Source organism: Bradyrhizobium sp. S3.7.6, assembly GCF_054061875.1.
This window is the reverse complement of the sequence record NZ_JBSSEQ010000001.1, coordinates 4,833,117-4,885,712: the sequence shown is the minus strand read 5'-3', so window position 1 is coordinate 4,885,712 and position 52,596 is coordinate 4,833,117. Positions and strand designations below refer to the sequence as shown.

Sequence of the window (52,596 nt, the reverse complement as noted above, 5' to 3'; positions counted from 1 at the left end):
CCAGCTCCTCGATCTCCCAGGGCGTGATCTTGGGACGACCGTTGTAGCTGCCGGGGTTGGCGGGATCGACGCCAGACTGCTTCGCAAGCTGCTTGGCGAGCGAACCGATGCCAGCGGTCATGAGATCGCCGACCGCGTCGATGTTGCCCATACCGGAGGCGAAGGTGCCGCCGGGGGTGTAGTTGCCGACCAGAGCGCCGAACAGCACGCGGTCGTAGTTGGACTGCACCCACGAGTTCTTGTTCGCGGTGGTGGCGTCCTTCCACTTGATGCCGTTGACGCGGTTGCCGGGGGTCTGCAAGCGACCGGCCTGCACGGCGCCGGTCGGGATCGAGAACAGCGCGTCGGTCAGATCGTCGCGAACGATGCGACGGCCCCAGCCGCGCAACAGATCGCGCGCGGTCGAGCGCACGTTGAAGCTCGATTCCTTGTTCGAGGCGCGGTTGTTCGCAACGGCGTTGCGACCCCAGTCGGCCCAGATCGGGAAGCCGTAGCTGTCGAGCTGCTCTTCATTGCCGCGCAGCGTGCCAGCACCGACACCGTCACCGGTCAACTGATTGACCAGCGGGATGTTGATCTGCTTGCCGTCTGCTTCCAGATCGGCGAGCCGCACGATGACGGAGGTGGAGCTTTCACCCATGAAGGGGTCAAAGCGGGAGCGCCGCAGGAAGTCAGAAATCACCTGACGGCGGAATTTGATCAGTTCATTGGCGACGTGATTGTTCGTAAGCATTGCCGCACCCCATGGGGTCGCGGCGCTACGGCTCGCGCGTGCGCGATGCCGTCAGAGTTCTAGCGCCGCTTTGCTGTCGTTGCGGCCCGGAACAATTCGAGTTCTGAGGGTTCAACCTGTTGGGTGTCTCCACCCGCTGCCCCGATGTTGCCGAGCGATGGCATCTTGGGGACCGACGATTTGACGGACTGATTGGTGAACGACCCGCTTGCGCTGGCCTGACCCTTGGCGTGTTCGAGAGCGGCTTTCAGAAACTCCGGATCTTTCAACGCTTCCTCGCGCTCGCGCTTACGGAAGGCTGTCAGGTCGCCGCCGACCTCGTGCAACACGACCCGCTCATGAAACCATCCGGCGATCACGCCGTAGGGATCGTGGCTCTGCATGGCGCGATTGTAGGTCGCCCACGCCATCGGGTCGTTGCGCTGCATGCCCTGTTCGAGCGCCTGTCGGGAATGCACCACCATCTCGGAGCCGAACCGCTGCACCGCCATGTCCATCGACATGGCCTCGCGCTGCACCTGCAACTCCTGCCGGAATTGCTCGATCAGCGGCTGAACCTCTGCCTTCACAAAGCCGGATGCGTCCTCGAACACATCGGGCTTCTTCGGCGCCGGCTGTTGCTGCGGCTGCGAGCGCGACAATGCAGCGAGACGTGCCGCGAGATCATCGCGCTCACGCTCGGCACGGCGCCGGGCTTCACTCTCCTCGCGCAGGCGGCCCGCCGGAATCGGCGGCTCCTGCTCGGCGGGTTTCTCGGTGGGCTTCTCGACCGGCTCGTCTGCGGGCTTGTCCGCAGGCGTGTCGGCGGGCTTGGGGTCTTCGAGCTTCGGGTTCTCAAACTCTTCAAGGGTGGTGCCGGTTGCTTCACTGAACAACGCAGCATCGTCAGGCGCGTCTGCGCCTTGGGTCGTGTCCGTCATGTCGTGGTCTCCCCGGCTCTATCGTGTCCGGCAACGTGGCTGCGATGTCGCTCGCAGCGGCGTGGCCGTGATGTCGCTCACGGCGGCGTGGTCAGGATGTCGCCCCTGACGGCGCACTAAACTGAATTGGCCCGCACTTGCCGCGCCACTTCGCGGTCCTTCATGCGGTGGAAGTGATCGAGCGCGCGGTCCTCGGTGCGGTGGAAATCATCCAGACCACGGTCGAGGTGCTGATGCAGATCCGACGAGGCGCGCTCGGCGTTCTGCTGGGCGTGCTGGGCGAGGAGCTGCAATGGCGACAGCAGCGCCTTGTGCTCGATGCCCGCCGAGGTCGCCCGCTTGTGCATGGCGGTGGCGTTCTTCTCGTTGATGTCCGCGAGCTGCTCGGCGATGTCGAGCGGAGACTTCGGTTCGGGCGGCGCACCCGGCATGCCTTCGGTGCGCGCCTTGGCCATGTTGAGCAGGCCGCCGGTCTGGGCCTTGCCCGCCTCGGCGTTGAGCTTGGCGGTCTCGGCCTGCGTCTTCTGGACGGTCGCGGCTGCGCCCTGCAACTGCAACTGCTCGGCCATCTGCTGCTGCGGCGCGTTCTGCGCCACCATCGCCTGCAATTTCTTCTTCTCGGACAGCGGCAGCGCCGACGCCTCGATGATCGCCTGCGGCGGCACCGGCACCTTGTTCTGCGCCAGCGCCATCAAGAGGTCGAACACGTCGCCCATCACCGTCTCGGTGTCGGGGCCTTCATCGACGCGGATCTCGACATCAATGTTGCCGAGCATGTTGACCAAGGTCGGCAGGCCGGTCTTGGGATCGACCGCGACGCCGTTGATCTGCATGAACTGCGCAACCTGCTGGTCGGTGGTGACGCGCAGCATGCGCTCGGCAGTCCAGTAACGCTGCGCAGCGCACCAGGCCGCCTCGTATCGCGACAGCTTCCACATCCGGAAATTCTTCAGGAACGGCCCCAGCTCGGCGAGACCGGCCTGCTGCAACGCTGATGCTGCGCGGCCCGAGACGTTCTGGCCGAACTGCTGAATGAGCTGCTGGTTGGGACCGAAGCTGTCGATCTCGTCCTTGGCGTCCTTGTAGTAGGTGGTCTGCTGCAAAAACTCTTGGTCGGGCGACAGGATCTCCAGATCCTCCTTGACGCCGCGATAGACCAGCGTGCCGTCGGCGCGCGAGGCCTCGCGCCGGGTCACCTCGATGTCATCCACGGTGCCCTCGCGGACCTTGATCTGCCGCGTGTTCATCAGGTGGATGGCTTTGCTCTTGTGCTGGTTCATCGCGTCCTGCGGCCCGCGCAGGCGGCGGATAAATCCGTAGTGGTCGCCGTCGATGTCGATCATGTTGGCGAAGGCGTTGAATTTTGAGATCGACATCGCGCGCGGATTGAAGAACGGGCTGTCGCCGCTCATGATCTCGGCGGTGCCCGTGTGCAGGCACCAGCGCCAGATTGCGCCGCGCTTGTACCAGTGGTCGATCAGGCGAACACGCTTGCGGCTGTCCACCCACAGCGTCTCGCGGTCGGTGTCGAACGCGGTCCAGTAGCCGCCGTCGTTATTGAGGCTGTCCCTGACCTTGTCGATGACCTCGGGGCCGAAGATCTCCAGCTCGTCGAGATCGACCCATTTGTAGACGCCGTGGAAGCGACCGTCGCCGAAATGGCTGCGCAGCGAGCGTGGGTCGTAGAAAAACGTCTTCGGTTCCACATACTGGAAGCGCAGATCGGGATCGCCCTTGTCGCCCTCGACCAGCATCAGCTCATCGACGCCGAAGCCGTGCACCAGCGCGTCCTTGCAGCACTCGACCTCAAGGTCTTCGATGTCGGAGGCGTCGCAGATGGTGCGGATCACTTGGGTGGCGACCTCGGCGCCCTCCTCGCCGTTCGGCGTGTTGGGGAAGCATTTCGGGTCAGTGCGCAGGCGGCGGATGGTGCCGCCCAGGCTGTCGATCTTGCGGCCGGTGCGGTCGAATGTCAGCGGCGGCTGGCCGCGCTTCTTCAGGATCTTCAACTGGTCGCCGGTCCACTGATCGATGTGATAGTAGCGCCACGCATTGCGCTGTTCATCGATCTCGCGCGACTTGGAGGAATGATAGTCCTCGAACTCGCGACGACGCAGCGTCAGCTTGTCGGTCTCCGCATCGCCGACATACTCGTCCACCTTGTTGTCAAGCGAGAGCATGATGCCTCATAGCGTCATCGGGTCCACAGACTTCGGGGTTTTGCGGCGGTAGCCGTCGTCGGGCAGCTTCATGGCGTCGGGCTTCTCGGCGCGGCCTGAGACCATGATGTCGAGCAACTGGCCACTGAGGCCCATCGCATCGACTTGGTCGTCGTGCTTGGAGGCTGGAAAATTCAGGATCTCGGCGAGCCAGTCGGCGGCCCAGACCGCGTTCTTCGGATAGAACAGGCCGTCGAGCGCGACGCGGCCCTGGATCGAACGTGCCCGCACCGCCTTGTCGCCGCGCGTCGGAAACGCCGTGCAATTGACGTGCAGGCGGCGCTGATGCATCCGCTTGTCGCGGAACGGCCCGATGCCCGAGCGGATCTGGCCCAGCTCCTCGGCCCACTCCAGCGGGCGATATTTCTGCACGAGGTCGCAGAACGCCTCGACCCATTTCTCGGCCGAGGTTTGCGCGCGCCAGACGTCGAGCAGATAGAGATTGTTGAGGTGATCGACACCGAACACGACGTGCACGGTGAAGTCGCCGCCGTCCTGCGTCACCGCGTAATCGCTCGCGCCATAGATCCGCAAGAATTTCGGGCTCGGCATGATGTCGATCGGTCGGAGCCACTCTTCCTTGAAGTAGTCGCCCTCGTCCGGCGTCGGCTCCTGCTGATACAACGCCGACCACACCCGAGGCGGCGTAGTGTTCTGCAAGCCGAGCAGCTGTTCGCCGTAGCCGTAATCGTCATCGCCCCACAGCGGCTCACCGGGCGAACGTCCGAGCGCGTCGTCGCTCTTGGCCAGCGCCGGAAGGCTCAGCACCTCCCAGTGCTGATGATTGAGACAGCGGCCAGCGAGGTCGTCCTCGTGCCAGCGGGTCTGGATCAGGATCTGCCGGGCACGCGGGATGAGCCGAGGCCGGAAGTCGTTGAGGTACCAGTCCCACAAACGATCCCGCACCAAGATGCTGTCGGCGTCCTGGCGCGAGCGGATCGGATCGTCGATCAGACCGAACAGCGCGCGGAAACCGGCGATGCCGGTCATGGCGCCCGCCGCCATGTATTCGCCGCCGGTCTTGAGCGCCCAGCGCCCTGCGGCCTGATTGTCTTCGGTGGGTTCGAGCCCGAGGATCGATTTGTTGTCGGCGATCAGATTGCGGACGCGGCGGCCCCAACGTTCTGCCAGTTCGGTGGTGTGCGAGGCCGCGAGCAATTGCGCGGTCGGAATCTGTGCGAGCAGCCACGGCGGAAACAGGATGCTGGCATAGGTCGATTTGGCAGAACCTGGTGGCATGAACACCGCGAGACGTTCGATCTCGCCGCGCGCCACCGCTTCCAGTTTTGCGATCAGGAGCCGGTGATGCTTTGCCGGTTGGTATCCATTGGCCTCACACCAATTGTTCAGCGAGTTGCGGACTTGCTTGCGTCGGAGAATCTCAGACGCAGCATCGCCCGCCGTGATGAGGACCAATCAGATCTCCGGGGGGTGGTAGTGTCGTAGGGTCGCAATCATTGCGAAAGGTGGTAGCGTCGCCCCTTTAACAGGGGACCAGCCATGCCGGGCAAATTCGAGTACCAATTGAACAAGATGTTGCGCAGCAAGACCGATACCGTCGTCACCATCATTGCCACCAGCATCTGGGGCGCCATCACGCTTGCCAGCCTGATCTATTATTGCGTGAACAACCCCGAGACTGTCCTCGGAATCGTCACGCTGGTGTTCGTGCTGGCTTACGCGGCCTTTGAACAGTTTGCGGCGCCGGTCGCGACGCTCATTGCGGTGGTGTGGGGCTGGAAGCTCTTCACATCGTTTCTCGCGGAGCGCGACCGCCAGCGCGAGGAAGAGATGCGTCGTGTCATCCGAGAAGAACTGCATCGATAAGGAGACGACGATGGTCAAGGTCTACGACGAGAACGGCAAGCATGTCTTCAGCGAGCCGCCCTACACCGAGGACGAAGAGGATGAGTTTTACCGGCGGATCGGCGGTGGCCCGGTTGCTATTCTTCACGGCCCCAAAATGACGCAGATGGAGACGACGATGTGGACGACGCGGATGCACTGGAAGGGCGAGCACAACTGGGTCGTGCTGATGCGGGACGGTGACGTCGTCGCCGAACTGACGCTCGACGACTGGGCCAAGCTCGGCGCCACCGAGTTTCTGGTTACTGACGCTCTTGAGGCCGCAGCAGAGGCAGCGCGCCAAGAGGCGCTAGGGAATACAGAGCCTCTCGACCCCGAATAAAATCGGCCAGTGCCTGCTTGGTCGTGACGCCGCGCTTCTCCGCAGTCTTCTCGATGCGGTCCTCCAAGAACCGCAGGAACGGCTTGCTCTCGTCGGAGGCCAGCCCGGTCAATTTGCCGCCACCGACCCACGCTGACGCCTGTGTCTGTGCAGGCGTCAGCCCGAGATCCTTGCCGAGCGACTGATAGTAACGCTCCATCGCCGCATATTCATTGGCCTTCGGCTGCGCCTGCCAGAACGCCGGACGGCTGGCGGCGTCCTCCATCGAGATCTCGCCGCTCTCCAGCATCTTCGGGATGTTCTGCTTCGGCGCATCCTTGCCGACCTGAAATGCCGTCTCCAGAAAGCGCGGATCGCGCGCAAGGATCGCGGGCAGGCGAAACGCGTGGGTATCCACCGTGACCGGCTGCTGGTTGCCCGTCAGATTTTCCACGAACGATGCGGGCTTTGGATTGTTGAGCGCGTCCCAGCCACCGGCTGCGACCCGCTCAGCATTCATCTGGTGCAGCCGCTGCGCCAGATGGCCATAGGGTTGCGGGTTCGGCGTGCCGACCTCGGGCATGTCCTCACCGCGCATTGCGCGCCCATAATAATATGACGCATTGCGCGCGTTGGCGCCAACCTCGGAGCGTGGCGAGGTCGCGGCGACCATGTCCATGTATTTTCGAAACGCGCCCTCGCCCGAGCTGCCCAGCTCGTTCACGAAGGCTTCGCGCAGCGGGTCGGCGTTGTACCAGTTGGCGCCGCCCATCTCCTTGCCCTGCGAGATCACCTCCAGCATTTTCTGGCGCACGGTCGGATCGTTGACGACATCGAGCGTTCGTTGCGGCACGCCACGGGGCGGGATGTTTCGCGGCAGATCGAACTGCGGGACGTTGGGCACCTCGCCGAGCTTGGAATAGTCGAACAGTTTTTTGATCGGCCCGGCGCCGAGCACTGCCTCGCCCGCCTTCATCGGCGCACCCATCGCGCCGCCGCCCATCGGCAGCATCGCCGCCTCAAGAATTGGCGCCGGATCGTATTGACCGGTCTCCACCATGCGCTGCGAGCTTTCCATCGCGCGCTTGGGCAGCGTCGCCATCGACATTGCCGAATTGACGATGGGGTCGAGAATTTTCCCGCGCCCGATGGACTCGGGCATCGCTTCGCCGACACCGGACCAGTCGAACACTGATTTTTTCGGCGCGTCAGCCTGCTGCGCGCGCGCCAGCAGGTCCTGATACTGCGCGGCCTGCAATGCAGCGCCGTCCGGTTGCGCGAAACGCTCGCGCAACAGAGACAACGGGTCCATCGATCAGTCTTTCAGCGCTTGCCCATCAGCTTCAGGAAGGCCGCTTGACCTTCAGCCGAGATGTTGTGAGAGGAAAGGTCGCGCAAAGGCCCCACTTCGGTGTGGACGGTCTAGGAATTGCTGACGTCCGATAACAGCCCTCTTGCGATCCGCCACCGAAAGTAAACTCAAGCTTCGCCGGGAACCCGCCGTCATAAATATGTAGTATAGGGACTCTGACCCTTCCCGGGGGGACCGTCCTTGTCTAGGATGCGATACCGCGAGTAGGGAGTGGGCCATGACGGAAAACGCGCCAGTGAATGCTGACCGGCGCAACAACTTACTGGAGGCTGCACAACAAGAGTTGGCTCGGTTCGAACAACAGGAACGCGAGTTCCGAAAGAAGGACCGCAAGGAGCGCGCGGCAGAGCTCCGGCTTCCGTTGGATAAGATCGATTTGAACTAACCTGGGTCGGGCAGTTTCACACCACTGTCTTGGCACGTTCTTAGCATGGTCATGCGACGGGGCCCGGCGCAGCGACTCCCCGCTCAATTCGGCCTAGACCACCAGACGGGCGGGGAGTTCGTTGCCACAACCATCCAGCAGTTTGCCGGTTATTTCGGCATGTATCGCGTCTGGCATTTCATCGCTTTCCTTGCTGTCACCAGCTTCGTATTTGGCGTGCTGGTCGGGGCCACCAAAATCATCGGCCCATGAAGTAAGGTCGCGCTTTACCTCATTATATCTCATTGAGGTTCGCTCAATGAGGGGAGGACGACTTATGCCCGGGCTGGCCCACCAGAAATCTAAATCACGCGAAACTTCCGCGGCTGTGGCGCAGTTGAAGAGGCAATCACTTGGCTTTCGAGACCGTTTGATGCGCAAGATTGCGATCACCCGAGAGGAGCTGGCCGCCAAGGTACTTGCGGCCGTCCAAGCCCATCAAGGCTGCGAATCCGTGAAGGAAATCGCGATCACGCCGGTTCAGATCGTCGGCTCCGGCCTGACTTGGCATGCTAGCCTAGTCGACAGCGGCTTCGCCGACCCGCAACTTGCGGCCAGCGTGGTGAGGCAAACTGGGGACGATCTTGAGCCTAAGTTCGCGCTTACCGAACACCCGTGTGGTGAGGGATAGGGTCGACAAAACGACTCTCAAGACCAAGACGGCAAACCGCTCGCGGAGGCGGAGAGCGAACCTATGGCGGAGGAGATCGCCCACCGCCTCAACGAGTAAGCTTACCGCGAAGAGCACGAAAGATGGTCGCCGTAGCGCGATGGAATTTCACGTCCGTACATGGCCCTTTTGCGCGGTTGCCGAAGCCGAGCACGTCCGATTAGCGGTGCAGACCGGAAGTGAGCGGGCTGTGGCCAAAACGGTGCTTTTGACCCCAAGCAGACATCGATCTCCACGTTCAAAGGAGATATGCTTGTCCCACGCTTAATCGGGGGGAATCGGCATTCGTCACCCGGTGTGGGCGCTTGCCTGCCCAGCTCTGTGTGTTCCGTGCCTGAGTACAGTCTAATGGACCAGACGGCGCCCACTGTCCTAGAGGAACAGCGTTTCATCCTCTCAGCCTTGTCGCCAAGTCTAGCGCAGAGACGGCTGGCCCTTGCCGTCATGATTGCCTTGATCCTCGCCTTTCTTGTCACAGCTGGGCCGCTCTCGACGTTCCAACCGGGGCGGATCGATGCCTTCGTTCCGATCTATGCCACGGCGCTGTTCGTGACCGATTTGATCACGGCTGTGCTGCTATTTACCCAGTTCGCCATCGTGCGCTCGCTCGCCCTTGCTGTGTTGGCAAGTGGATATCTCTTGGCTTCGCTGGTCGTGATCCCGTGGATGCTGACATTTCCGGGCGTGTTTGCGCCCAGTGGCCTGCTTGGCGCCGGGCTGCAGACCGCGCAGTGGCTTTACAACCTGCGGCAACTCGGCTTTCCGATGTTCGTCATCGCCTATGCCCTTTTGAAGGACGCCGATCGAACCAAGCGGCTATGGCAGGGTTCCGTGGCTGCAGGCATTCTTTCAGGTGCGGCGCTGACCGGCGCGCTGGTATGTGCAGCGACAGTTCTTACCACAGCGGGGCAGGCGCTATTGCCCCACACCATGCTCGACTCCGTCCATTTCTCTACCCTCCGGGTTTATATTGCCGGCTGTCAAATCGGGTTGAGCGTTGCTGCGCTCATTGTGCTGTGGGTGCGGCTGCGTTCCGTCCTCGACTTGTGGCTGATGGTGGTGATGTGTGCGTACGCTATCGAGGTCGCTCTGACCGTTTTTCCTGTCCCGGTCCGCTTCAGCATGGGCTTTTACGCCGGCACCATCTACGGCCTAATCTCTGGGAGTCTCCTACTTTTTGTTCTGCTGTACGAGATAACGGCGCTCTATGGGCAACTGCTGCGTGCGAACCTCGCCCAACGTCGCGAGCGCGATGCGCGGCTGATGACCGGAGATGCGGTAGCGGCCGCAATGGCGCACGAGATCAAGCAGCCGTTGACCGCGATGATAACGAGTGCCGATGCGGCCGTGCAATGGCTTGATCGTTCGATACCCGATATCGATAACGCAACGAACGCGCTCAAGAGAATTGCCGCTAATGGCCATCGCGCGGGAGCGGTAATCGAAAGCATTCGAGTGATGTTCAAGAGCGACGCCCGAAAGAGAACCTCGCTCGACATCAACGAGCTCATCAACGAAGCCATCAATATGCTACGCGGTGATCTACAGAAGCACAGGATATCTGTGCAAACCGACACGGACCGACGGGTGCGACAGGTAACAGGGGATCGAATCCAGCTGCAGCAAGTGCTGTTGAATCTGATCGCGAATGCGATCGATTCGATGGCAGGCGAGGACGAACCTCGGATCCTGTCCGTTAAGTCCGAGGTTTTGGATAGCGGCATCATGGTGGCAGTTGCGGACAGCGGCAAGGGCATCGCCTCGCAGGATCTTGATCGGATCTTCAACCCGCTGTTCACGACGAAATCGGACGGCATGGGAATGGGCCTGTCGATCTGCCGCTCAATTATCGAAGCCCATGGTGGGCGGCTGTCGGCGACCAGGTGCGAGCCGCGAGGTGCTCTCTTCCAGTTTACGATCCCCGCTGACTGAGCCGTCAGCTCTGATCTATGGCGCTTATTGGCCCAACTCGGACCTCTGGTGAGATCCGCTATTGCACCGCTATCAGGGGCACAGCGGACCTCATACGCGCCCCTGATCTGCGGCGCGGGGGGTATGAGGACACGCCCCCTTGCACGGAGCAGGGCCCATTACGGCATCTAGCGCCCGACGCTGCCCGACCCGCTTCAGGCTGGGGACGCGGAGACCCTTGTGAGCGCGCAGGAGCTGCTTGCCCTTGCGCGAGAGCTGCTTGGCCTGTGCCTAGGTGAGCTTCAACGCTCATCTCCATCAGCGACCGCCTCTTCACTCACCGTGAAGGTCGCGTGCGCCGGATGCGGCAGATAGAAGACATGCTCGCCCGGCCCGCTATTGTAGTTGCCCTCGATCACGACCGGGGGGTCGTCGTTCCGTACGACATAGGCGCGGTACTTGCCACTGACGCGGACAGTGACGGACGTGGTCATGTGGATCTCCTCTTGGCGCGAAGTTTTTTCATGCGCTCCGTCGATGTCGTCGGCACCCGGTTTGCCTCGGCGAGCTTCTGCTTCAGCATCACCACCTCGGCGCGGAGCGCCTGGACCTCGGCTTGGGCAGCAGCGAGTTGCGAGGGTGCGACCAGTCGGGGTGTGACGGCTTGCGTCACAACAGGCTTCGATGTGACGGTCTCCGTCACATCGTGTGACGGGGTTTCGTCACCACCCGTGCAGAGGCGCGACCAGTGTGCCTGTCCGCAGGTTCGGCAGATCGGAGGCTTCATGGATGGGACCGGCTCAGAAATGACGGGTGGAGTTGTTGGGGGTGGCGGGTTTAGGTGGGTGGGTGCAGAAATAAGCATGCTTATCCAAAAAAATTTCCCCTCCCCCTCCCCACCTGTCGCGCGCCTGCCCCTCCCCCTCACGCGAGGGAAAGCCAAGCACGATCAAAGAGTTATAGGGTGTACCATCACTAGGCCATCATGGCCTGCAACAGGCTAACGTCCGTTACCCTGTTGCGGATCGACACGCTCGCACGTCCCATCGATCACACTGTCGCCCAGGTCGCCGACCTTGCCGCTGGCAATGGCCATGAGCTGAGCGTCAGTTAGCTGAGCAATCGCATGCAGATGCGTCGTCTCAGTGTGCTTCAGGTCTCGCCACTCGTCCGGCTGTGCATTCTTCAGCGCGAACATGGCTGCTGTGGTCTCGGCACCCTTGCGGCTGCGCAGCAGCTTCTCCTCCAGGGCGAGCGTCCGAGCAGAGCGGGCGCGAGACACCGCGTCAGCAAAGTCGCGGTGGACTGTCACCCACTGGTACACCGTGTCCCGGCTCTTCCGGATCATCCCCGCAAACGCCGTCAGGCTCAAGCCTCGCGCCATCGCCTCGATCACCATCTCGCAGTATTCGGGCTTGTACTCACTCGGTCGGCCCATGCCGGGCTTCAGGTGAGCTGGCAGACGCTGCTGTGCGAACGGCGCCATCTCAGTGCGCTCCGCTCGTGGACGCATGGGTAGGCTCGGCGATGTCATCCAGCCATGCCAGCGCAGCCTCGGTCACCCGCGCCCAGCCCTGCGGCGTGTTCTGCATGTGCCAGCCGGTCCGCTCGCCGTTCAGCTCGACCGCAAAGCCATGCGTGTAGCGTCCGTCGTGCTCGTACAGCACTGCGGTCGGGTGCTTGGCCTTGATCGTGGCAGTGACGTCCGGCGGGATCATGTTAGAACCTTGTGTTGTAAGAACTATTGCGACCAAGGGAGGACAACCAATGCGACTGCACGTCAACCGCGTCCCAGATGGCTCATGGCCGACAAGGCCGTGATGCTGGCCTGCGAGCACGCCATGCTGATCGGCACCGAGATCGCCGAGGCGGTCAACAATGCCGACGTTCGGCTCGATGCCTGCACCAAGCTCGCCGAGCGCGTGGACGACCTCCAGCAGGCGCTGCACAAGATCGCGCAATGGGCCGAGGCTTACCCGCTCACCGTCTTCCCCGAGCCCGACCTCGCCAAGGCGCGCGTGCTGCTGGAGACTGGCGGCATCACGCTCGACAGCGTCAGCGCCCATTGCATGCGCCACGTCGTCGAGGGCGTCGGCAAGATCGCACGCGCGGCGCTGCGATGAACGATGCCGCATCGACATAACGCGACTAGATCGCGCGGCGAGCTGACCAAATCACGCCGACTCATCTATATCAAAATCAAATCCAGCTTCGGCTTCTAGATTGTCGGTGTATGAGATCAGCTGCAACAGCATGATCCGTTCTATCCGCGCGTCGACGATTTTGTACTCGTTCGCTGGCTTTCCGCCTTGAGTGCCTTCCGCAGCTCGGGTTCCATCAAAGCGTATGATGCCAGCGTTCTCCCAGGATTGTATTCGCGTCCGCGCAGATGGAGCCCCGATCTTGAAGGTGAGCTGTACGTCCTTGTTTGTGAATACAGTCTTATTTAAGCGGAATATTTGCGCGAGAAGTTTCTCGCCGTAGACCGCTGTGATCGTATCTGTCACGTACTTGTCCAAGCCGGACCGCATCGACTCCGAAGTCAGTAGAGTTGTCTCTGCCTTTGCGGAGTGGCTGATGTCATGCTCCCTAATAATCACGTCCATCAGGCGAACTAACTCTCTCGGCGAACGCATCGAGACCGTAATCAACTCGGAATGCACCTTGAGCATGTTCGTCTCGGGAGCGAACAGGCCTGGAAGGCTGACTTTGCCTTTCGAGTAGTACTGCAAACGACGATTTAGCATCTGGACGAAGAACTGGTCCTCCCAGGTCACCGTTGCATGACCGATCTTGTCGAGGCGAACGGCATACTGGGTGGATTCGAATAGACCTTTGATCCGACTCCAAAGGAAAAATATCCAGGAAAATCCCGCAATCTCGAGCAGTTGCACGCGCGCCAATAACGGGTAGATCAACGCAGCAGTCTGATCCGCAGAGTTGGTTGTGGCCTCTGTCTCGTCCACCTTGTCGATCAACAGAACGATCCCAGCGAACCCGAATATCTTGGCTAAATCGACCAATTTGCGGATTAAAAGCACTGAATCAAAGGCGATGTTTTCGTCCTTTTTCAACAAGTTCGCGACGTCACCGGCAACGTCCGTCTTTATCCCGGTTCGGCCTTCCACGAAGGCTTGGAGCGTTTTTGTCAAAACGCTCGTGACGGCGGTCCATCGCTGTTCAACCCAGAGCTTGCTCTTGGAGACGAACGCTTGGTTAAAAAGCTCCATCGCCTCGCGGGATGACTTTTCACGCCTGCCCTGCGGTCGGGTGAGGTAGTGGTCGCGCAAGAGGGCGTAGCACAGCTCCTGCTCCTCTGCATTCATCGACTGCTGGTAGGTAGCGCGGTCGTCGTCTTCCAAAGAACTGAGCCAGACCAGCAGACTTTCGACCACCACGAACGCTACTTCACTAACCAGAGCGGGCTCGGTGGCATTTGTAATTTTGTTTGCAGTCAGCGCCACAGCGAAATCGACAAAGTTGACCGCCAATGGCACGGCCTCACCTCTGGATTTCGCCGCCCACAGCTGCTTGAACACAGTGAGCCGGGTTGCGCTTTTCCCCGCTCCTCTATCTCCAAACAATATGTATGACGAGGTGTTCTTGGCACGCGCGTCGATTGCTTCGAAGTAAGGCGGCTTTACCGCATATTCCGCGATATCAGGCTCAGTTTCAGCGACATAGTGCTCAAACGGGTTTGCGCTGAGACCAAGCGCCTCCAAAAGTCTTGCCATCGGCTATTCTCAGATACGACATCCACAATCCGACCGGTTTGGGTTGATTTGCAGGCGCTGTCAACCTGTAGGAGTAAACCCTCAGTGGACAGTCGAGCAGAAAGACAGGAACGCGCCGTTTTCCACAACGGGACCGCTGGTCATCAATGACGTGGCTGGACCTTGACGGGACCGGCCATGGTGGCCTATAGGTCATGGTGTCCAGCAGGGGAACGCCATGAAAGCCGCCGTCGCCTACATCCGTGTCAGCACTCAGAAGCAGGGTCGCTCGGGCCTCGGGCTTGAGGCCCAGCAGGCGAGCATCGCCCGTTTCGCCGCCGCCGAGGGCTACGAGATCGTCGAGACCTTCGTCGAGATCGAGACCGGCAAGGGCGCCGACGCGCTCGACCTTCGCCCGCAACTGGCCGCCGCGCTGGAAGCCGCCCGGCTCGCCAAGGGCACCGTTGTCGTCGCCAAGCTCGACCGCCTCACCCGCGACGTTCACTTCGGCTCGGGCCTGATGTCGCGCAAGGTGGCCTTCAAGGTCGCCGAGATGCCCCACGCCGACAACTTCCAGCTCCACCTGTTCTTGGCGCTCGCCGAGCAGGAGCGCGAGGTGATCTCGGCTCGTACCAAGGCGGCCCTTCAGGCGGCCAAGGAGCGCGGCCAGAAGCTCGGCTCGCCGACCAGCCCGGCAATGCTGCGGGACCGCTCCAGCGCCTTCGCTGAAGGCCTGCGCGCCATCGTGGCGCCCATCGCCCACCTGCCCTCGCGCCAGATCGCCGAGCAGCTCAACGCCCGGAACGTCCTCACCGCGACCGGCGGTCTCTGGCAGTCGATGACTGTCTGCCGCCTGCTCGACCGTCTCAACCTCAACGTCAAGGTGGCTGCATGACCCAGAAGCAGTTCAACGCAGCGCTGGAGAAGCTCGGCTTCACCCAAGTCGGCCTCGCGGCCAAGTTAGAGCTCGGGGAGCGCAGCGTGCGCCGCTGGGCCAGTGGTCAGTGGCCGGTGCCGACGCCTGTCGCGATGCTGTTGAACCTGATGCTCAAGACCAGCTCGACCATCGACGACCTGAAGGCATGAGGAAGCTCCCCGAGATCCCGCCGAAGGTGGCGCGCGCTTTCCTCGCCGACATGCGAGAGCCTACTTCAAGGCGCCGACCGAATTGGAGCGCGATGTGATCGCCGCCCGGCAGCGCCACATCCTGCTGGATCACCTGCCCGATAAGACGCGGCTGCGCATCGCGGATGTCCGCGCGCTGTTCGAGCAGATGCGCGACAGCGACTGAAACGACAAAAGCGACAGAAACGACAAACGCCCGGTGTCGAGCCGGGCGTTTGCGTTCGTGCGCGCCGCTAGTGGGGTGTCCGGTCCTATCCGCAAGGGGATCGCAGCAGGTGGTGGACGGTTCTGTAGCGGTTACCAGAAACTGAGTCCAAAACGCCCCGCTGTCAACGGTGCCGTTCTCGCGGTCACCTGCGGTCGCGGTCGCCCCAGAACCGGGCCAGCCGGTAGCCCGCGTCCGAGAGGATCTGGCAGGCGTTCTGGCGGGCGTGGAAGGGACTGTGATAGCCGAGCATGATGCCGACGGAGAGCAGCGAGCTGTCGTAGCAGGCGATCTGGTCAGCGACGAATCCGGGGCGGCGGCCGATGGCGGCCTTGGCGTCGTGGTAGGCGATGCGATGGTCCGCTTGGGCCTCGGTCTTGGCCAGTCCCGACATCGCGGATGGATCGAACGCGAAGATGCGATTGAGATCGACACTCTGGATGGGTCCCTGAAGGCCGCCAGCGAGCCAGTGGAGCGCGTAACGCTTCAGGGCGCTGTATTCCTCACCCGAGATCTTTGAACGCATCCACGCCCGCCCCAGGGCGTCGTCCAGCATCGCAATCCGTCGCATTGATTTAGACCGGCCTGCGATGGTGAAACAGCCACCCGCCTGCCGGAACCGCTCGGCCGTCGGGCCTGCCGTGTCGTCGGGTGTGTGCATCTGCGGTCCCAAGGGTTGGGACCGTTCTGAGATAGGCCGAGGCGCCGCGTCAAGCTCCCTTCGCAAACCCCTTCGCGGCTACAGAGAAGGTAGTAGTTATCTATGTGATTGTGGTTGGTATAGTTGAGCTACTGTTTTGCTACTAGCAAACGGGTAGCAATTGCTTGAAAAATCCGCTGTGAAATCAATCAACGACGCCTGAAACGGTTGATAGAGGCTACGGTGCCTCCTTTGCTACCCGCTACAGCCCTCCTCGCCCTGATCGTCTCGTGCTTGGCCAGCTCCGCTTCCACACGTTTGTGGCGCCAGCCGTCGTAGAAGAACGCCTGCAAGGTCGGGCGCTGCCGCTTCCATGCCCACAGCGACAACCCGGTGATGTTGGCGAGCTGCTGGTCGTCGGTGGGCAGCGAGCCGCACCGCCAGTAGTGCGCGATCAGCAGGCAATAGGCCCCGTGCTGCACCGTCGAGAGGTGGCCGGTGTCGGCGATGTAGTCGCCCCAGTACATCGGCATCCACGGGCGCGGCATCAGTCGCTCACATAGATCAGGCTTTCCCACACTGCGCGCGGGCTTGCGTGCAGTGACCGGCGACGCGAGGGCAGCGGCGCGACGTTGGCCTTGCGGCACCAGCCGAGCTTGGCGGCGCGCATCATCACCGGCCCGAACGCGCGCGGCTCGTGCGTCACCGGCTTGTCGTCAGAAATCGCGTCGTAGCGGTCGATGACATCGTCGGCGGTGAATTGCTCGCGGTTCACACAGGTCTCGAACACCAGATCGAGCATCAGGCTCGACCAAGCCGCGCTGGCGTTGGCCTCGACTTGATCTATTGCCGTCTTCTTGGCGGCGTTGGCATCAGCCTGACGTTGGTTGAGATCCGTCATGCGCGTTGTCCACAATCCGCAGATAGACGTATTTGCGCACCTTGCTGGTGCGTCGGCCGCGCACGAACAGGCCATGCTTGATCGTCAACATCTTCAGTTCGAGCCCGCGCCGCACGGCCTCCGGGTTGCTGTCACATTGCGCCAGCTCGACGTCGTGGTCGGAGCCGTACTCGCGGCCCCAGATCGAATATCGACGGCCCATCAATGCCTCGCGATCTTCACCTGATAGGTCAGCGCGAGCTTGAACGGGTTGAGGCCGTAGCTCGCCCAGAACTCGAGTTCGTTCATCGTGTGCTGCTCGCGGTGATGCTTGCCGCACAACGGCAGCGCCCACTTGTCGCTGCTCTTCTCGCTCATGCCGGTGTCCGGCTTGTCGTCGTTGATGGAGCCGACGCGCAGATGTGCCGCCTCCACCGTCGTGTCCTCGCCGCAGATGCAGCAGGGCTGCGAGCGGATGTAGTCGAGGTAGACGTCGTCGAGCTGACGGGTCATGCGCCACTTTCCGACATGGTTGGTCACGGCTCGTTCCACAGCGTCCAGTGCGAGGGACCGTGCTCGGCGCCGGGCTTGTAGACGACGCCAGCTTCGGGCGTTGCGAAGATGTCGAGCCAGCCGCCCATGCTGGCGCTCCACGCGATGGGGCCAATCACGGCGTCGGCGGTGTCGCTGTAGAGGATGCACTCCTGCGCATCCTCGGGCAGTGCTTCAGAACACTTCTTCCAGTCGATCATGGGCAGTCTCCTTCAGGCGCGCTCGGCGACACGCCACGCTTGAAACCCGTTGTCGAGATTGTGCCACTTCAGCCGCGCCTCGTTCTGGCCGGGCTTGTCAAAATCGGAGCGCGAGGCCACGCCGCAGAACTGGCGCACGGCGGCGGCTGCATCCTCTTCAGTGTCAACGTCGATCCAGCCCCAGCTCTCGCGCAGATAGGCGCGGAAGATCGGCTCCTTGCAGCGGATGCCTGCCTGCTTCGCACAGCCAAGCTCGCGCCACTTGTCGCGCGCGATGGCGACGTGATCGACCGGCGATTCGTCGTCGTTGACCTCGACCAGGACGCACGCGAAGCGCGTGCCCATCGCAGCGGCGACGATGGTCTGGTGCATATCGATAGCCTGCACCGTCAGGCGCAGCACCCAGTCGCCGGACTGGCGCTGCTGCAAGCCGTCCTTCTTGACCTCGAACGAGATCGCGTTGTCGCGGGCGCGCTGCGCGTGATTCACTTGAACACCTTCTGGATCTCGGCGAGCTGCTTCTCGGTCTTGTCGAGCAGCGCCAGCCACTGCCGCACATCCGGCTCGATCTGCTTCATCTCGGCGAGCAGCGCGGTGGCCTCATTGAGCTTCTTGCGGATGTCCTCGTTGGCGACCTCGTCGCCGAAGTTTTCCTCGCGGATCACACGCACCCACGCGCGCGGCACACCGAGGTCGGTGGCGACCTTTTCGTCGGTCCAGCCCGCGCCGTAGCCGACCGCGTCATCGACGTAGACCTGATTGAGCTTGTCGAAGATGATGCGGCGGTCTTCGCGAGACATCACGCGCGTGTTCTCCACGACCTTCATCGGCTGTGCTCCGTTCTTCTTGGCCTCGACCTTGTTGTCGAACTTCACAATCGAGAGGCACTTCGGGCAGCGGTGCTGGTAGCGGACATGGCCAATCTGCCAGCCCATGCGCTCCAGCTTGCGCGAGATGAACTTGAACTCGATCTCATCGTCGTTGCCGGTCGAGTTGGACTGCGTGTTCACCGGCACCGTGGCGACGTTGTTGCAGCCATAGGCACCGCAATGCGCAATGATGCCGCGCACCCGGCGACCGTCGTCGCCGTGCGGCACCAACGCATATTCAAATGCCTTTGCCGGGTTCAGTCGCATCAAACAAATCCTTCTGCTCGGAGGAATCGCCTTCTTCCACGACCTTGATGTGGGTGCGAAGCTTCGTCACCCGCGCTCCGGTGATGGCGTAATGCTTGTTGCCGATGATCAGGTAGCCGGTGATGTCGGGCTCGCCGTCGCCGTACAGGATGACGCCGTCGCCGCGGTTGCTCATGGCGCCACCTTCTTCGGCGCCTTCGACGTGATGAGGTTCTTGAGGGTGATGAGATCGCCGGGCGACAGATTGAAATCGCGCCGGGCCTTCTTCTGCTCCTCGGCGCTCCACCAGCGCAGCCGCGCGTCGTGGTCGGGGCCAAACGCCTCGATGATGTCGGTAGTGTCCTGAATGTAGCGGCGGTAGACGATCTCGCTCTCGTCGGCGACGTTGGTCTGCTGCTTGTCGTACAGCGCCAGGCCGAAGGGATTGCCGAAGGTCATGAAGGCGCGCTTGCGGGCGTCGGTCTCGGCCTCCTTGATTGCGCTCTCGTGCGCCTGACCAAGGTCGGTGTCGATGCCATGCCCGGCACCGACGCCGTCGCGAAAGATGTTGCCGATGGTGGTGATGCGGACCTTGGCGACATAGGTGACGCCGAAGCCCGGCCGTTGTGCCTCGCCGATCAGGCGGTCCTTCTCGGAGACGCAGCGGACCTCGATGGTCTCCGAGGCCCAGCCGTCGAATCCGAAGATCCGGTTGGCCTCGGCGATGACGTGCCAGCCTTCGACATAGGAGACCTCGCGACCTCCCTGCTTGCGCGCCTTGACGACGTTGCGCGACAGCGGCGCGAGGAGATCGGCGATCTGTTCAGGTGTGAACGTCATGGGCGTTACTTCGTGTTGATCGTCAGGGTGGGTGGGGAGTTGGACAGCGCGAGGCCGGGGATGACCTCACCCTTGAGCAGCGCCTCGCGGATCTTGGTGCGGCTCGGTTCGCGGGTGATCTTGCACAGCTCGTCCGGCAACTGGTCGGCCTCGACCTCGCCGATGATCTGCGGCTGGGTCGCGCGCTGCGACAGTGTCGCCTCGGCCAGCTCGATCTTCTTGAGGTCGGCCGCCTGCAACACCTTCAGCACCAGCTCACGCAGGAACTCGGTGCGGCGGGCGAAGCGGGCCCGGCGCCCGGCGAGCTGCTGGGTGCGGGCGCTGATCGCTTCGGTCAGCGTCTTGTGGTCGTCGATGGCGGCGACCAGCGTGGTCAGCACGTCCTTGATGTTGGTTTCGCCGTCGAGCATGTCGGCGCGCAGGATCTCGTCGTCGGCGAGATCGGGGTAGTCGAGCAGCAGCCGCTCGATGTCGAGACGCAGTTGGTCGATGCTAAACATGCTTGCCATCCACTCTGTCGAGTAAGCGGGAGAGTTCGTCGCGCGCGGCCTCGATCTCCTCGTAGAGCGCGCGGATCTCGGGCCGGGTCAGCGCCCGCAACGCGCGGACGTCGAGCAGGATGCGGACCATCCGTTGCAGCATGATCTCGTTGGGCTGAGACTTGGCGAGGTGCAGCATCACGCGGTCCCCTTCACAACAACACGCTTCATGATCTTGTCGGCGATGCGCAGCCGCAGCAGATCGAGGTCGTCGCGCACGAGCGGACGGACCAGGGCGAGATGCTCAATGCGGCGGATGGCGTGATGGACGGTGGTGTGATCGAGGCCGCCAGCGCGCATGCCGATCATGCGCAGGCTGGCCTTGCTGTATTTGCGGGCGAAGAAGCAGAAGATCTGCCGGGTGAACACCACCGTGACGAAGCGGCGGCGACCTTCGACCTCGTCCACACTGACACAATAGAAATCGCAGACGACGTCCTTGATTTCGCTCAAGGACGGGCGGGCGCGTTCGAGGAAAACTGAAAGCCGCTCCAGCTCTTCGTAATCGTCGGCAAATATCCGACGGCCCACGGGTTGATCCATGGCACATCCCCTTGCTTTGCGACGGGATCTAGGCGGTGCGCTTCTCGGTCTTGATCATGTTCCAAAGCGACGGCGGCGCCTTCGCCTTGCGACGCTTCAGGGCCTCCTGCATCACCCAGTAGGTGCGGGCCGGAAACATCTCGGCGCGGCCGGTCCAGTGATAGACCGCCTTGGGGAGGGCCCCGGTCAGGGCGCAGACGGATTCGAGGCCGCCCAAGACAGCGACAACCTCTTCGGTGGTGGTGAGAGTGCGCATGAATTTAGATCCCATGTCAGATCTATTGGGACCATACGCGCGATGAAGTTTCTGTGAAACTGAATTAAGTACGAAAAGACGAAACTAGTGCGACTGGAATTATGTTAGTGTTTAGTGGTGCTTCCTGTGGGGGTAGCAACTTAGGAATGTACGAGGAGGAACATTTTTCAGATGAAAGAATTTCGAATCTTTAACAGCGAGGAATATCGAAAGCGTCTTCGCATCCTTCGCAAAGTTATGAATATGAACCAAGTTGAGTTTGCTAGGTTCTTAGAGATGCCCTTCAAGCGTTGGAATCACTACGAACGCGGTTATCCAATTCCGCGCGAAACCGCTTGGGAGCTTATAGAAAAGATCCCCGGAATTTGTCCGGTGTGGATCTGGTTCGGATGGGACGGCAATCTATCCGTCGATATGCGCGAACGTATAAATAAAGCTCAAAAAGAAGAGGCAAAGCTAGGTTTTGCGAAATCTGGAGAACAGGAGACCACACGCATTGTGATCTCCCACCGAAAGATCTCCAGCGTCGATAAGACGCCGAAGCGAAAGAAGAAGGCTGCTACTTCTCGGACTCCTGCCCGCGCTTCGCGTGCCTCTTCGCACGGCTCGCAATCGAAGCCCTGACGAGCGTAGGCAGCACTTCGAGGATCTCTTCGCAGGCCTCCGCATCCTCAAAGGGAAAGTTGCTGGCCATCTGGCAGGCGATGCCTTCGACGTTGGTCTCGTCTCCGTTAAACCGATCATCCGACATCTGATTCTCTCCCCTTGGGTTGGGTCAGTCATTGTTTTTTTCCGTGAGGCGGTCACGGGCGAGCGACTTTATCGGCCGCCCGGCCAGAGTCAAAAGCTTTAAGAAGGCACGACCTCCGGTATCATTGTGACCGGCAGGCTGACCCTTTGGGACGAGTCGAATCTCGTTGACTGCACATTTATTGCGACTACGCTTGGTGCCCTTCCACCAGTCTCAGGGAGTGCGCCTATGACCCTCCAGCAATCCGATGGCAGCGCGGCGAGCAACGTCGCCCGCATCAAAGAAGACATCGACCGCCTGACCGATCTTCGTTACGGGCGCGCCAGCCCGACCGCGCTCGGCCTCCAGCCGCCGGGCTACGGCATGCCGCAGCGCGATGCCGCCGCCAGCATGATCGACAGCCTGTCGGATCACATCTGCACCGCCGCCAAGGAGCTGCACGAGGAGATCGACAGCATCGTGCAGCGCGCATTGACCCGCGCCGCCGAGCAGAAGCACCAGCTCAACGAGGACTTCACCTTTTACGCGGCCCTGCACGACGAGGTCGATCACGTCCGCGCCGTCGTCAACGGCCTGAAGGAGCGCGGCCTGTGAAGCTTGACCGGATGCTCTACCTCGTCATTTCCGACCACTGTGGGCACCACCACCGGGGACCGATCATCTATGAGATCGAGCCCGACAACATGGATCGCTCCAGCGTGGCCGAGGACATCAGTCATGGACAATATGGACGTGTGCTCCATGTGATCGAACTCAACCCGGCCGAAGGCATTTGTCGCGAGGTCACCAATGATTTCCAAAAAGAAGAAGCCTGACACCAACAAGCTCAGCTCACAGGAACTGAAGGATCTCACCCTGCATTGCGGCGAGCGGCTCGGTCACGAGCTGGAGCGCACGCTGCAACTGGTCGGTGACCCCGTGCAGCGCGCGGCGCTGATGGTCAACGTCGCCTACGCCAGTCTGGCGCTGGCCACGGAGGCGGCCTCGGCGGCTTACAAGATCGAGACCGGCCGGACGGCCAACCGGGGCAATATCATCACCAAACTGGTGGCCGACTTTCTCACCATCGAGGGTGTCGAGTTTTCGATGCGGAAGCGCCAGCGCAAGGCCGCCTGATGCCCATGCCGCTCGACATCTGGCAGGCAACCGTCAGCCGCCACCTCGACCTGATCGAGGCTGGCGCCGAGATGGCTGCCCGGCATGCCGAGCAGCTCCCCCTGCGGCCTGCGTTCGAGACGCGGGCCGAATCCGAACTGGCTCACTGCGAGACCGTTCTAGCGCGAGCGTTGGACGCCGTCCGTCGGGCTCAAATCATTCTCAAGAGCAAGGCCGTTGACCAATGACCGAGGAGACGCCCCGCGCCGAGCTGCGCGAGATGATCACATCCGACCAGATCCTCGCCATGATCCACATGAGCCGCACCACGCTGTTCCGGCTTGAACGCGACGGGCTGTTCCCCCAGGGACAAGTGATCGGGCCGCACCGCAAGCTCTGGTTCAAGGACGAGGTCGCCGCGTGGCAGCACAATCTGCAAGACCCAAACTCGCCGCTGGCAGCGGCTCTGCGGCGCCCCCCTGAAGGGCGCAAACGCAAGCGCGGTTTGGAAGTGGTGAAGGCGGGCTAGTCCCGCCTTTTTTTATGTTCTTAGCCCCAAATTAGATGGGCGTTAGATGGGGTCTCTGTGCGAAAATCTAAGTCACTGAAAACACAACGTTCTTAGCGCTTGACTGTATCCGTGCAGAGAATGCGCATATTAAAAATCGTTCCTGAAGCGGGTCTGAGCCGTCTTATCCGGCCGGGGCCGATCAGGCAAACCGGCCGACTGGGTCCGGCGGCGGGTTCCCAGCCTAGTCCTGCTACCTGCGGATGCGCCATTGCGGCAGGAAGCGTGCGAGCCTGCCTTCCGCGCGCAGCTTCATCGCCGGCACCACCGGAGCCTCGATCATCCCGAGCGCCTCCAATTGCGCGAGGATCGGGTCCGGCTCCGGCGTCTGCGGAAAGCGTTCGCGCGCCACGGTCAGCGCCTTGTCGAAATCCGCAGCATTCACGCCGGGCTTGGCCCGCCGGCTGCACACGAGATCGTCATCCCAGAGCCGCGCGATCGCGATGTCGAGCACACCACGCAGACGCTGATCGACAGCCTGGATACCGGCACCTGTCACCGCCCATTGTCTGCCGACCCAGAAGATGTCGCGGTGCAAGGCCATGAACAGTGAGTTCGCATTGTCGGATGGCCGGCAGAATAACCAGCCGCCCGATCTTCGCAACCAAACGTTTCTGCGTGACAGCCGGGCAACACGCACCGGGTTCGCGTTCCGATAGAATCGGAACGGGACTTCAGATTTTTATCTTGTTTGACGCGCTTTCTCGACGCGAACCGGTATCCACTCCGCTCGAAAACGCCCTACTCGCGCGCGACCACCTTCAGCCCGCCCATATAGGGCTGGAGCACGTCGGGGACGGCGATCGAGCCGTCCTCCTGTTGATAAGTCTCCATCACGGCGATCAGCGCGCGGCCGAGCGCGGTGCCGGAGCCGTTCAGCGTGTGCACGAATCGTGGCTTGCCGTCCGGACCGCGCGAGCGGGCGTCCATGCGGCGGGCCTGGAAGTCACCGCAGACCGAGCAGCTCGAGATCTCGCGGAATGCGCCGCCCTCGCCCTGCCCGGGCATCCAGACCTCGATGTCATAGGTTTTTTGCGACGAAAAGCCCATGTCTCCGGTGCAAAGCGTCATCACGCGGTAGTGCAGATCGAGCCGGCGCAGCACTTCCTCGGCGCATGCCAGCATCCGCTCATGCTCGTCCTTGCTGGTCTCCGGCGTCGTGATCGACACCAGCTCGACCTTGGTGAACTGGTGCTGGCGGATCATGCCTCGGGTATCACGTCCTGCGGCGCCCGCCTCCGCGCGAAAACACGGCGTCAGTGCAGTCAAGCGCATCGGCAGCTGCTTCTCATCGAGGATGGATTCTCGAACGAGGTTGGTGAGCGCTACCTCCGCTGTCGGAATGATGCCGAGACGCTCGGTCCGCAGCCGCTCCAGATCGGGTGCGGCGAGCAACTCGCCCTTGATCGCCCAGAACTGGTCGTCCTCGAATTTCGGCAATTGTCCCGTGCCGAACATGATCTCGTTGCGGACCAGCAGCGGCGGATTGATCTCGGTATAGCCGTGCTCGTCGATGTGCAGATTCAGCATGAACTGGCCGAGCGCGCGTTCGAGCCGCGCCAGCCCCTTCTTCAGCACGACGAAGCGCGCGCCGGAGAGCTTGGCCGCCGTCTCGAAATCCATGTCACCGAGCGCGCCGCCGAGATCGTCATGGGGCTTGGGCGCAAACGCGTAGTTGCGCCGGTTGCCGAAGACATGGCGTTGCACATTGCCGTGCTCGTCGACGCCGTTGGGCACTTCGCCGAGCGGCAGATTGGGGATCGCCGACAGCGCCGTGGCAAGCTCTTCGTCGGCGGCTTTCGCAACGGCTTCGAGCTGCGGCATAGTGGTCTTGAGCTCGGCGACCTCCGCCATCAGCTTGGCGGCGCGCGCGTCATCCTTCGCCTTCTTGGCGTCGCCGATCTCCTTGGAGGCGGTGTTGCGCCGTGCCTGCGCCTGCTCCGAGGCCAGGATTGCCGCCCGCCGCCTCTCGTCGATCGCGAGCAGCGACGCCGACAACGGCTTCAGGCCACGCCTGGCGAGGCCGGCGTCGAAGGCTTGCGGATTGTCGCGGATCGATTTGATGTCGTGCATGGCGGTGGTCCTGGATCAGCGCATAAACCTACAACGGCGAACGTTGTACGTCAGCGCGTTCCCCCTAGCACAGCTGTCATCGCCCGCGAAAGCGGGCGATCCAGTATTCCAGAGGCGCCCGTGATTCCCCGAGAGGCTGCGGCGTACTGGATTCCCCGCCTTCGCGGGGAATGACACCGGTGGACGTGGCGCCCTACTCTGCCGGATTGGCCGGCGTCGACACGTCGGTGCCGGTGGCGGCCTTCGACGCCGCCGCCTTCTTCTCCACCATACCGACCGCGATGATCGAGCCCTCGTAGAGCAGGAGCAGGGGAATCGCCAGCGAGCACTGGCTCAGCACGTCGGGCGGGGTCAGCACGGCTGCGATGACGAAGGCGATGACGATGAAATAGCGGCGCTTCTCACGCAGCATTTTCGAGGTCACGATCCCAATGCGGCCAAGCAGCGTCAGGATCACCGGAAGCTGGAAAGCGATGCCGAAGGCGAAGATCAGCGACATCATCAGCGACAGATATTCGCCGACCTTGGGCAGCAGCTGGATCTGCGCGGTCTCGTCGCTGCCGGCCTGCTGCATGCCGAGCGAGAAGCGGACCAGCATCGGCAGCACCACGAAATAGACCAGCGCCGCGCCCAGCACGAAGAAGAACGGGGTTGCGACCAGGTACGGCAGGAAGGCCTGCTTTTCGTGCTTGTAGAGCCCGGGCGCGACGAACTTGTAGATCTGCGTCGCGACGATCGGGAACGAGATGAAGCCGGCGCCGAACAACGCGAGCTTGAGCTGGGTGATGAAATATTCCAGCAGCGCCGTGTAGATGAACTTCGAATTCTCGGGACCCGCGACCCACACGAACGGCCAGACCAGCACGTTGTAGATCTGCTTGGCGAAGAAGAAGCAGAAGATGAAGGCCACGCCAAAGCCAAGCAGCGCCTTGATCAGCCGCGATCGCAGCTCGATCAGGTGGTCCATCAGAGGGGCTTTGCTGGCCTCGATATCGGCGTCGCTCATGACGCTTTGACGTCCTTGATCGCCTCAGGTGGCGCAGTGTCTTGCATAACCTGGGCCTGCTCGACCTCGCGGGTGATCGCGAGCGGCTCGTTCGCGGCCGCATGCGCCTCGGCTTCCACGAAGGTCTCGGGCGTCGGCGCTTCCGGCGTGGTCGGTGTCGCCGGCGTTTCGCTTGAAATCGCCAGCGCTTCGCTTGAAGTCGCCGGCGCTTCGACGGCGGTGGTCGTGGTGGTCTCGGCCGGCTTGTCCAGCGCATCGACGCGGAGCGCGTCGCTGACATCCTTCTGGAGCGAGGTCATCAGATTGTTGCCGGCAAAGCCGGAAGCGGCTTCCTTGACCTCGTCAAAGCTCTTCTTGAGGTCGGCCATTTCGGCCTCGCGCATCGCTTCCTGGAACTGGCCCTGGAATTCGGCAGCCATCTTGCGGGCCTTGCCCATCCACTGCCCGACCATGCGCAGCACGCCCGGCAGCTCTTTCGGGCCGATGGCGACCAGAGCCACGACCCCGATCAGGACCAGTTCACTCCACCCGATGTCGAACATGAGGCCTTCCGTTCACGCCAGCCGCGACCGGCCCAATCCTTCGCGCTTAGGATCGGCGCCGTCACCCGCGTCTCGCGTACGCTTACTCAGACGGCCTTGCTGCCGACGTCGGACCGGGCCGCGGTCGGCGGCGCGGCGGCGTGCTCGATCGACTTGGCCGGCTCGGGCTTGTCGGCGACCTTGTCGTCGTCCTGCATGCCCTTCTTGAAGGCCTTGATGCCCTGGGCCACGTCGCCCATCAGATCCGAAATCTTGCCGCGGCCGAACAGCAGCAGGACGACTGCGATCACCAGGATCCAGTGCCAAATGCTAAGCGAACCCATCCTGCAACCCTCCAAACACACCTGGCCGGGGACCCGGCCGATCTTCCCGGAAACCTAGGCTTGGCAGGCCTCAAAAACAAGGACCAAGGCAGCGCCAATTCGCTGTTGGCGCTACGTAATCTTGCCAGTGTTAACTGGTCGCAGGGAGCCTCTAAACGGCCGGGACGTCAGTCCTCGCTGCCACCCTCGCCGCCCTCATTGCCGCCTTCCGGCGTCTCGGGCTCGACCGCAGGCGCCAGCGCCAGATCCAGGTCCTCGCCCGGTTCCAACGGATCCTCGTCCTCGCGCAGCTGCGGGTCATCCGACGGGGTCGGCACGCTGAATCCGGTCGGCAGGCGCGAATCCAGCAGGCCCGTGCCCTTCAGCTCCTCCAGGCCCGGCAGATCGCCAAGCTGTTCCAGGGTGAACTGCGACAGGAAGTCCTCGGTGGTTCCGAAGGTCAAGGGGCGGCCGGGCGTCTTGCGACGACCGCGCGGCTTGATCCAGCCGGTCTCCAGCAGCACGTCGAGCGTGCCCTTCGAGGTGACGACGCCGCGGATCTCTTCGATCTCGGCGCGCGTCACCGGCTGGTGATAGGCGATGATCGCCAGCACCTCGATCGCGGCACGCGACAGGCGGCGGGTCTCGGTGCTCTCCCGCGTCATCAGCCAGGCGAGATCGCCGGCCGTGCGGAAGGTCCATTTGTTGGCGACGCGCACGAGATTGACGCCGCGCAAGGCATAGTCGGCCTGGAGCTGTTCGAGCGCAGCCTTGACGTCGACCCCATCAGGCATGCGCTTGGCCAGCGTCGCGGTGTCCAGCGGTTCATTCGAAGCAAACAGCAGCGCTTCCAGCAGCCGGAGCTCTTCAGGACGTGCCTGGGACTCGTTCCCCATCGGCTCGGCCTCTTCTACCCGCACTTCAGCCAGGCTTGCCATGGTAGCTTCTCCTTCTTGCACTTAACCGACCGGCGCATCAGGCGCAGGAGCTGCGTCCACGACCGGTTTCGGGCGCCCCTTCCGGAAATAGATGGGCGCGAACGCCTCTTTCTGGTTCAGCTCGAGCTGACCTTCACGCACCAGTTCGAGCGCAGCCGCAAAGCTCGAGGCGAGCACCGTCGCGCGCTGCGTCGGATCGGCAACGTGCCGGAGCAGAAAGTCGTCGAGAACGCCCCAGTCGTCCTGTTCGCTGATGCTGCCGACAAGCCGCTCCAGCGTGGCGCGCGCCTCGGCGAGCGACCACACCGTGCGCTTGGCCAGATGCACGCTCGCAAGCACGCGCGACTGGCGCTGCGCGGCATAGGCGGTGAGCAGGTCGTACAGCGTCGCGGTGTATTTCGGGTGCTTGATCTCCGCGATCTGCTCGGGCTCGCCGCGCGGAAAGATGTCGCGCAGCAATTGCTGCCTGTTCATCAGCCGGTTGGCGGCTTCGCGAATGGCTTCCAGCCGGCGCAGGCGGTTGGCGAGCGCGGTCGCCATCTCTTCTGCGCTCGGGCCTTCCGCACTCGGCGGCTCCGGCAGCAGCAGGCGCGACTTCAGGAAGGCAAGCCAGGCCGCCATCACGAGATAATCGGCAGCAAGCTCCAGCCGGATCTTTCGCGCGGCTTCGATGAAGTGGAGGTACTGGTCGGCCAGCGCCAGGATCGAGATCTTGGCGAGATCGACCTTCTGCTGCCGCGCCAGCGCGAGCAGCAGGTCGAGCGGGCCCTCATAGCCCTCGACGTCCACCACCAACGCCGGCTCACCCTCGGCGAGCTCTGCAGGCCGCCCGGTTTCAAACGATAGGATTTCTGCGGTCATGCGGATGCCGTGTTTGCCCGTGCGATCAATGCGTCCAGTTCGGCGCGTGCGGCCGCCCGGTCGAACGGCTGCGGTGCCTTGCGCGACGCAAGTGCGGCCTTCGCGCGCGCCAGCGCCGTGCCGGACAGCTCAGATGTCTGGCCGGCGACCTCGCGCATCTCTTCAATGTTGCCGTTGCAATGCAGGGCCATGTCGCAGCCGGCCGCGAAGATGGCGCGGGTCCGTTCGGCGATATTCCCCGACAGCGCGTTCATCGACACGTCATCACTCATTAACAAACCCTGGAACCCGATCACGCCGCGAATCACCTGAGTGATCATTGTCGCAGAAGTCGTCGCCGGATGGGCGGGGTCGACCGCGCTAAACACAACATGTGCAGTCATGGCCATCGGCAGGTCGGCCAGCGGCTTGAATGCCGCAAAGTCGGTCCGGTCGAGCTCGTCCCTCGGAGCATCGACCGTCGGCAGTTTGAAATGGGTGTCGGCGGTGGCGCGTCCATGTCCGGGAATGTGCTTCAGAACCGGCAGCACGCCGCCCTGCTCCAGGCCCTCGGTGACCGCGCGCGCGATCGCGGCGACCTTGCCCGGCTCGGTGCCGTAAGCCCTGTTCCCAATGACGGCATCGGCACCCGGCACCGGCACGTCAGCCAGCGGCAGGCAATCCACGGTAATGCCGAGATCGGCGAGATCCGACGCAATCAGCCGGGCGCTGAGGCGCGCAGCCGTCAATCCAAGTACCGAATCAGCGTCGTACAAGGTCGAGAAAATCGCGCCCGGCGGATAGACCGGCCAGTGCGGCGGGCCCAGCCGCTGCACCCGGCCACCCTCCTGGTCGATCAGGACAGGCGCGTCAGCTGCGCCCGCAGCCGCCCGCAATTCCTCAACCAGCGCAGCAACTTGAGCCGGCGCCTCGACATTGCGCTTGAAGAGGATGAAGCCCCATGGGCGTTCGGCACGGATAAACTCCCGCTCGGCGGCTGTTAGTTCCGTTCCGGATACACCGGTAATGAAGGCCCGCGTGCTCATAACGGCCGATTAACCCTGCCCCGCGAGGGGGTCAAGGAAACGGCCGTTAATTCCTCTGGACGAAGCAGGCGGACAGGCCAGCGGACTTCAGGCTGTTGCAAGCCTGCGTCGCTTCCTCGGCCGAACCATAGGGTCCGGCGAAAGCGCGATAGACGACCCCCTTGCCCTTGTCGGTCAGATCAACCCGCTTGATCACCGGCGAGCGCGATCCGAGCACGCTGCCATATTTGCTCTGAAGCACCCGGTAGGACGCGGCTGCGCTGTCCTCGCTCTGCTGCGAGGAGACCTGCACGACGTAGCCGCCACCACCATTGCTGGCGGGCGTGATTTGAGTCGGGGTGGTCGCAGCCATCCGCTGCGGCACCTCCGCAACCGGCGTCGATTGCGGCGCAAGCGAGAGCGGCTGGGTGGCACTGGCATTGGCCGAAGTCGGCGGATTGCGCGGCGCAGGCGGTGCGGCGGGCGCGGCAACGGGCTTCGGCGCGGCTGCCGCCGACTTGGCGGCTGCGGATTGCGGCGCGGTGCTATCGGTCTGATCGCCCCTCACGGCCACAGTCCTGATCGAGCGTGGCGTGTTGGCCGGCAGCGTGCCGTTGCTCGGGATTGGACCCGCGCTTGGCGGCGGGATCGTGGACGGCGCGACGCTCGCCACCGACGGCGGGTTCGCGTTCTGGTTCAGTGGCGGGAACACCACACGCGGACCGCCCGCCTTGGCAGCGACGTCGACAGGTGCCTCTTCACGCGGCACGATCTTCTCGGAGCCATCGCCGCTCGCCATGCGATCCGGCACCTTGGCCGAGGAGTCGGTCGGCGCCGGCACGATCTTGGTCGGCGTGTTGTCCGCCTTGATGATCGGCGGCTCGCCGCTGCGGGGCGAACCGACATAGGTCTTGTAGGCGAAGGCCGCGCCAGTGCCGACCACGGCAAGCGCGAGGATCGCCGCGACCGTCATCATGCCGCCGCGCGGCTTCTTCGGCTCGTCGAGATCGGCCTCGGGATAGTCGCTCTGGAACGCGTAAGGATCATCCGGATAGGCGGGATCGCGCTGATAATCCTGCTCGCCACCCTCCAGCCGTCCATAGAGCGCGTCGTCGTAGCGTGCCGGATCGGGCGGCTGATGCGGCTCCTGATAGGCTTGCTCCTGGTAAGCCTGATCATGCTGCTGGTGAGCGCGGCCCTGATGGGCCTGATCCTGATAGGCCTGCGCTTGATGGGCCTGATCCTGGTAAGCGTGGTCCTGATAGGCCTGCGGCTGATGGAAATCAGGCTCGGGCGCGGTCGGCTGGGCTGAATAGCGGTGCAATGGATGAACCGGGTTCACAGAAACGGGATAGTCGGGCTGCTCGGGCGCGGGCTGCGGCTGCACGTTGGCGCGCCGCATCCATGAGGGCGGCCCGGGTTGAGCCGGCGGCGCCTGCTCGGCATAATCCTGCCGATAGTCGTCCTGCGGATAGTCGTGGTCCTGATAGCTCTGCGTTGGCGGTGCCGGCGGCTGCGCGCTCGGCCGTCCCTGCGCTGCAAATGGATCGGTCTGTCCGATCAGGCGGGCGAGTTCGGCCAAGGGATCGTTTTCCGCCTTCCCATGCTGATCGCCACCGCGACCATAGCCATCGGAAGGAAACGTTCTGTCCTGATATCGTTCGGCCATCGTGATGATGCGTCCCTTCGGGAAAGCCGCGCGCCCCTCGACCAAGGCGCGGCTTTCGACCCACAAGGCATTCAACCAAGTCTAAGCGGTCCGGCTTCTGCCGGTTACCCCCAAAATTCCCCTTAAGTAGTTCGCCCCAAACTACCGCATCTCGTCCGGAGCATGGACGCCGAGGATGGCGAGGCCCGATGCCAGGACAGAGACGACGCCCTGGACCATGGCCAGTCGCGCCTTTGTAAGATCTGCATCATTATTGATAATGAAGCGTAAATAGGGCAAATCGCGCCCCTTCGTCCAAAGTGCGTGAAATTCGCTCGCTAAGTCATAGAGATAGAAGGCAATTCGGTGCGGCTCATGGGCCGCGGCGGCGGCCTCCAGCATGCGCGGAAAAATTGCGAGGCGCTTGAGCAGCTCGAGCTCGACCGGGTCCGATAGTCGTTCCACCGCCGACTCGCCCAGCCACGCGATGCGCTTGCCGGTATCCTCAGGCAGTTCCGGGAACACTTCGGCCCGGGCGTTGCGGAAGATCGAGTGGCCGCGAGCGTGGCCGTACTGGACGTAGAATACCGGGTTGTCGCGCGACTGTTCCATGACCTTGGCGAGGTCGAAGTCGAGCACCGCGTCGTTCTTGCGGTAGAGCATCATGAAGCGGACGGCGTCCTGACCGACCTCATCCACCACCTCACGCAAGGTGACGAAGTCCCCGCTCCGCTTCGACATTTTCACCGGCTCGCCGTTGCGCAGCAACTTCACGAGCTGGACGATCTTGACGTCGAGCGCGCCCTTACCTGATGTCGTCGCCTTCACCGCCGCCTGCATGCGCTTGATGTAGCCGCCATGGTCGGCGCCCCACACGTCGATCATCTCGGCAAAGCCGCGGTCGAACTTGTTCTTGTGGTAGGCGATATCCGAGGCGAAGTAGGTATAGGAATTGTCCGACTTGATCAGCGGACGATCGACGTCGTCGCCGTAAGCGGTCGCCTTGAACAGGAGCTGCTCGCGGTCTTCCCAATCCTCGACCGGCGCGCCCTTCGGCGGCGGCAGGCGGCCCTCGTAGATGTCGCCCTTGGCCTTCAGGAAATCGATGGTCTCGGCGACCTTGTTGTTGCCGGTCTCGATCAGCGAGCGCTCCGAGAAAAACACGTCGTGGCGGATGTTGAGGGCTGCGAGATCGTCCTTGATCTCGTCCATCATCATCGCGATCGCCTTGGCGCGCACCGTCGGCAGCCACTCGGCCTCGCTCATCGCACGGAGCTTGTCGCCGTGCTCCTTCGCCAGCGCCGCGCCCACCGGCTTCAGATAGTCGCCGGGATACAGCCCTTCCGGGATCGCGCCGATGTTTTCGCCAAGTGCCTCGCGATACCTGAGGAAGGCGGAACGCGCGAGCGCGTCGACCTGGGCGCCAGCATCGTTGATGTAGTATTCGCGGGTGACGTCGTGGCCGCCGAACTGAAGCAGGCTCGCCAGCGCGTCGCCGAACACGGCGCCGCGGCAATGGCCGACATGCATCGGTCCGGTCGGATTGGCCGAGACATATTCGACATTGACCTTGGTGCCGCCGCGGACGCGGCCGTAGTCAGCTCCCTCGCGCAGCACGGTGCGCAGCGCCTCCGCCCAGGCGGCGGGCTTGAGCGTCAAATTGATGAAACCGGGACCGGCGACATCGACCTTGGCGATCAGCGCATCGGCGCGCAGCCGCTCGGCGATCTGCTCGGCGAGATCGCGCGGCTTTGCCTTTGCCTCTTTTGCAAGCACCATCGCGGCGTTGGTTGCCATGTCGCCATGGGAGGCATCGCGCGGCGGCTCGACCACCACGCGCGAGAAATCGATACCCTCGGGCCAGTTGGCGTCCGCCGCAAGCGTACGGCAGGCGGCGTGCACGCGTGCGAGCACGTCGGCGAACAGGTGCAGTGCTGAGGATGTGTCGGGCATGGCCGCCGCCTAACGCAAATCCGGGGTCGAGTCAAAGAGCCGCTGGTGCTCGGTCAGGGCGAAACGGTCGGTCATTCCGGCAATGAAATTGCCGATCCGGCGGGCCCGGTCGCCCTCATTGTCCGCCTCCGCCCCCAGCAGCCATTCCGGTGGCAGCTCTCCGGGCGATGTCAGGTATTTTGCGAACAGGTCGAACAGGATCTGTTCCGCCTCCCCCATCACCCGCATCACCCGCTTGTGACGGTACATGTGCTGATAGAGAAAGCGCTTGATGGCGGCCTCCTCCTCGGCAACCGCCGCCGGGAACGCGACCAGCGCCCGGCTCTGCCGGCGCACGTCCTGGGCCGATTGCGGTTTTACGACGGCGAGGTTCTTCTGCGCCTCCGAATACACCGCACCGATCAGGTGCGAGATCAGCTCGCGCACCAGCTCGGCGCCGCGCCTGACGTCTTCGAGATCGGGATAATGCGCCGAGGTCTCGGCAATGATCTCCGCGGTCAGCGGCATCACCTTGAGATCATCGAGATGGAACAGGCCGGCGCGCAGACCGTCATCGATGTCGTGGGCATCATAGGCGATGTCGTCGGCGATCGCGGCAACCTGCGCCTCCAGCGAGGCGAAGCTCCACAATTCGAGATCGTAGGTCTTGACGTAGTCGGCGATGCCGACCGGAATGCCGTGCTCGCGATAGGGCCCGACCGGCGCGCCGCTGCGATCCGTCAGCGGGCCGTTGTGCTTGACGATACCCTCCAGCGACTCCCAGGTCAGGTTGAGACCGTCGAACTCCGGATAGCGGTGCTCGAGCGACGCAACGACCCGCAAGGTCTGGGCGTTGTGGTCGAAGCCGCCGAAATCCTTCAGGCAGGCATCCAGCGCCCGCTCGCCGGCGTGCCCGAACGGCGGATGGCCGAGATCATGAGCCAGCGCCAACGTTTCCGTGAGGTCCTCGTCCAGTCCGAGCTGCCGGGCCAGGGCGCGAGCGATCTGCGCCACCTCCAGCGAATGGGTCAGCCGGGTGCGGTAGTGGTCGCCCTCGTGGAACACGAAGACCTGGGTCTTGTACTTCAGGCGGCGGAACGCAGTGGAATGGATCACCCGGTCGCAATCCCGCCGGAACGGGCTGCGGGTCCGGCTCGGCGGCTCCACGACCAGCCGGCCGCGGCTGCGGTCGGGGTCGCAGGCATAGGGCGCACGGGGGGCTGCCATTCCGACGGACACGACGAATTTAGTCCCTATCCATTTGATTCTGCGTATGCTTGCACTTAACTATGCCGGACGCGGGATACCAAATGAATTGGGCAAGTGAACTTGGTATGACCGCGGGACTATCGGAGACGAGCAATGACGACTGACGTGACCATCAGTGACCGCGCCGCACGCCGGATTGGGGAGATCCTCAAGGGCGAAGGTTCTGGCGCGATGCTGCGCATCTCCGTCGAGGGCGGCGGCTGCTCGGGCTTCCAGTACAAGTTCGACATCGACCGCGACCGCACCGACGACGATCTCGTGATCGAGCAGGAGAATGCGGTTGTGCTGGTCGATTCCGCCTCCCAGCCGTTCCTGGCGGGCTCGCAGGTCGATTTCGTCGACGATCTGATCGGCGCCTCGTTCCGCGTCAACAATCCCAATGCGACGGCGTCCTGCGGCTGCGGGACCAGCTTCTCGATCTAGCCCGACTTAAAATCTGAAAAACAACCCCATGCAAAGTAGCCGGGAGCCGGCACGATGCATTTCGGATTTTACGAAAATCGTTTGACGCGTCGGGCAAATCAGGGGTAATTTGTGATCATCGCGAGGTCCCCAAGGGGGCTCGGCGGGTCCGATACAGTCTGACGCCGAAGCGGCCCCTGTCCAATCATTCTAGAAAGCTTAAATCTCGTCAGCGGCGCCAGTAGCGGTATTAAATTATCGAATGCGCATTTTCGATCGTCTGTTCTCTTGCCTCGCTCTATTCCTTGCAATCGCAGCCGTCCCGGTGCTTCCCGCGCGCGCGGCCGAAACCTGCCCGTTCATCAGCGCCCAGGAGCTCGCCCGCGCGATGCCGGCGCTCAAATGGTCACTGATTTCAAATCAGGACGGCCGCGGCTGCATCTACCAGGGCGGGCGCGGCGACACGATGATGTTGACCGTGTTCCGCAATCCCGACAAGGACCGCGCCAGGGAATTGTACGCGACCTTCGTCAAGACGCTTGGTGAGCGCATGCCGCTGAACGCGGTCGCGGGGATCGGCGACGAAGGCCAGGGCGGAACGAGCGCCGCCGGCGCGGAACGCCAGGAAGCCTCGGTCGTCGCCTTGTCCGGCGATTACATTCTGCAGATCAGCGTCTATCCGATCGGCCGCCGTGCCGACGACGCGCTGCTCGGACCGCTCACAGATGCCGCGCGCGTTGCCATCGCCAACGTGAGCAAGAGCAGCGAGCGGTTTGGCAATTGCGAGTGGCTCACGGCCGCCGATGCCGACGGCTTTCTCGACAAGAGCACGCTGACGGTCCAGCGGACCGGCGCCGGCAGCTGCATGATGTTCGATCGCGAGGCCAATACCATGACCGTCGCGGTGATCGCGATCTCGCGCGACACGGTCATCAGCATGATGAAGCGCTCGGGCCCGTGCAAACATTTGGCGATACCCGAGCTCGGCAGTGAAGCGTTCGGCGAGCATTCCTGCACCAAGGGCAACGGTAACGCCGTCAACATCTATGTTCGGAAGAACGGCAGGCAGGCTTCGATCCTGTTCGCGCCGGTCAAGCCGCATCCCGAGTCCGGCTCGGTCGAGCGCCTGAAGGCGGTCGCCGGGCGCGTCTATGGAAAACTGTAGCGGCGCCGCGTTACATTGCCGGCGCACGCGCCAGTAGCTCAGCGGGACCAGCTTCTCGATCTGACCGGCTAGACGCCGGTCATCTGCCTTTCCTCGTCCGTCCACGCGACGTCGATCGGCGTCAGCTCCGGCTGAAGCGGCGCGTCCTCCGACATCGTGTGGCCGTCGAGCGCGCGCAGCAAGACGGCGGCGAGCGCGGGCTTACGCAGCGGCTTTGCCAAAAAATCCGACATGCCGGCCTCGCGGCAGATCTTGACGTCCTCGGGGAAGGCGTTGGCGGTCAGCGCGACGATCGGCAAGGCTTCGAAACGCCCGCCCTGCGCGCGGATCGCCCGCGTCGCGGCAAGGCCGTCCATGTCCGGCATGCGCACGTCCATCAGCACGACATCGTAGTCGCTCTCCGAGGCAGCCTCGACCGCCTGGACGCCGTCGGTGACGACGCGCAGCTCGACCTCGAACGCCCCCAACATCTTGGTCACGACCATGCGGTTGACGGCATCGTCCTCGGCCACCAGCACCTTCAGCGGCCGGTCGAGCCCTGCGATCCGTGCCTTCAGCTCGTCGGCTTCATCGCTGCCCGCCGCCTGGTCGGAGACCTGCGCCTGGCTCCAGGGCAGCACCAGCGTGAAGCGGAAGGTCGAGCCCTCGCCCGGCGTCGAGGTGACGCCGATGGTGCCGCCCATCTGCTCGATGATGCGTCGGGAGATCGCAAGCCCAAGCCCGGTGCCGCCAAAGCGGCGGCTGATCGAGGCGTCGGCCTGCGCGAAGTCGGAGAACAACTCCCCGAGCTTCTCGGGCGCGATGCCGATGCCGCTGTCGGTCACGGTCCATTCGACGGTCGCAAGCAGATCGCGGCGCGCCTGGCAGGTGGCCTTGATCGTCACCTCGCCTTCGTCGGTGAACTTTACCGCGTTGGAGGCGAGGTTGAGCAGCACCTGCCGGATCCGCGCGACATCACCGCGCAGCGTCGGCGGCAGGTTCGGATCGAGCTCGACCTTGACGGCGAGCCCCTTGCTCTTGGCGCCTGCGCGCACGACGGTCGCAACCGTCTCGACCAGCGCCTGCGGCGCAAAGTCGATCGCCTCGAACGCGAAGCGTCCGGCCTCGAGCTTGGACAGATCGAGGATATCGTTGAGGATGCGCTGGAGATTGTCGCCGGACTCGCGGATCGAGGTGACGGCCTCGTGCTGCTCCGGATCGAGCTTGGTTTCCAGCAGCATGCTGGCAAGCCCGAGCACGCCGTTCATGGGCGTGCGGATCTCGTGGCTCATCACCGCGAGGAAGTCGGACTTGGCGCGGCTCTCGGCCTCCGCCTTTTCCGCGCGCCAGCGCTCGGTGACGTCGCGGCCGAAGCCGCGATAGCCGAGGAACAGGCCGTCGCGGTCGTAGGCCGGCTTCGCGGTGAGCGACCACAGCCGCGCTTCGCCGCCGGCGACGACCTTGAGGTTCATCTCGTGCAGCGGCTCGCTCTGCTCCATCAGGCCGACGACGTTGTAGGCTGCGCTCTTGTCGTCGGGACAGAGCATGTCGAGCACGTCGACGAAATGCGAGCCCTTCAGCAATGGAAGCGGAAGCTGCGCCACTTCGGCGAAGCGTTGGGGCACGTCGACGAGATGCCCTTCGGCGTCGGTCTGCCACAACCAGTCGCTGGCGTTCTCCTGAAAGTCCTTCAACAGCAGCGAGATGATCTCGGTCTGACGTTCGAGCTCGAGCCGGGCCTTGAGATTGCCGAGGAACAGATTGCCCTGCGAGACGATGTTGCGCGCCATGAAGAACGCGAACAGCAGCAGGAACACCGCGGTCAGCAGATACGGCCCGGTGCCGCAGAGGAACAGCGCGCCGGCACAGGCCATCGTCACGGTCGCGAGATAGACGAGGCCCGCGCGCGGGAAGGTCGACAGCGTGAAGGCGCCGCCGGACATCATGCCGACCATCAGGCAGGCCAGGATGAGCTGACTGGTCGGCTCGACCCGGCTGAACAGCGCGAGCGGAAGCGTGCCCCAGATCGCCGCGAGGAAGAACGCCTGCCGCAGCATCTGCCGCGCGGCGCGCGGTGATGCTTCCTGCGGCGGGTTTTGATGCGACCGCCGCCACGCGCGCACGGCAAGCGAGGCGGTGACGGCGAGGGTCATGCCCCAGATCGCGAGGAAATCGTTCCAGCCCCTGCCCCAGAACAGGATCAGCACGATGGCGACGTTGAGCATGGTGACGGCCATGGTCACCGGGATCGCGCGCATCACCGCGTCGATCTGCTTGGCGCGGATGCGGCGCAGCTCGCGCTCGCTGAGATCGGCGGTCAGGCCGTCCTCGATCTCGAAGCCGCCGAGCCAGTACAGGAACGCGCCGATCAGGCCGTCGCGCGGCTCAGCTTGCTTCATGGATTTGTCCGGCCATCCCATTCGAAAAACCTTTTCGGCATCAATGGCCCGAGCCCGGCTTAAGCCGGGTTAATTTTGTGGGAGATTTTGCGGCGTCCTTGACGGGCGCGTTTGCAGTTTGTTCTAACCATGGCCCCTGCCCGGAGCCCCACCAATGCCCATCAGAATTGCTACCTGGAACGTGAACTCGGTCCGGCAGCGGATCGACCTGCTGCTGACCTGGCTGAAGGAATGCCAGCCGGACATCGTCTGCCTCCAGGAGATCAAATGCGTCGACGAGGCCTTCCCGCGGCTGGAGATCGAGGCGCTGGGCTACAACGTGGTCACCCACGGTCAGAAGACCTTCAACGGCGTTGCTTTGCTCTCGAAGCTTCGCTTCGACGAGACCAAGTCGGGCCTCGCCGGCGACGACGAGGACGCCCATGCCCGTTTCCTCGAGGGCGTGGTCACGCTCAAGCACGGGGTGCTGCGCATCGCCTGCCTCTATTTGCCCAATGGCAATCCGGTCGGGACCGAGAAATATCCCTACAAGCTCAAATGGATGTCGCGGCTTCTTGAGTATTCGAGGGAGCGCCTCAAGGCCGAGGAGCCGCTGATCCTCGCAGGCGACTTCAACGTCATCCCGCATGCCCGCGACGTCCATAATCCCGCCGCCTGGACCGAGGACGCCCTGTTCAAGGCCGAGACGAGGGAGAGCTTTCAGTCCCTGCTGGGCCTCGGCCTCACCGACGCCCTGCGCGCGGTCACCGACGAGCCCGGGCTCTACACCTTCTGGGACTACCAGGCCGGCGCCTGGCAGAAGAACCATGGCTTGAGGATCGACCATCTGCTGCTGTCGCCGCAGGCCAGCGACCGGCTCGCCAATGTCGGCATCGACAGCTATGTGCGGGCTTGGGAGAAGCCGTCGGACCACGTGCCGGTATGGGCGGATCTGAATCTGGAGGCGGCTTAAGCTGGTGCGCGGAGGTGCTGGATGGAGCTTGCGGACTGCGCTTTGCGCAGCCGCGGGCTAACCTACCCGGCTGGGGTACCTACTACCGGCGGCCCTGAACGCCCTGCACCCACTGTTCCAGCATTTGCAGGCACATAGCGCGGTCGTCGTCCGAGGCCTTGGCGAAAGCGCGATTGTAGCTTTCCTTGATCCAGGTTTCCTCGATACCGGCGCTGTCACGCGCCAGCGTCAGCCACATCAGGCCGCGCGCGGCCTGCCGCGGCAGGCGGTCGCCATTGAACAGCATCTGGCCGAGCAGCGCCTGCGCCTCGTGCTGGCCCTTCTGAGCGGCAAGGCCAAGCCAGCGCGCGCCATAGCGGAAATCCTCGCGTGAAGCGTCCGGAGTCTTCAGATACAGCCGGGCGAGATCGTACTGCGCATCCGCATTGCCGAAATAGGAGGCCGCATAGGAGAACATCTCCCGCGCCCGGTCCGGATCCGACTTGATCTTCGAGTTCGGGATACCGCTCAAATAGTAGCGGCCGAGCGCGACGAAGGCGTTGGCCACGACCTGCGCCTGCGGCGCCGACGGGCTGTCCTCGGCATGCGCATTGGCGATGCGGCTGAAATATTCGAAGGCGCGCACATCGTCCTGGGCGACGCCGTCGCCATCGGCATACATGCGGCCAAGCTTGAACTGAGCGCCGGGATGACCGCCTTCGGCGGCATATTGCAGGGCGCTGAGCGAGGTTTCCTGGGGCGTGGTCGCCGGTGCCGCCACCTTGCTGCGCACGGCACCCGCGGCGCCCGGCAAGGTGGTCACGACCGGGAGGGCCGCATCCTTGCTGGCCGAGCCGTCAAAGGCGAGCGCCGGCGCGGCCAGCGCACCGACCCCCAACACAAACGCAACTATGGCACGCCTAGATGTCCGCATAGCACTGTTTCTCGTGCGCGCCGCCCGGATGGGTCACTGCCCCACCGACCGCTGGTCCAACCTGCTGAGCATACTTCCAGAGCGCACCCGACGTGTGGTTAGTCGCGCGAGCGCTCCATTTGGTCTTGCGCTGGGCGAGCTCTTGGTCGCTCAATTTTACGTTAAGGGTACCTACGACCGCGTCGATCTCGATGATGTCGCCATCCTCGAGCAGCCCGATCGGGCCGCCGATGGCGGCTTCCGGCCCGACATGGCCGATGCAGAAGCCGCGGGTGGCGCCGGAGAAGCGGCCGTCGGTGATGAGCGCGATCTTGCCGCCCATGCCCTGGCCGGTCAGCGCCGCGGTGGTCTGGAGCATTTCCCGCATGCCGGGACCGCCCTTGGGGCCCTCGTAGCGGATCACGATGACTTCGCCTTCGCGGTAGGTGCGGTTCTGGACGGCCTCAAAGGCGTCCTCTTCCCGGTCGAAGCATCGCGCCGGACCGGTGAACCTCAGGTTAGACATTCCCGCGACTTTCACGATCGCACCTTCTGGCGCCAAATTGCCCTTCAGACCAACCACACCACCGGTGACGGTGATCGGCTTGTCTGCCGGGTGCACCACATCCTGGTGCGGATTCCACTTAACGCTTTTGAGGTTTTCGGCGATCGTTCGACCGGTGACCGTAATGCAGTCACCGTGGAGAAATCCGTTGTCGAGCAGCGTCTTCATCAGAAGCGGTATGCCACCTACTTCAAACATGTCTTTGGCGACATAACGGCCACCCGGCTTCAAATCCGCGACATATGGTGTCTTTTTGAAGATTTCGGCGACGTCGAACAGGTCGAACTTGATGCCGCACTCATGCGCGATTGCCGGCAGGTGCAGTGCAGCATTGGTCGAGCCACCGGACGCCGCGACCACGGCGGCGGCGTTCTCAAGCGCCTTCCGTGTCACGATGTCGCGCGGCCGGAGGTTGGAGGCGATCAGGTCCATGACCTTCTCGCCCGCGGTCATGCAGAAAGCGTCGCGGATCTCATACGGTGCCGGGGCGCCGGCCGAGTACGGCAGCGCCAGGCCGATCGCCTCGGAGACGGTCGCCATGGTGTTGGCGGTGAACTGCGCACCGCAGGCGCCCGCCGAGGGGCAGGCCACGCGCTCGATCTCGTCGAGGTCCTCGTCCGACATGGCGCCGACCGAGTGCTTGCCGACCGCCTCGAACATGTCCTGCACGGTGACCTGCTGTCCGCGGAAATTGCCGGGCAGGATCGAGCCGCCGTAGATGAAGATCGAGGGCACGTTGAGACGGACCATCGCCATCATCATGCCCGGCAGCGACTTGTCGCAACCGGCAAGGCCCACGAGCGCATCATAGGCGTGGCCGCGCACGGTCAGCTCGACGGAATCGGCGATGCACTCGCGCGACGGCAGCGACGAGCGCATGCCGTCATGGCCCATGGCGATGCCGTCGGTGACGGTGATGGTGCAGAATTCACGGGGGGTGCCGCCGGCCGACGCGACGCCCTTCTTCACCGCCTGGGCCTGGCGCATCAGGGAGATGTTGCAGGGGGCGGCCTCGTTCCAGCAGGAGGCGACGCCGACGAAGGGCTGGTGGATCTGCTCGGTAGTCAGACCCATGGCGTAGAAATAGGACCGGTGCGGCGCGCGCGTCGGGCCTTCCGTCACGTGACGGCTCGGCAGCCTCTGCTTGATGTCGGTCTTTGCGTCCATCGCGAACCAGTTTCCCCGGCCAACCCTTTCAGACCCGAAAAATCAGAGCCAAGATTTGAATCGACCTTGGGATTTTCCGTCCTTCGAAGACCGCCGATGCCCTTCAAACTTTAGAGCGATTTTATTCATGTTCGGGTGTGGCTAAAAAGCGGCGCTGATGCGAACGGACGGAGATAAGGGTTTAATCCAAGATGAGTGTTGCAGAGACAGCACAATCGTTACCGGGAAGACACGGGTTGGCTTACTGTAATACCCTCGTGATTATACCAATCCACAACTTGAGATTTCAAAGCCGCTCCGGCGCGCCCCAGCGCGGGTCTCGGGAACGGAGCGTGCCTCACCTGAGTCGCGGCGGCCCACAGTACCAACCCCGTCATCCTGAGGCAGGAGTGATGAGCGCGAAGCGCCCAGTTCAATCCGTCAGGTCGAGCCGCATGAACTGGTTGTGCGGGCTTGTCTCATAGTCAGCGAACGGCGCGCAGGAGACGAAACCGGCGCTGCGGTAGAGCGAGATGGCGGGCGCGTGCAGGGCTGCCGTGCCGGTCTCCAGGCTGAGGTGCACATAGCCCCGCTTGCGGGCTTCAGCGATGATATGGCTCAGCAGTGCGCGCCCTACCCCGGTGCCCCGCGCAGCCGGCGCGGCACGCATCGACTTCACCTCGCCATGCGTATGATCCAGCTCCTTCAGCGCACCGAACCCGAGCAGGACATCGTCCTGCCAAGCCGTCCAGAAGGTCACGGTGGCAGCCGAAAGGCCGGTGGCATCGAGAGCGAACGCGCGCTCGGCCATCACGCTGCGCAGCTCCTCGAGATGATGTGCCAACAAGTCGGCGACATAGGGCGCCGTCGGATCGTCTCGTCGGATCTCCACCTCATCCCCCTGCTGTCGCACGCGTGCCACCGTTTAAGCACAGGTGACACGCCCGCGGCATAACCATGATCGGTGCTATTCCCAAGTCAGCGCACCACCATTCTGGTATTCGATGACGCGGGTCTCGAAGAAGTTCTTCTCCTTCTTCAGATCCATTGCCTCGGACATCCACGGGAACGGGTTCTCGACCTCGGCGAACACCGGAGCGAGCCCGATCTGCGCACAGCGGCGGTTGGCGATGAAGTGCATGTACTGCTCGCACAGCGCCGCGTTGAGCCCAAGAAAGCCGCGCGGCATCGTATCGCGTCCGTAGGCGGCTTCCAGCTCGGCCGCATCACGGATCATGCCGCGAACCTCGTCCTGGAATGCCGCCGTCCACAGATGCGGGTTCTCGATCTTGATCTGGTTGATCACGTCGATGCCGAAGTTGAGATGGATACTCTCGTCGCGCAGGATGTATTGATACTGCTCGGCGATGCCGACCATCTTGTTGCGGCGGCCGAGCGACAGGATCTGCGCAAAGCCGGTGTAGAACCACATCCCCTCGAACACGACATAGAAGGCGACGAGATCGCGCAGGAAGGCGCGGTCGCTATCCGGCGTCCCCGTCTGGAACGACGGATCGTCCAGGTGCTGCGTGTGCTTGAGCGCCCAGGCCGCCTTGTCCGTGATCGACGGCACCTCGCGGTACATGTTGAACAGCTCGCCCTCGTCGAGGCCGAGGCTTTCGACGATATACTGGAAGGTGTGGGTGTGCACCGCCTCCTCGAAGGCCTGCCGAAGGAGGTACTGCCGGCACTCCGGATTGGTGAGGTGACGGTAGATCGCCAACACGATGTTGTTGGCGACGAGCGATTCAGAGGCTGCGAAGAAGCCGAGATTGCGCTTGATCGCGCGCCGCTCGTCCTCCGTTAGCCCGTCCCGCGACTTCCATAGCGCGATGTCGGCCTGCATCGAGACTTCGGTCGGCATCCAGTGATTGTTGCAGCCTGAAAGATACTTCTCCCAGGCCCATTTGTACTTCAGCGGAAGCAGCTGGTTGACGTCGGCGCGGCAGTTGATCATCTGCTTCTCGTCGACCGAGACGCGGCCGCCGGCGCGATCGATCGCACCTAAGCCGGTCGGGTCGGCCGGCTCGAGCTTGAGCTGGGTCTGCGGACGCAGTGCGGTGGCGAGACTTGAGACGGCCGGAGCGGCCGCTGTGGTTTCGGTATCGGACCAGTCAAGCATCGTCATCTCCTCACTGGCACGCTTCGCATTCGGGATCGTCGATCCGGCAGGCCTTGATGCCGTCGAGGTCCGGCACCGCAGAGGTCGGTATCATGATCGGCGCGTGCGACACCGCCACAGACGCGGACACCGCATTGAGCTTTCCGTCGGTGCCCTTCAACGTCGATTTCTCGACATGCGTGGCGCTGTGCGAGCGCAAATAGTAGGTCGTCTTCAAGCCGCGCCGCCAGGCCAGCCGGTAGAGCGCATCGAGCTTCTTGCCGGAGGGATTGGCGATGTAGAGGTTGAGCGACTGCGACTGGTCGATCCATTTCTGCCGGCGCGCGGCCGCCTCGATCAGCCAGGCGCTGTCGATCTCGAAGGCGGTGGCGTAGAGCGCCTTCAGATCGTCAGGAACGCGGTCGATCTGGCCGACGCTGCCGTCGAAATATTTGAGGTCGGAGACCATGACCTCGTCCCAAAGCCCCCTCGCCTTGAGGTCGCGGACCAGGAACTCGTTCACGACCGTGAAGTCGCCGGACATGTTCGATTTCACGAACAGGTTCTGATAGTTCGGCTCGATCGACTGCGAGACGCCGCAGATGTTGGAGATCGTCGCCGTTGGCGCGATCGCCATGACGTTCGAGTTGCGCATGCCGCTGGACGTGACCTTCTTGCGGAGGCGATCCCAGTCGAGTGTTGCGGAGCGATCGACGTCGAGACCACCGCGCGCGTCGGCGAGAAGCTGGATGGAGTCGAGCGGCAAGACGCCCTTCGACCACAGCGAGCCCTCGAAGCTCGGATAGCGTCCGCGCTCCGCGGCGAGATCGGACGACGCTTCGATCGCGTGGAACGAGATTGCTTCCATGCTGGTGTCGGCAAACATCACGGCAGTGTCGGACGCAGTTGGAATGCGCTGGACCTGAAGCGCTTCCTGAAATCCCATCAGGCCGAGCCCGACGGGACGATGACGCATGTTGGAGCGGCGCGCTTCGGGGATCGTGTAGAAATTGATGTCGATGACGTTGTCGAGCATCCGGACGGCGGTGGTCACCGTCCGCTTCAGCTTGGCCTGGTCGACACCATCGGGCCCGACATGGTTGAGCATGTTGATGGAGCCGAGATTGCAGACCGCGACCTCGTCGGCCGAGGTGTTGAGCGTGATCTCGGTGCAGAGGTTCGAGGAATGGATCACGCCCACGTGGCGTTGCGGCGAACGCAGATTGCAGGGGTCCTTGAAGGTGATCCAGGGATGACCGGTCTCGAACAGCATGGTCAGCATGCGACGCCAGAGGTCGCTCGCACGCACGGTCTTGAAGACGCGCATGCCGCCGGCTTTCGCCCTGGCCTCATAGGCCTCGTAAGCCGTCTTGAACGCCTCGCCATAGAGATCGTGCAAATCGGGCGTCTCGTCAGGCGAGAACAGCGTCCATTCGCCATCGGCATCGACGCGCTGCATGAACAGGTCCGGCACCCAATTGGCGGTGTTCATGTCGTGGGTGCGGCGGCGGTCGTCGCCGGTGTTCTTGCGCAGGTCGAGGAATTCCTCGATGTCGACGTGCCAGGTCTCCAGATAGGCGCAGACCGCGCCCTTGCGCTTGCCGCCCTGGTTGACGGCAATCGCGGTGTCGTTGGCAACCTTCAGGAACGGGATGATGCCCTGGCTCTCGCCGTTGGTGCCCTTGATGTGGGCGCCGAGACCACGCACCGGCGTCCAGTCGTTGCCAAGGCCGCCGGAATATTTTGCCAGCAGTGCGTTGTCCTTGATCGACTTGAAGATGCCGTCCAGGTCGTCGGACACCGTCGTGAGGAAGCAGGACGACAATTGCGGACGCAGCGTACCCGAATTGAACAGCGTCGGCGTCGAGGCCATGAAGTCAAACGATGACAGCAGATCGTAGAACTCGATCGACTTGGCCTCTCGGTCGATCTCGCGAACCGCAAGACCCATCGCTACGCGCATGAAGAAGGCCTGCGGCAATTCGATCCGCTTGCCTCGGACGTGCAGGAAGTAGCGGTCGTAGAGCGTCTGAAGCCCGAGGAACTGGAAGTTCAGGTCGCGCTCGGGCTTGAGTGCAGCCGCGATCCGGCCGAGGTCGAAGCGGGCCAGTTCAGGATCGAGCAGTTCGGCAGCGATGCCGGTCTTCAGATAGGCCGGGAAATATTCGACGTAGCGCATCGTCATGTCGGCCTGCGAGGCGGACGTCGGCACGCCATGGACGTAGGACAGCACCTCGCCGCGCAGCTTGTCCAGCAGCAGGCGCGCGCTGACATAGGCGTAGTTCGGCTCCTGCTCGACCAGCGTGCGCGCGGCCATGATCGAGGCCAGTGCCAGTTCGTCCTGGCTGATGCCGTCGTAGAGATTGCGGGTGGTCTCGGTGAGCACGGGTGCCGCGGAAACGCCGTCGAGGCCGGCGCAGGCTTCGCCGATAATCAGCGCGAGCCGCTTGGTGTCGAGACCAACGCGCGAACCGTCGGCGAGCGTGACATGAAGTGCCGGCGCGACAGCGGGCGTCGCTTCCGCGGCCGCCTCCTCGGCGCGCTGGCGCGACCGCTCCTCGCGGTACAGCACATAGGCGCGTGCGACCTTGTGGTGCTCGCTCCGCATCAAGGCGAGCTCGACCTGGTCCTGCACGTCCTCGATATGGAAGGTGCGTCCCTCGCCTGCCCGCCGCATCAACGCAGTGACGACTTCGGCCGTCAGCTGCTCCACGCTCTCATGGACGCGGCGCGAGGCGACCGCGCTGGTGCCTTCGACCGCAAGGAAAGCCTTGGTCATGGCGACCGCGATCTTGGCGGAATCGAACGGCGAGACCTTGCCGTTGCGACGGATGATCTGCATCGCCGGCTCGCTCGAAGCAAGCGCAAGCGATTGTGGACGCAAATGAACGATGGGTGCGGAAGCGGTGTCCGCGTCGTGCAGGTTCAGTGACATCAATGGGCCCCGTGATGCGCGCGTTGTGTTTGAACGGGGCTGTAAGGAAGGACGCTGCAGAAACGCCGGCGGCAGAGTTGCCGGGCGGTGCATGCAAGCGACCGCCGGACACCCCGCCCGTGGACGTTCAGATCGTCGCGGCAGGTCTCCTGGCTCGCAGGTCGTCGCCCACTTCCCGTCTTCCCGGCGCGAAAGGCACCAGTGACGATTGTTCGGAAGCAGCTCGCTGCTGACAGTTGCGGGGGCAGCGCCGGAATTCCACGCTCTCACGCGGTTCACCGGCTTCCCTCTTAGCCACTAAATCTTGCGATCCAGCGGAACCGTGACGCCCACATGTGGTGACATATGCAGCCGGGTGTCAACGATTCGTTGCGGGTCATGAGCCCTGTTCCCTGTGGAATGCGGGAATTCCCGCCGGGCTCGCGCAACCCTTGGGATGACGCACATCCAGCATTACGCGTTCCGCATCGCGCGCCCGAACGGATCGACCAGGCGGACGATCTCGCAGGCGGCGACGAGGCCGGCGAGCCAGACGGCGCTGGTCAGCCCGATGCGCGTCACGATGGCCGCAGTGAACGCGCCCTCTCCGCCAAGGAACGGCGTCGCGGCAAGCAGCGCGAGCTCATAGGCGGCGTAGGCGGCGACGAGCGCGATGGCCAGCATCAGCGGCGTGCGGCCCTGCGGCAGCAGGCGGAGAACGGTCGATGCCGCTGCCGTCGACAGCAACGCGGCAGCACCGATGACAAAGCCCCAGGCGATGGTGCTGCCATCGATGGGATAGTGCAGCACGCCGAAGCCGATGGTCTGGTTCACGAGCCAGGCGCCGGTGACGACGAGCAGCGCCGGACGCATCGGCAGCATCGCGGCGGCGACGACGGCGAACGCCGCAAACGGCGTCGCGCAGGCAAGCGCGAAGCTCGCGAGCGCGCATGACACCGTCAGCAGCGCAAAGCAGAACATCGGCGCAAGGCGCGAGGTGACCGGATGAAGGCGGAAACGGTCGGCGTGGGGCGGCAGGATGGTGACAGTCATGGAACGATCTCCTTATGGGATTTGTAGCACATTTTGTTGGAACGCGGCATCACGTCTGACTCAGTGAAGAGCCTCCATGGGATCTTCAGTCTCGGCTGGATCGCGACGGTCGTAGGCGGCAAGCCAGGCGGCGAGTGTCGCGGTGTGCGGCTCCATGGCCGCCAATTGGCGCAAGGCCACGCGAACAGTGGCGCGCGCCGTGCGATCGGGCGGAAGCGTCGCCATCTCAGGTCCCCGCCCCTTCTCGATCGCTTCGACCGCGGCCCTCTTGCACGCCGTCAGCTCCGGCAGCCCATAGAGTTCGAGCAGCGCCTGGAAGGCTGCGTGAAGATCCGGCCGAAAAGCGCGCTTGCGGCCGAGCTGATCGCGCAGCGGATGGGCCGGATAGAGATGCGCGCAGGGGATCCACCCCTCAGGCAGCGGCTCGGTGGCGGCATGGGTGCGGCGATGCGCGAGCAGCTTTGGCAGGACGTGGGTGTGCGGGCCGTCAGGGCTTCGCCCGCCCGGCGGCGGGATCGGCTGGAATACCTCGGCGCGCCCGATGCGGCTGATGAAGACGCGGTGCGGATTGGCGGCCAGAATGATCCGCATGGCGTCGCTTTCGGGCGCGAACACGGATTGGCCCGTGCGGCTCCTGAGCGCGGCGACGGCATCGGCATCGCTGACACGGATGCAAGCGTCGACCTGCAACGTTCCGAGGCCAAGGTCGAACAGGATGCCGCTGCGATCCCTCGTCAGGAGCGCCTCGACATCCGGGCCGAGCTCGGTCAGCACGGTACGACCGCTCATGGCGCTGGCTTCATGCGGGAGACACAGCGCGATGCGGTGGCTCCAGCTCTCCGTGGTCGGCGATTCCGATGCGATCAAGCGCAGGCCCGGGTGGAAGACAACGCGCATCCCACCCTTCTGCGTCACGACGCTGACCCCGTTGCGCGACTGCTCCATATCGAAGGCCTCACCGGGCTCGCGTGTGAACTCGGCAATGGCACCGAACGTGCCGACGCTCCAGCCGGCCTCAGCGTCGGCAAGCTGGCTTGCGATCAAGTCCATGAGCGGATCGGCCGTCGTCATGAGGCTCTTTCTCTCTCTCGCTATCTGACGTCGTAATTCGCCAGGCGAATGCCGCCATAGACGCCCAGTCCCGGCTGCAGAAAGCCGGTCGGATTTTGATAGTGCACATTGGCGAGATTATCGACCCGGCCAAACACCTTCACCTGGTCGGTGACCAGATATTCGGCTGCGACGTTGACGACGGTGTAGGCCGGAGCCAGCAGACGCGGAATGCTGAAGTCGCGGTTACCATCGACGAAACTCCCGACGTGCAACACGGTTGCGGAAAGTGTCAGTGGATCGATCGGATTCCAGATGACATTTGCGCTCCACTTCTCCTTCGGACGCCTCAGCAGCTCCAGTCCCGCCGTCGCATCGACCGCGCGGGTAAAAGTGTAGTCGGCACGAACGCGAAGCCGGTCCGTGATCGCAGCCGCGACGAAGCTCTCCGTGCCCTCCGTGATCGCCTTGCCGATATTGGTGTTGGTGCTCGTGAATGTCACGGGATCGAACGTGCTCTGGATCAGGTCCGTGATGTTGTTGCGGAAGTAGGTCGACCCGAAGCGAACGCGATCGCCAAACAAGGGTTGCTCGAAGCCGGCGTCGTACCCGACGCTTTCCTCCGGCCTGAGGTTGGGATTTGCAAAGAAGAAGAACGCGGGAAAGCTGACGTAAAGCTGGTTGAGCGTCGGCGCCTTGAACCCCGTGCCGTAGCTTCCCTTGAACTTCGTATCCGTGACCGGCACGATCACGGCAGACGCCAGACGAAAGGTCGGATGCTCTCCAAACCGCTCGTTGTCGTCCTGCCGGACATTGGCCGTGAAGAAGATGCGATCCCGGAACTGGGACTGCAGCTCCATATATCCGGCCTTGTTGACGTTTTGCGCCGAAACCGTCGCCGTTTGCAGTGTTTCGGTCTCATGCTCCGCGCCAATGATGACATTGTTGTTGGGCGCGAGCTGGGTCGTGGTGTGCCAATCATACTTGACGCGGTCGCCGGTCGTGATCGTGGCCATCGCGTCGCCGGGCGAGATGTTGTAGTTCCAGTGATTGGTGTAGTTGACGCCGAAATAGCTCTTCATCCGGTCGTCGAGAGCGGACCAGACCGCCTCCCCGCGCGTGAAGAGCTGGTGCACCGTCTGCGTGCTTTGCGCGGCCGCGGGAAAGCTCGCGGATGTGACGGGATCGAAGGTGTCTCCGGTAAAGCGCAGGGTGGCGTCGGTGTACCGCGCCACGCTATTGAGCGTCAGGTTTTCGCTCAATTCGACGCCAAGCTTCGTCGAATAGGTCATATTGTCGTAATAGTTGCCGATCGCCTTCTGCCCCGGCGGCAGCAATTCGACCGGTGTCACCGGCACGTCGTTCGCGTGGAAATGCGCAACGTTGAAGGCATAGTTGAAGTGGTCCTGTGAACCGCTCAGGCCTGCGGTCTGGTTGAACGTTCCGAACGAGCCTCCCTCGACCGAGCCGGTCGCGCGGGCGGGACCGTCACCCTTCTTCGTCACGATGGAGATCACGCCACCCAGCGCGTCTGCGCCGTAGAGACCGCCCTGCGGACCGCGCAGGACTTCGATCTGCTGAATGTCGGAGGTGAGCAACTGGCCGAAATCAAACGAACGGTTCGGGTTGCTGGGATCGCTGACGTCGATGCCGTCGATCAGGACCTTGGTGTGGTTGGAATTCGTTCCGCGCATGAAGATCGACGTCTGTCCGCCGGGGCCGCCGGTCTGCACGAGGTTGAGGCCGGGAACCGCGCTCAGTGCATCGGATGCGGTCCGGCGCTGATCGCGCTCCATGTCTCTGGCGGTCAGAACCGTCACCGAGCTCGCAACCAGATTGGTCGGAGTGACGATACCCGTCGGACTGACGACGACCGTCGGAAACAGGTTGGCGGCGGATACCCCGGCAACCGGGGGCGACGCCGGCACCAGCCCGGGCTTCGGCACCCGAGCGACGCGCCGCTGCTCGGGCTGGTCGGGCGCAGGCCGCGCGGCTCGCGGCTTGGCCGGACGCTCGGTCGGCGCGACCTCGACCGGCGGCAGCAGATCGGGCGATGCCGACTGCTGGGCCTGGGCAATGGACAGATCGAGCGAATACAGGGAAACGAACGCGACAAGGCCGGCGCGGAAGCGCCTGGCGGCAAAGACATTACGGGACACTCTTGTAACCTCGGTATGACGTCAGTGGCACGTCACAGCGAACGAGGTTTCACGGCGGAGCGTTCGATTGCTCCGGTGAAGCTAATGTCTGTACTCCCCGACCGACATCTTCGCGTGTGACCACGGCTGACGGCAGGTCTCCTGGCTCGCGGGTCGTTACCTTACGTCGCCTTCCCAGGACCGAGATTCCCAGTGGCATATGACGAAAGATTCACCGCTTACAGTTGCGGGGGCAGCCGTGGCGTTGAGAATATCCCGGTATCGGGAAAACCTCGCACCACGTTCCCTTTTGATCTCCGTGAGGAGAACCGTCACCGACCAATCTAGGGGGCAGGCAAGCGGAGAGTCAATCGGCCGGTTGCATGGCGGTCAAAGCACCGCACCGGAGATTGAGCTGGCGCAATCAGGCCGGCTCCCGCTCCGAACGCGTCCTGATCATCGCCCGCTCGCCGGCATCGACGAGTTGGCCGATGCCGGTGCGGCCCGTGAGCGCGCAGCGGATGATGTTCTCGGCAACGGACCTGCGAAAGCAATGGTCCTCGCCGACCGGGCGATTGCGGCAGACCCGATCCAGCGCCAGCTTCATGTTGATCCGGGTGCGGGTGTCGAAATGCTCGCTGATCATTCGCAGGGCCTCGATGCGTTGATGTCGGAGCGGAAACGCGTCGGCGTAGGCCGGGTTCCAAAACTTGCGCAGAGCTGACTACGCCCGCCCTCTTGGCCCTGTGACGGGCGGGCTACGCCCGACCTCTTGGCCGCTGGGCCTGAGCCCAGGCCGCGGTGACGTCGCGCAGCGGAGCGTCGAT

64 protein-coding genes and 2 riboswitches (2 of these 66 running past the window's edge) are annotated in these 52,596 nt (G+C 63.3%); of the genes, 17 read left to right on the top strand and 47 right to left on the bottom strand.

All coding sequences use genetic code 11. From position 1 onward, the window contains the following. From ACVJ5M_RS23660 to terL, 4 genes are all read right to left on the bottom strand, one after another. A protein-coding gene (locus ACVJ5M_RS23660) for a phage capsid family protein (protein ID WP_456679397.1) crosses the window boundary here: on the bottom strand, positions 1-733 show its 5' portion. Its footprint begins 479 nt before the window's first position; 733 of the gene's 1,212 nt are visible here — the first part of the coding sequence; the start codon lies at positions 731-733; the stop codon falls past the left edge of the window. A gap of 59 nt (positions 734-792) precedes the next feature. Next, on the bottom strand, positions 793-1,653 hold the full coding sequence (locus ACVJ5M_RS23655) for a hypothetical protein (RefSeq protein WP_456679396.1): 861 nt from the start codon (positions 1,651-1,653) through the stop codon (positions 793-795). 116 nt (positions 1,654-1,769) lie between these two features. Then, complete coding sequence (locus tag ACVJ5M_RS23650; RefSeq protein ID WP_354100108.1) at positions 1,770-3,833, bottom strand: portal protein; 2,064 nt, start codon at positions 3,831-3,833, stop codon at positions 1,770-1,772. A gap of 6 nt (positions 3,834-3,839) precedes the next feature. Further along, positions 3,840-5,288, bottom strand: a complete 1,449-nt coding sequence (gene terL / locus ACVJ5M_RS23645; protein WP_354100107.1) for a phage terminase large subunit — start codon at positions 5,286-5,288, stop codon at positions 3,840-3,842. Positions 5,289-5,372: 84 nt separating this feature from the next. Here terL and ACVJ5M_RS23640 point away from each other — a divergent pair, with 84 nt between their 5' ends. After that, complete coding sequence (locus ACVJ5M_RS23640; protein ID WP_354100106.1) at positions 5,373-5,699, top strand: hypothetical protein; 327 nt, start codon at positions 5,373-5,375, stop codon at positions 5,697-5,699. 10 nt (positions 5,700-5,709) lie between these two features. Next, a complete protein-coding gene (locus tag ACVJ5M_RS23635) occupies positions 5,710-6,060 on the top strand; it encodes a hypothetical protein (RefSeq protein WP_354100105.1) in 351 nt (116 codons plus the stop codon). On the opposite strand, the gene ACVJ5M_RS23630 is transcribed toward ACVJ5M_RS23635, so the two are convergent. After that, on the bottom strand, positions 5,981-7,351 hold the full coding sequence (locus tag ACVJ5M_RS23630; RefSeq protein ID WP_354100104.1) for a DUF7178 family protein: 1,371 nt from the start codon (positions 7,349-7,351) through the stop codon (positions 5,981-5,983). The genes ACVJ5M_RS23635 and ACVJ5M_RS23630 overlap by 80 nt on opposite strands. Positions 7,352-7,628: 277 nt before the next feature. Between ACVJ5M_RS23630 and ACVJ5M_RS23625 the strand changes: the two genes are divergently transcribed. Next, positions 7,629-7,796, top strand: coding sequence for a hypothetical protein (locus ACVJ5M_RS23625; RefSeq protein ID WP_354100103.1), 168 nt, complete (start codon positions 7,629-7,631; stop codon positions 7,794-7,796). 93 nt (positions 7,797-7,889) lie between these two features. On the opposite strand, the gene ACVJ5M_RS23620 is transcribed toward ACVJ5M_RS23625, so the two are convergent. Further along, positions 7,890-8,081: a hypothetical protein gene (locus ACVJ5M_RS23620; protein WP_354100102.1), complete on the bottom strand. Its 192-nt coding sequence runs from the start codon at positions 8,079-8,081 to the stop codon at positions 7,890-7,892. Positions 8,082-8,112: 31 nt separating this feature from the next. Here ACVJ5M_RS23620 and ACVJ5M_RS23615 point away from each other — a divergent pair, with 31 nt between their 5' ends. Both ACVJ5M_RS23615 and ACVJ5M_RS23610 read left to right on the top strand, forming a co-directional pair. Beyond that, positions 8,113-8,466 carry a hypothetical protein gene (locus ACVJ5M_RS23615; protein ID WP_354100101.1) on the top strand — a complete coding sequence of 118 codons (354 nt, stop codon included), beginning with the start codon at positions 8,113-8,115 and terminating at the stop codon, positions 8,464-8,466. 387 nt (positions 8,467-8,853) lie between these two features. Then, positions 8,854-10,437 (top strand): MASE4 domain-containing protein, encoded by a 1,584-nt coding sequence (locus ACVJ5M_RS23610; protein ID WP_354100100.1) that lies wholly within the window; start codon positions 8,854-8,856, stop codon positions 10,435-10,437. A gap of 281 nt (positions 10,438-10,718) precedes the next feature. On the opposite strand, the gene ACVJ5M_RS23605 is transcribed toward ACVJ5M_RS23610, so the two are convergent. The 4 genes from ACVJ5M_RS23605 to ACVJ5M_RS23590 all read right to left on the bottom strand — a co-directional run bounded on the left by ACVJ5M_RS23605 (position 10,719) and on the right by ACVJ5M_RS23590 (position 12,134). Then, on the bottom strand, positions 10,719-10,910 hold the full coding sequence (locus ACVJ5M_RS23605; protein WP_354100099.1) for a hypothetical protein: 192 nt from the start codon (positions 10,908-10,910) through the stop codon (positions 10,719-10,721). After that, positions 10,907-11,089 (bottom strand): hypothetical protein, encoded by a 183-nt coding sequence (locus ACVJ5M_RS23600; RefSeq protein WP_354100098.1) that lies wholly within the window; start codon positions 11,087-11,089, stop codon positions 10,907-10,909. Before ACVJ5M_RS23600 ends, ACVJ5M_RS23605 begins: the two co-directional genes overlap by 4 nt. A 327-nt stretch (positions 11,090-11,416) precedes the next feature. Continuing rightward, a complete protein-coding gene (locus ACVJ5M_RS23595; protein WP_354100097.1) occupies positions 11,417-11,902 on the bottom strand; it encodes a terminase small subunit-like protein in 486 nt (161 codons plus the stop codon). A 1-nt stretch (position 11,903) separates the two neighbouring features. Beyond that, positions 11,904-12,134 (bottom strand): hypothetical protein, encoded by a 231-nt coding sequence (locus ACVJ5M_RS23590; protein WP_354100096.1) that lies wholly within the window; start codon positions 12,132-12,134, stop codon positions 11,904-11,906. 84 nt (positions 12,135-12,218) lie between these two features. Between ACVJ5M_RS23590 and ACVJ5M_RS23585 the strand changes: the two genes are divergently transcribed. After that, the gene (locus ACVJ5M_RS23585; protein ID WP_354100095.1) at positions 12,219-12,539 is read left to right on the top strand and encodes a hypothetical protein; all 321 of its coding nucleotides are present in this window, start codon (positions 12,219-12,221) and stop codon (positions 12,537-12,539) included. 51 nt (positions 12,540-12,590) lie between these two features. On the opposite strand, the gene ACVJ5M_RS23580 is transcribed toward ACVJ5M_RS23585, so the two are convergent. Beyond that, positions 12,591-14,150 (bottom strand): P-loop ATPase, Sll1717 family, encoded by a 1,560-nt coding sequence (locus ACVJ5M_RS23580; protein ID WP_354100094.1) that lies wholly within the window; start codon positions 14,148-14,150, stop codon positions 12,591-12,593. 217 nt (positions 14,151-14,367) lie between these two features. Here ACVJ5M_RS23580 and ACVJ5M_RS23575 point away from each other — a divergent pair, with 217 nt between their 5' ends. Together ACVJ5M_RS23575 and ACVJ5M_RS23570 are read left to right on the top strand one after the other, a co-directional pair. Next, on the top strand, positions 14,368-15,024 hold the full coding sequence (locus ACVJ5M_RS23575) for a recombinase family protein (protein ID WP_354100093.1): 657 nt from the start codon (positions 14,368-14,370) through the stop codon (positions 15,022-15,024). Next, positions 15,021-15,215: a helix-turn-helix domain-containing protein gene (locus ACVJ5M_RS23570; RefSeq protein ID WP_354100092.1), complete on the top strand. Its 195-nt coding sequence runs from the start codon at positions 15,021-15,023 to the stop codon at positions 15,213-15,215. Before ACVJ5M_RS23575 ends, ACVJ5M_RS23570 begins: the two co-directional genes overlap by 4 nt. Positions 15,216-15,604: 389 nt before the next feature. On the opposite strand, the gene ACVJ5M_RS23565 is transcribed toward ACVJ5M_RS23570, so the two are convergent. The 14 genes from ACVJ5M_RS23565 to ACVJ5M_RS23500 all read right to left on the bottom strand — a co-directional run bounded on the left by ACVJ5M_RS23565 (position 15,605) and on the right by ACVJ5M_RS23500 (position 21,024). Continuing rightward, a complete protein-coding gene (locus ACVJ5M_RS23565) occupies positions 15,605-16,120 on the bottom strand; it encodes a hypothetical protein (protein WP_354100091.1) in 516 nt (171 codons plus the stop codon). Positions 16,121-16,308: 188 nt separating this feature from the next. Then, complete coding sequence (locus tag ACVJ5M_RS23560) at positions 16,309-16,647, bottom strand: YdaU family protein (RefSeq protein ID WP_354100090.1); 339 nt, start codon at positions 16,645-16,647, stop codon at positions 16,309-16,311. Further along, positions 16,647-17,000 (bottom strand): hypothetical protein, encoded by a 354-nt coding sequence (locus tag ACVJ5M_RS23555; RefSeq protein WP_456679395.1) that lies wholly within the window; start codon positions 16,998-17,000, stop codon positions 16,647-16,649. The genes ACVJ5M_RS23560 and ACVJ5M_RS23555 overlap by 1 nt, the downstream gene beginning before the upstream one ends. Further along, positions 16,972-17,202, bottom strand: a complete 231-nt coding sequence (locus ACVJ5M_RS23550; RefSeq protein ID WP_354100088.1) for a hypothetical protein — start codon at positions 17,200-17,202, stop codon at positions 16,972-16,974. Before ACVJ5M_RS23550 ends, ACVJ5M_RS23555 begins: the two co-directional genes overlap by 29 nt. Continuing rightward, positions 17,202-17,519 (bottom strand): DUF968 domain-containing protein, encoded by a 318-nt coding sequence (locus ACVJ5M_RS23545; RefSeq protein ID WP_354100087.1) that lies wholly within the window; start codon positions 17,517-17,519, stop codon positions 17,202-17,204. The genes ACVJ5M_RS23550 and ACVJ5M_RS23545 overlap by 1 nt, the downstream gene beginning before the upstream one ends. Next, positions 17,516-17,731: a hypothetical protein gene (locus ACVJ5M_RS23540; protein ID WP_354100086.1), complete on the bottom strand. Its 216-nt coding sequence runs from the start codon at positions 17,729-17,731 to the stop codon at positions 17,516-17,518. The genes ACVJ5M_RS23545 and ACVJ5M_RS23540 overlap by 4 nt, the downstream gene beginning before the upstream one ends. Before the next feature lie 12 nt (positions 17,732-17,743). Further along, the gene (locus ACVJ5M_RS23535) at positions 17,744-18,220 is read right to left on the bottom strand and encodes a hypothetical protein (RefSeq protein ID WP_354100085.1); all 477 of its coding nucleotides are present in this window, start codon (positions 18,218-18,220) and stop codon (positions 17,744-17,746) included. Then, the gene (locus ACVJ5M_RS23530) at positions 18,217-18,867 is read right to left on the bottom strand and encodes a Med9 domain-containing protein (protein ID WP_354100084.1); all 651 of its coding nucleotides are present in this window, start codon (positions 18,865-18,867) and stop codon (positions 18,217-18,219) included. The genes ACVJ5M_RS23535 and ACVJ5M_RS23530 overlap by 4 nt, the downstream gene beginning before the upstream one ends. Then, complete coding sequence (locus ACVJ5M_RS23525; protein WP_354100083.1) at positions 18,839-19,042, bottom strand: hypothetical protein; 204 nt, start codon at positions 19,040-19,042, stop codon at positions 18,839-18,841. The genes ACVJ5M_RS23530 and ACVJ5M_RS23525 overlap by 29 nt, the downstream gene beginning before the upstream one ends. Then, the gene (locus ACVJ5M_RS23520) at positions 19,039-19,686 is read right to left on the bottom strand and encodes an RAD52 family DNA repair protein (protein WP_354100082.1); all 648 of its coding nucleotides are present in this window, start codon (positions 19,684-19,686) and stop codon (positions 19,039-19,041) included. Before ACVJ5M_RS23520 ends, ACVJ5M_RS23525 begins: the two co-directional genes overlap by 4 nt. Positions 19,687-19,691: 5 nt before the next feature. Next, positions 19,692-20,186: a siphovirus Gp157 family protein gene (locus tag ACVJ5M_RS23515; protein ID WP_354100081.1), complete on the bottom strand. Its 495-nt coding sequence runs from the start codon at positions 20,184-20,186 to the stop codon at positions 19,692-19,694. Then, positions 20,179-20,364 carry a hypothetical protein gene (locus ACVJ5M_RS23510; RefSeq protein WP_354100080.1) on the bottom strand — a complete coding sequence of 62 codons (186 nt, stop codon included), beginning with the start codon at positions 20,362-20,364 and terminating at the stop codon, positions 20,179-20,181. Before ACVJ5M_RS23510 ends, ACVJ5M_RS23515 begins: the two co-directional genes overlap by 8 nt. Beyond that, complete coding sequence (locus ACVJ5M_RS23505) at positions 20,364-20,768, bottom strand: helix-turn-helix domain-containing protein (RefSeq protein ID WP_354100079.1); 405 nt, start codon at positions 20,766-20,768, stop codon at positions 20,364-20,366. The genes ACVJ5M_RS23510 and ACVJ5M_RS23505 overlap by 1 nt, the downstream gene beginning before the upstream one ends. A gap of 28 nt (positions 20,769-20,796) precedes the next feature. Then, positions 20,797-21,024, bottom strand: coding sequence for a hypothetical protein (locus tag ACVJ5M_RS23500; protein ID WP_354100078.1), 228 nt, complete (start codon positions 21,022-21,024; stop codon positions 20,797-20,799). Positions 21,025-21,195: 171 nt separating this feature from the next. Here ACVJ5M_RS23500 and ACVJ5M_RS23495 point away from each other — a divergent pair, with 171 nt between their 5' ends. The 6 genes from ACVJ5M_RS23495 (at position 21,196) to ACVJ5M_RS23470 (ending at position 23,399) form a co-directional block, all read left to right on the top strand. Continuing rightward, on the top strand, positions 21,196-21,648 hold the full coding sequence (locus ACVJ5M_RS23495) for a helix-turn-helix domain-containing protein (RefSeq protein ID WP_354100077.1): 453 nt from the start codon (positions 21,196-21,198) through the stop codon (positions 21,646-21,648). Between the two features lie 355 nt (positions 21,649-22,003). Continuing rightward, positions 22,004-22,369, top strand: a complete 366-nt coding sequence (locus ACVJ5M_RS23490) for a hypothetical protein (RefSeq protein ID WP_354100076.1) — start codon at positions 22,004-22,006, stop codon at positions 22,367-22,369. After that, on the top strand, positions 22,366-22,590 hold the full coding sequence (locus ACVJ5M_RS23485; protein ID WP_354100075.1) for a hypothetical protein: 225 nt from the start codon (positions 22,366-22,368) through the stop codon (positions 22,588-22,590). The genes ACVJ5M_RS23490 and ACVJ5M_RS23485 overlap by 4 nt, the downstream gene beginning before the upstream one ends. Beyond that, positions 22,565-22,891, top strand: coding sequence for a hypothetical protein (locus ACVJ5M_RS23480; protein WP_354100074.1), 327 nt, complete (start codon positions 22,565-22,567; stop codon positions 22,889-22,891). The genes ACVJ5M_RS23485 and ACVJ5M_RS23480 overlap by 26 nt, the downstream gene beginning before the upstream one ends. Continuing rightward, positions 22,891-23,118, top strand: a complete 228-nt coding sequence (locus ACVJ5M_RS23475) for a hypothetical protein (RefSeq protein WP_354100073.1) — start codon at positions 22,891-22,893, stop codon at positions 23,116-23,118. The genes ACVJ5M_RS23480 and ACVJ5M_RS23475 overlap by 1 nt, the downstream gene beginning before the upstream one ends. After that, positions 23,115-23,399: a helix-turn-helix transcriptional regulator gene (locus ACVJ5M_RS23470; protein ID WP_354100072.1), complete on the top strand. Its 285-nt coding sequence runs from the start codon at positions 23,115-23,117 to the stop codon at positions 23,397-23,399. The genes ACVJ5M_RS23475 and ACVJ5M_RS23470 overlap by 4 nt, the downstream gene beginning before the upstream one ends. Positions 23,400-23,631: 232 nt before the next feature. Here ACVJ5M_RS23470 and ACVJ5M_RS23465 read toward each other — a convergent pair whose 3' ends face one another. From ACVJ5M_RS23465 to ACVJ5M_RS23415, 11 genes are all read right to left on the bottom strand, one after another. Next, positions 23,632-23,982 carry a hypothetical protein gene (locus ACVJ5M_RS23465; protein ID WP_283016609.1) on the bottom strand — a complete coding sequence of 117 codons (351 nt, stop codon included), beginning with the start codon at positions 23,980-23,982 and terminating at the stop codon, positions 23,632-23,634. A 197-nt stretch (positions 23,983-24,179) separates the two neighbouring features. Next, complete coding sequence (gene serS, locus ACVJ5M_RS23460; protein ID WP_283016610.1) at positions 24,180-25,511, bottom strand: serine--tRNA ligase; 1,332 nt, start codon at positions 25,509-25,511, stop codon at positions 24,180-24,182. A gap of 193 nt (positions 25,512-25,704) precedes the next feature. Then, positions 25,705-26,517 (bottom strand): twin-arginine translocase subunit TatC, encoded by an 813-nt coding sequence (gene tatC, locus ACVJ5M_RS23455; RefSeq protein WP_063983113.1) that lies wholly within the window; start codon positions 26,515-26,517, stop codon positions 25,705-25,707. After that, positions 26,514-27,059: a Sec-independent protein translocase protein TatB gene (gene tatB, locus ACVJ5M_RS23450; protein WP_283016611.1), complete on the bottom strand. Its 546-nt coding sequence runs from the start codon at positions 27,057-27,059 to the stop codon at positions 26,514-26,516. The genes tatC and tatB overlap by 4 nt, the downstream gene beginning before the upstream one ends. A gap of 86 nt (positions 27,060-27,145) precedes the next feature. Then, entirely contained in the window at positions 27,146-27,382 is a 237-nt protein-coding gene (locus tag ACVJ5M_RS23445) for a twin-arginine translocase TatA/TatE family subunit (protein ID WP_028156107.1), read from the bottom strand. Positions 27,383-27,549: 167 nt separating this feature from the next. Continuing rightward, on the bottom strand, positions 27,550-28,299 hold the full coding sequence (gene scpB, locus ACVJ5M_RS23440; protein ID WP_283016612.1) for an SMC-Scp complex subunit ScpB: 750 nt from the start codon (positions 28,297-28,299) through the stop codon (positions 27,550-27,552). Positions 28,300-28,320: 21 nt separating this feature from the next. Continuing rightward, positions 28,321-29,160 carry a segregation and condensation protein A gene (locus ACVJ5M_RS23435; protein ID WP_063983110.1) on the bottom strand — a complete coding sequence of 280 codons (840 nt, stop codon included), beginning with the start codon at positions 29,158-29,160 and terminating at the stop codon, positions 28,321-28,323. Continuing rightward, on the bottom strand, positions 29,157-30,185 hold the full coding sequence (gene nagZ, locus ACVJ5M_RS23430; RefSeq protein WP_283016613.1) for a beta-N-acetylhexosaminidase: 1,029 nt from the start codon (positions 30,183-30,185) through the stop codon (positions 29,157-29,159). The genes ACVJ5M_RS23435 and nagZ overlap by 4 nt, the downstream gene beginning before the upstream one ends. A 46-nt stretch (positions 30,186-30,231) precedes the next feature. After that, positions 30,232-31,833 carry an SPOR domain-containing protein gene (locus tag ACVJ5M_RS23425; protein ID WP_354100143.1) on the bottom strand — a complete coding sequence of 534 codons (1,602 nt, stop codon included), beginning with the start codon at positions 31,831-31,833 and terminating at the stop codon, positions 30,232-30,234. Positions 31,834-31,974: 141 nt separating this feature from the next. Further along, complete coding sequence (gene argS / locus ACVJ5M_RS23420; protein WP_283016614.1) at positions 31,975-33,765, bottom strand: arginine--tRNA ligase; 1,791 nt, start codon at positions 33,763-33,765, stop codon at positions 31,975-31,977. 9 nt (positions 33,766-33,774) lie between these two features. Beyond that, positions 33,775-34,983, bottom strand: a complete 1,209-nt coding sequence (locus ACVJ5M_RS23415) for a deoxyguanosinetriphosphate triphosphohydrolase (RefSeq protein WP_283016615.1) — start codon at positions 34,981-34,983, stop codon at positions 33,775-33,777. A 123-nt stretch (positions 34,984-35,106) separates the two neighbouring features. On the opposite strand from ACVJ5M_RS23415, the gene erpA reads away from it, so the two are divergent. Further along, on the top strand, positions 35,107-35,436 hold the full coding sequence (erpA, locus tag ACVJ5M_RS23410; protein WP_014495044.1) for an iron-sulfur cluster insertion protein ErpA: 330 nt from the start codon (positions 35,107-35,109) through the stop codon (positions 35,434-35,436). Between the two features lie 241 nt (positions 35,437-35,677). Continuing rightward, positions 35,678-36,580, top strand: coding sequence for a hypothetical protein (locus ACVJ5M_RS23405; protein ID WP_283016616.1), 903 nt, complete (start codon positions 35,678-35,680; stop codon positions 36,578-36,580). Between the two features lie 68 nt (positions 36,581-36,648). On the opposite strand, the gene ACVJ5M_RS23400 is transcribed toward ACVJ5M_RS23405, so the two are convergent. After that, a complete protein-coding gene (locus tag ACVJ5M_RS23400) occupies positions 36,649-38,979 on the bottom strand; it encodes a hybrid sensor histidine kinase/response regulator (RefSeq protein ID WP_283016617.1) in 2,331 nt (776 codons plus the stop codon). Between the two features lie 133 nt (positions 38,980-39,112). Between ACVJ5M_RS23400 and xth the strand changes: the two genes are divergently transcribed. After that, a complete protein-coding gene (gene xth / locus ACVJ5M_RS23395; RefSeq protein WP_283016618.1) occupies positions 39,113-39,910 on the top strand; it encodes an exodeoxyribonuclease III in 798 nt (265 codons plus the stop codon). 82 nt (positions 39,911-39,992) lie between these two features. On the opposite strand, the gene ACVJ5M_RS23390 is transcribed toward xth, so the two are convergent. From ACVJ5M_RS23390 to ACVJ5M_RS23345, 10 genes are all read right to left on the bottom strand, one after another. Then, positions 39,993-40,823 (bottom strand): tetratricopeptide repeat protein, encoded by an 831-nt coding sequence (locus ACVJ5M_RS23390; RefSeq protein ID WP_071913596.1) that lies wholly within the window; start codon positions 40,821-40,823, stop codon positions 39,993-39,995. Beyond that, the gene (gene ilvD, locus ACVJ5M_RS23385; protein WP_247305303.1) at positions 40,810-42,534 is read right to left on the bottom strand and encodes a dihydroxy-acid dehydratase; all 1,725 of its coding nucleotides are present in this window, start codon (positions 42,532-42,534) and stop codon (positions 40,810-40,812) included. Before ilvD ends, ACVJ5M_RS23390 begins: the two co-directional genes overlap by 14 nt. A gap of 412 nt (positions 42,535-42,946) precedes the next feature. Further along, entirely contained in the window at positions 42,947-43,405 is a 459-nt protein-coding gene (locus ACVJ5M_RS23380; RefSeq protein ID WP_283016619.1) for a GNAT family N-acetyltransferase, read from the bottom strand. 75 nt (positions 43,406-43,480) lie between these two features. Next, positions 43,481-44,635, bottom strand: a complete 1,155-nt coding sequence (locus ACVJ5M_RS23375; RefSeq protein WP_283016620.1) for a ribonucleotide-diphosphate reductase subunit beta — start codon at positions 44,633-44,635, stop codon at positions 43,481-43,483. Positions 44,636-44,645: 10 nt separating this feature from the next. Next, the gene (locus ACVJ5M_RS23370) at positions 44,646-47,549 is read right to left on the bottom strand and encodes a ribonucleoside-diphosphate reductase subunit alpha (protein ID WP_283016621.1); all 2,904 of its coding nucleotides are present in this window, start codon (positions 47,547-47,549) and stop codon (positions 44,646-44,648) included. 122 nt (positions 47,550-47,671) lie between these two features. Beyond that, positions 47,672-47,889: riboswitch (cobalamin riboswitch) on the bottom strand. Positions 47,890-48,002: 113 nt separating this feature from the next. Next, the gene (locus ACVJ5M_RS23365) at positions 48,003-48,581 is read right to left on the bottom strand and encodes a hypothetical protein (RefSeq protein WP_283016622.1); all 579 of its coding nucleotides are present in this window, start codon (positions 48,579-48,581) and stop codon (positions 48,003-48,005) included. Positions 48,582-48,641: 60 nt separating this feature from the next. Then, positions 48,642-49,652: a DUF6925 family protein gene (locus ACVJ5M_RS23360; protein ID WP_283016623.1), complete on the bottom strand. Its 1,011-nt coding sequence runs from the start codon at positions 49,650-49,652 to the stop codon at positions 48,642-48,644. Between the two features lie 20 nt (positions 49,653-49,672). Then, complete coding sequence (locus ACVJ5M_RS23355; RefSeq protein ID WP_283016624.1) at positions 49,673-51,790, bottom strand: TonB-dependent receptor domain-containing protein; 2,118 nt, start codon at positions 51,788-51,790, stop codon at positions 49,673-49,675. Between the two features lie 114 nt (positions 51,791-51,904). Then, a riboswitch (cobalamin riboswitch) is annotated at positions 51,905-52,118 on the bottom strand. Between the two features lie 75 nt (positions 52,119-52,193). Further along, positions 52,194-52,415, bottom strand: a complete 222-nt coding sequence (locus ACVJ5M_RS23350; protein ID WP_063986347.1) for a hypothetical protein — start codon at positions 52,413-52,415, stop codon at positions 52,194-52,196. Between the two features lie 112 nt (positions 52,416-52,527). Beyond that, positions 52,528-52,596: the 3' portion of a hypothetical protein gene (locus ACVJ5M_RS23345; RefSeq protein WP_283016625.1), read on the bottom strand. The gene runs 189 nt beyond the window's last position; the window shows 69 of its 258 coding nt (coding positions 190-258); its start codon lies off the right edge, out of view — the gene reads right to left on this strand; the stop codon is at positions 52,528-52,530.

Excerpts from the sequence above, each read along its gene's own strand:
- ACVJ5M_RS23655 (WP_456679396.1), bottom strand. The coding sequence starts at position 1,653 with ATGACGGACACGACCCAAGGCGCAGACGCGCCTGACGATGCTGCGTTG.
- ACVJ5M_RS23650 (WP_354100108.1), bottom strand. The coding sequence starts at position 3,833 with ATGCTCTCGCTTGACAACAAGGTGGACGAGTATGTCGGCGATGCGGAG.
- ACVJ5M_RS23640 (WP_354100106.1), top strand. The coding sequence starts at position 5,373 with ATGCCGGGCAAATTCGAGTACCAATTGAACAAGATGTTGCGCAGCAAG.
- ACVJ5M_RS23635 (WP_354100105.1), top strand. The coding sequence starts at position 5,710 with ATGGTCAAGGTCTACGACGAGAACGGCAAGCATGTCTTCAGCGAGCCG.
- ACVJ5M_RS23630 (WP_354100104.1), bottom strand. The coding sequence starts at position 7,351 with ATGGACCCGTTGTCTCTGTTGCGCGAGCGTTTCGCGCAACCGGACGGC.
- ACVJ5M_RS23625 (WP_354100103.1), top strand. The coding sequence starts at position 7,629 with ATGACGGAAAACGCGCCAGTGAATGCTGACCGGCGCAACAACTTACTG.
- ACVJ5M_RS23620 (WP_354100102.1), bottom strand. The coding sequence starts at position 8,081 with ATGAGATATAATGAGGTAAAGCGCGACCTTACTTCATGGGCCGATGAT.
- ACVJ5M_RS23615 (WP_354100101.1), top strand. The coding sequence starts at position 8,113 with ATGCCCGGGCTGGCCCACCAGAAATCTAAATCACGCGAAACTTCCGCG.
- ACVJ5M_RS23610 (WP_354100100.1), top strand. The coding sequence starts at position 8,854 with ATGGACCAGACGGCGCCCACTGTCCTAGAGGAACAGCGTTTCATCCTC.
- ACVJ5M_RS23605 (WP_354100099.1), bottom strand. The coding sequence starts at position 10,910 with ATGACCACGTCCGTCACTGTCCGCGTCAGTGGCAAGTACCGCGCCTAT.
- ACVJ5M_RS23595 (WP_354100097.1), bottom strand. The coding sequence starts at position 11,902 with ATGGCGCCGTTCGCACAGCAGCGTCTGCCAGCTCACCTGAAGCCCGGC.
- ACVJ5M_RS23590 (WP_354100096.1), bottom strand. The coding sequence starts at position 12,134 with ATGATCCCGCCGGACGTCACTGCCACGATCAAGGCCAAGCACCCGACC.
- ACVJ5M_RS23585 (WP_354100095.1), top strand. The coding sequence starts at position 12,219 with ATGGCCGACAAGGCCGTGATGCTGGCCTGCGAGCACGCCATGCTGATC.
- ACVJ5M_RS23580 (WP_354100094.1), bottom strand. The coding sequence starts at position 14,150 with ATGGCAAGACTTTTGGAGGCGCTTGGTCTCAGCGCAAACCCGTTTGAG.
- ACVJ5M_RS23575 (WP_354100093.1), top strand. The coding sequence starts at position 14,368 with ATGAAAGCCGCCGTCGCCTACATCCGTGTCAGCACTCAGAAGCAGGGT.
- ACVJ5M_RS23570 (WP_354100092.1), top strand. The coding sequence starts at position 15,021 with ATGACCCAGAAGCAGTTCAACGCAGCGCTGGAGAAGCTCGGCTTCACC.
- ACVJ5M_RS23565 (WP_354100091.1), bottom strand. The coding sequence starts at position 16,120 with ATGCACACACCCGACGACACGGCAGGCCCGACGGCCGAGCGGTTCCGG.
- ACVJ5M_RS23560 (WP_354100090.1), bottom strand. The coding sequence starts at position 16,647 with ATGCCGCGCCCGTGGATGCCGATGTACTGGGGCGACTACATCGCCGAC.
- ACVJ5M_RS23555 (WP_456679395.1), bottom strand. The coding sequence starts at position 17,000 with ATGACGGATCTCAACCAACGTCAGGCTGATGCCAACGCCGCCAAGAAG.
- ACVJ5M_RS23550 (WP_354100088.1), bottom strand. The coding sequence starts at position 17,202 with ATGGGCCGTCGATATTCGATCTGGGGCCGCGAGTACGGCTCCGACCAC.
- ACVJ5M_RS23540 (WP_354100086.1), bottom strand. The coding sequence starts at position 17,731 with ATGATCGACTGGAAGAAGTGTTCTGAAGCACTGCCCGAGGATGCGCAG.
- ACVJ5M_RS23530 (WP_354100084.1), bottom strand. The coding sequence starts at position 18,867 with ATGCGACTGAACCCGGCAAAGGCATTTGAATATGCGTTGGTGCCGCAC.
- ACVJ5M_RS23525 (WP_354100083.1), bottom strand. The coding sequence starts at position 19,042 with ATGAGCAACCGCGGCGACGGCGTCATCCTGTACGGCGACGGCGAGCCC.
- ACVJ5M_RS23520 (WP_354100082.1), bottom strand. The coding sequence starts at position 19,686 with ATGACGTTCACACCTGAACAGATCGCCGATCTCCTCGCGCCGCTGTCG.
- ACVJ5M_RS23515 (WP_354100081.1), bottom strand. The coding sequence starts at position 20,186 with ATGTTTAGCATCGACCAACTGCGTCTCGACATCGAGCGGCTGCTGCTC.
- ACVJ5M_RS23510 (WP_354100080.1), bottom strand. The coding sequence starts at position 20,364 with ATGCTGCACCTCGCCAAGTCTCAGCCCAACGAGATCATGCTGCAACGG.
- ACVJ5M_RS23505 (WP_354100079.1), bottom strand. The coding sequence starts at position 20,768 with ATGGATCAACCCGTGGGCCGTCGGATATTTGCCGACGATTACGAAGAG.
- ACVJ5M_RS23500 (WP_354100078.1), bottom strand. The coding sequence starts at position 21,024 with ATGCGCACTCTCACCACCACCGAAGAGGTTGTCGCTGTCTTGGGCGGC.
- ACVJ5M_RS23495 (WP_354100077.1), top strand. The coding sequence starts at position 21,196 with ATGAAAGAATTTCGAATCTTTAACAGCGAGGAATATCGAAAGCGTCTT.
- ACVJ5M_RS23490 (WP_354100076.1), top strand. The coding sequence starts at position 22,004 with ATGACCCTCCAGCAATCCGATGGCAGCGCGGCGAGCAACGTCGCCCGC.
- ACVJ5M_RS23480 (WP_354100074.1), top strand. The coding sequence starts at position 22,565 with ATGATTTCCAAAAAGAAGAAGCCTGACACCAACAAGCTCAGCTCACAG.
- ACVJ5M_RS23475 (WP_354100073.1), top strand. The coding sequence starts at position 22,891 with ATGCCCATGCCGCTCGACATCTGGCAGGCAACCGTCAGCCGCCACCTC.
- ACVJ5M_RS23470 (WP_354100072.1), top strand. The coding sequence starts at position 23,115 with ATGACCGAGGAGACGCCCCGCGCCGAGCTGCGCGAGATGATCACATCC.
- ACVJ5M_RS23465 (WP_283016609.1), bottom strand. The coding sequence starts at position 23,982 with ATGGCCTTGCACCGCGACATCTTCTGGGTCGGCAGACAATGGGCGGTG.
- serS (WP_283016610.1), bottom strand. The coding sequence starts at position 25,511 with ATGCACGACATCAAATCGATCCGCGACAATCCGCAAGCCTTCGACGCC.
- tatC (WP_063983113.1), bottom strand. The coding sequence starts at position 26,517 with ATGAGCGACGCCGATATCGAGGCCAGCAAAGCCCCTCTGATGGACCAC.
- tatB (WP_283016611.1), bottom strand. The coding sequence starts at position 27,059 with ATGTTCGACATCGGGTGGAGTGAACTGGTCCTGATCGGGGTCGTGGCT.
- ACVJ5M_RS23445 (WP_028156107.1), bottom strand. The coding sequence starts at position 27,382 with ATGGGTTCGCTTAGCATTTGGCACTGGATCCTGGTGATCGCAGTCGTC.
- scpB (WP_283016612.1), bottom strand. The coding sequence starts at position 28,299 with ATGGCAAGCCTGGCTGAAGTGCGGGTAGAAGAGGCCGAGCCGATGGGG.
- ACVJ5M_RS23435 (WP_063983110.1), bottom strand. The coding sequence starts at position 29,160 with ATGACCGCAGAAATCCTATCGTTTGAAACCGGGCGGCCTGCAGAGCTC.
- nagZ (WP_283016613.1), bottom strand. The coding sequence starts at position 30,185 with ATGAGCACGCGGGCCTTCATTACCGGTGTATCCGGAACGGAACTAACA.
- ACVJ5M_RS23425 (WP_354100143.1), bottom strand. The coding sequence starts at position 31,833 with ATGGCCGAACGATATCAGGACAGAACGTTTCCTTCCGATGGCTATGGT.
- argS (WP_283016614.1), bottom strand. The coding sequence starts at position 33,765 with ATGCCCGACACATCCTCAGCACTGCACCTGTTCGCCGACGTGCTCGCA.
- erpA (WP_014495044.1), top strand. The coding sequence starts at position 35,107 with ATGACGACTGACGTGACCATCAGTGACCGCGCCGCACGCCGGATTGGG.
- ACVJ5M_RS23405 (WP_283016616.1), top strand. The coding sequence starts at position 35,678 with ATGCGCATTTTCGATCGTCTGTTCTCTTGCCTCGCTCTATTCCTTGCA.
- ACVJ5M_RS23400 (WP_283016617.1), bottom strand. The coding sequence starts at position 38,979 with ATGGGATGGCCGGACAAATCCATGAAGCAAGCTGAGCCGCGCGACGGC.
- xth (WP_283016618.1), top strand. The coding sequence starts at position 39,113 with ATGCCCATCAGAATTGCTACCTGGAACGTGAACTCGGTCCGGCAGCGG.
- ACVJ5M_RS23390 (WP_071913596.1), bottom strand. The coding sequence starts at position 40,823 with ATGCGGACATCTAGGCGTGCCATAGTTGCGTTTGTGTTGGGGGTCGGT.
- ilvD (WP_247305303.1), bottom strand. The coding sequence starts at position 42,534 with ATGGACGCAAAGACCGACATCAAGCAGAGGCTGCCGAGCCGTCACGTG.
- ACVJ5M_RS23375 (WP_283016620.1), bottom strand. The coding sequence starts at position 44,635 with ATGCTTGACTGGTCCGATACCGAAACCACAGCGGCCGCTCCGGCCGTC.
- ACVJ5M_RS23370 (WP_283016621.1), bottom strand. The coding sequence starts at position 47,549 with ATGTCACTGAACCTGCACGACGCGGACACCGCTTCCGCACCCATCGTT.
- ACVJ5M_RS23365 (WP_283016622.1), bottom strand. The coding sequence starts at position 48,581 with ATGACTGTCACCATCCTGCCGCCCCACGCCGACCGTTTCCGCCTTCAT.
- ACVJ5M_RS23360 (WP_283016623.1), bottom strand. The coding sequence starts at position 49,652 with ATGACGACGGCCGATCCGCTCATGGACTTGATCGCAAGCCAGCTTGCC.
- ACVJ5M_RS23350 (WP_063986347.1), bottom strand. The coding sequence starts at position 52,415 with ATGATCAGCGAGCATTTCGACACCCGCACCCGGATCAACATGAAGCTG.